This is a genomic window from Arcobacter caeni (assembly GCF_003063245.1).
Classification (GTDB): Bacteria; Campylobacterota; Campylobacteria; order Campylobacterales; family Arcobacteraceae; genus Aliarcobacter; species Aliarcobacter caeni.
Map to the genome: position 1 here is coordinate 1 of NZ_MUXE01000008.1, position 57,671 is coordinate 57,671.

Annotated in this window: 52 protein-coding genes (1 of these 52 running past the window's edge); 35 read left to right on the forward strand and 17 right to left on the reverse strand. The window is 26.7% G+C overall.

Annotation, left to right across the window (positions count from 1 at the left end; translation table 11 throughout):
* Window positions 1–61: 61 nt before the first annotated feature.
* Window positions 62–304, reverse strand: coding sequence for an OadG family protein (locus B0174_RS06580; RefSeq protein WP_108558887.1), 243 nt, complete (start codon window positions 302–304; stop codon window positions 62–64).
* Between the two features lie 127 nt (window positions 305–431).
* On the opposite strand from B0174_RS06580, the gene B0174_RS06585 reads away from it, so the two are divergent.
* Entirely contained in the window at window positions 432–1,307 is an 876-nt protein-coding gene (locus B0174_RS06585) for an AraC family transcriptional regulator (protein ID WP_108558889.1), read from the forward strand.
* A gap of 7 nt (window positions 1,308–1,314) precedes the next feature.
* Here the strand turns inward: B0174_RS06585 and B0174_RS06590 are convergent, their stop codons facing one another.
* Window positions 1,315–2,031 (reverse strand): GNAT family protein, encoded by a 717-nt coding sequence (locus B0174_RS06590; protein ID WP_108558891.1) that lies wholly within the window; start codon window positions 2,029–2,031, stop codon window positions 1,315–1,317.
* Between the two features lie 8 nt (window positions 2,032–2,039).
* Window positions 2,040–2,528 (reverse strand): hypothetical protein, encoded by a 489-nt coding sequence (locus tag B0174_RS06595; RefSeq protein ID WP_108558893.1) that lies wholly within the window; start codon window positions 2,526–2,528, stop codon window positions 2,040–2,042.
* 116 nt (window positions 2,529–2,644) lie between these two features.
* On the opposite strand from B0174_RS06595, the gene B0174_RS06600 reads away from it, so the two are divergent.
* Together B0174_RS06600 and B0174_RS06605 are read left to right on the forward strand one after the other, a co-directional pair.
* Entirely contained in the window at window positions 2,645–5,437 is a 2,793-nt protein-coding gene (locus tag B0174_RS06600) for a DUF3427 domain-containing protein (protein WP_108558895.1), read from the forward strand.
* 74 nt (window positions 5,438–5,511) lie between these two features.
* On the forward strand, window positions 5,512–6,027 hold the full coding sequence (locus B0174_RS06605) for a hypothetical protein (RefSeq protein WP_228156428.1): 516 nt from the start codon (window positions 5,512–5,514) through the stop codon (window positions 6,025–6,027).
* Here B0174_RS06605 and B0174_RS06610 read toward each other — a convergent pair.
* Window positions 6,020–8,404 (reverse strand): transporter substrate-binding domain-containing protein, encoded by a 2,385-nt coding sequence (locus B0174_RS06610; RefSeq protein WP_108558897.1) that lies wholly within the window; start codon window positions 8,402–8,404, stop codon window positions 6,020–6,022. The genes B0174_RS06605 and B0174_RS06610 overlap by 8 nt on opposite strands.
* Before the next feature lie 33 nt (window positions 8,405–8,437).
* Window positions 8,438–9,142: a response regulator transcription factor gene (locus tag B0174_RS06615; protein ID WP_108558899.1), complete on the reverse strand. Its 705-nt coding sequence runs from the start codon at window positions 9,140–9,142 to the stop codon at window positions 8,438–8,440.
* A 145-nt stretch (window positions 9,143–9,287) separates the two neighbouring features.
* Between B0174_RS06615 and B0174_RS06620 the strand changes: the two genes are divergently transcribed.
* The 17 genes from B0174_RS06620 to B0174_RS06700 all read left to right on the forward strand — a co-directional run bounded on the left by B0174_RS06620 (window position 9,288) and on the right by B0174_RS06700 (window position 29,323).
* Complete coding sequence (locus tag B0174_RS06620) at window positions 9,288–10,754, forward strand: TolC family protein (protein ID WP_165790399.1); 1,467 nt, start codon at window positions 9,288–9,290, stop codon at window positions 10,752–10,754.
* A gap of 177 nt (window positions 10,755–10,931) precedes the next feature.
* The gene (locus B0174_RS06625; protein ID WP_108558903.1) at window positions 10,932–13,091 is read left to right on the forward strand and encodes a type I secretion system permease/ATPase; all 2,160 of its coding nucleotides are present in this window, start codon (window positions 10,932–10,934) and stop codon (window positions 13,089–13,091) included.
* A gap of 3 nt (window positions 13,092–13,094) precedes the next feature.
* Window positions 13,095–14,510, forward strand: a complete 1,416-nt coding sequence (locus B0174_RS06630; RefSeq protein WP_108558905.1) for an HlyD family type I secretion periplasmic adaptor subunit — start codon at window positions 13,095–13,097, stop codon at window positions 14,508–14,510.
* Window positions 14,511–14,633: 123 nt separating this feature from the next.
* A complete protein-coding gene (locus tag B0174_RS06635; protein WP_108558907.1) occupies window positions 14,634–19,679 on the forward strand; it encodes a vWA domain-containing protein in 5,046 nt (1,681 codons plus the stop codon).
* A gap of 69 nt (window positions 19,680–19,748) precedes the next feature.
* A complete protein-coding gene (locus tag B0174_RS06640) occupies window positions 19,749–20,549 on the forward strand; it encodes a sensor histidine kinase (protein WP_108558908.1) in 801 nt (266 codons plus the stop codon).
* An 84-nt stretch (window positions 20,550–20,633) separates the two neighbouring features.
* On the forward strand, window positions 20,634–22,550 hold the full coding sequence (tkt, locus tag B0174_RS06645; RefSeq protein WP_108558910.1) for a transketolase: 1,917 nt from the start codon (window positions 20,634–20,636) through the stop codon (window positions 22,548–22,550).
* A gap of 143 nt (window positions 22,551–22,693) precedes the next feature.
* Complete coding sequence (locus B0174_RS06650; protein WP_108558912.1) at window positions 22,694–23,545, forward strand: NAD(P)-dependent oxidoreductase; 852 nt, start codon at window positions 22,694–22,696, stop codon at window positions 23,543–23,545.
* Window positions 23,546–23,557: 12 nt separating this feature from the next.
* A complete protein-coding gene (locus tag B0174_RS06655) occupies window positions 23,558–23,950 on the forward strand; it encodes a tautomerase family protein (protein WP_108558914.1) in 393 nt (130 codons plus the stop codon).
* 30 nt (window positions 23,951–23,980) lie between these two features.
* Entirely contained in the window at window positions 23,981–24,328 is a 348-nt protein-coding gene (locus B0174_RS06660) for a CidA/LrgA family protein (protein ID WP_108558916.1), read from the forward strand.
* Window positions 24,325–25,038 (forward strand): LrgB family protein, encoded by a 714-nt coding sequence (locus B0174_RS06665; RefSeq protein WP_108558918.1) that lies wholly within the window; start codon window positions 24,325–24,327, stop codon window positions 25,036–25,038. Before B0174_RS06660 ends, B0174_RS06665 begins: the two co-directional genes overlap by 4 nt.
* A 94-nt stretch (window positions 25,039–25,132) precedes the next feature.
* On the forward strand, window positions 25,133–25,453 hold the full coding sequence (locus tag B0174_RS06670) for an ArsR/SmtB family transcription factor (protein ID WP_108558920.1): 321 nt from the start codon (window positions 25,133–25,135) through the stop codon (window positions 25,451–25,453).
* Window positions 25,450–25,809: a gamma-glutamylcyclotransferase family protein gene (locus B0174_RS06675; RefSeq protein WP_108558922.1), complete on the forward strand. Its 360-nt coding sequence runs from the start codon at window positions 25,450–25,452 to the stop codon at window positions 25,807–25,809. Before B0174_RS06670 ends, B0174_RS06675 begins: the two co-directional genes overlap by 4 nt.
* A complete protein-coding gene (locus tag B0174_RS06680; RefSeq protein WP_108558924.1) occupies window positions 25,806–27,056 on the forward strand; it encodes an arsenic transporter in 1,251 nt (416 codons plus the stop codon). The genes B0174_RS06675 and B0174_RS06680 overlap by 4 nt, the downstream gene beginning before the upstream one ends.
* A gap of 21 nt (window positions 27,057–27,077) precedes the next feature.
* Entirely contained in the window at window positions 27,078–27,488 is a 411-nt protein-coding gene (locus B0174_RS06685) for an arsenate reductase ArsC (protein ID WP_108558926.1), read from the forward strand.
* Window positions 27,489–28,451, forward strand: coding sequence for a permease (locus tag B0174_RS06690; RefSeq protein ID WP_108558928.1), 963 nt, complete (start codon window positions 27,489–27,491; stop codon window positions 28,449–28,451). It abuts the gene before it with no gap.
* 9 nt (window positions 28,452–28,460) lie between these two features.
* Window positions 28,461–28,691, forward strand: a complete 231-nt coding sequence (locus B0174_RS06695) for a thioredoxin family protein (RefSeq protein WP_108558930.1) — start codon at window positions 28,461–28,463, stop codon at window positions 28,689–28,691.
* A gap of 14 nt (window positions 28,692–28,705) precedes the next feature.
* Window positions 28,706–29,323: a class I SAM-dependent methyltransferase gene (locus B0174_RS06700; protein WP_108558932.1), complete on the forward strand. Its 618-nt coding sequence runs from the start codon at window positions 28,706–28,708 to the stop codon at window positions 29,321–29,323.
* A 38-nt stretch (window positions 29,324–29,361) separates the two neighbouring features.
* Here the strand turns inward: B0174_RS06700 and B0174_RS06705 are convergent, their stop codons facing one another.
* The 7 genes from B0174_RS06705 to B0174_RS06735 form a co-directional block, all read right to left on the reverse strand.
* Window positions 29,362–30,684 (reverse strand): cation:dicarboxylate symporter family transporter, encoded by a 1,323-nt coding sequence (locus tag B0174_RS06705; RefSeq protein WP_108558934.1) that lies wholly within the window; start codon window positions 30,682–30,684, stop codon window positions 29,362–29,364.
* A gap of 134 nt (window positions 30,685–30,818) precedes the next feature.
* Complete coding sequence (locus B0174_RS06710; RefSeq protein ID WP_108558936.1) at window positions 30,819–33,008, reverse strand: PAS domain S-box protein; 2,190 nt, start codon at window positions 33,006–33,008, stop codon at window positions 30,819–30,821.
* A 14-nt stretch (window positions 33,009–33,022) separates the two neighbouring features.
* A complete protein-coding gene (locus B0174_RS06715; RefSeq protein WP_108558939.1) occupies window positions 33,023–34,006 on the reverse strand; it encodes a substrate-binding domain-containing protein in 984 nt (327 codons plus the stop codon).
* 37 nt (window positions 34,007–34,043) lie between these two features.
* Window positions 34,044–36,584, reverse strand: coding sequence for a [protein-PII] uridylyltransferase family protein (locus B0174_RS06720; RefSeq protein ID WP_108558941.1), 2,541 nt, complete (start codon window positions 36,582–36,584; stop codon window positions 34,044–34,046).
* On the reverse strand, window positions 36,581–37,333 hold the full coding sequence (locus B0174_RS06725; RefSeq protein ID WP_108558950.1) for a sigma 54-interacting transcriptional regulator: 753 nt from the start codon (window positions 37,331–37,333) through the stop codon (window positions 36,581–36,583). Before B0174_RS06725 ends, B0174_RS06720 begins: the two co-directional genes overlap by 4 nt.
* Before the next feature lie 115 nt (window positions 37,334–37,448).
* Window positions 37,449–38,306 (reverse strand): hypothetical protein, encoded by an 858-nt coding sequence (locus tag B0174_RS06730; protein ID WP_108558953.1) that lies wholly within the window; start codon window positions 38,304–38,306, stop codon window positions 37,449–37,451.
* A gap of 98 nt (window positions 38,307–38,404) precedes the next feature.
* Window positions 38,405–40,330: an ankyrin repeat domain-containing protein gene (locus B0174_RS06735; protein WP_108558955.1), complete on the reverse strand. Its 1,926-nt coding sequence runs from the start codon at window positions 40,328–40,330 to the stop codon at window positions 38,405–38,407.
* Window positions 40,331–40,513: 183 nt separating this feature from the next.
* Here B0174_RS06735 and amt point away from each other — a divergent pair, with 183 nt between their 5' ends.
* From amt to pyrC, 4 genes are all read left to right on the forward strand, one after another.
* Entirely contained in the window at window positions 40,514–41,728 is a 1,215-nt protein-coding gene (gene amt, locus B0174_RS06740; protein ID WP_108558958.1) for an ammonium transporter, read from the forward strand.
* Between the two features lie 123 nt (window positions 41,729–41,851).
* On the forward strand, window positions 41,852–43,036 hold the full coding sequence (locus B0174_RS06745; protein ID WP_407641248.1) for an ammonium transporter: 1,185 nt from the start codon (window positions 41,852–41,854) through the stop codon (window positions 43,034–43,036).
* 53 nt (window positions 43,037–43,089) lie between these two features.
* A complete protein-coding gene (locus tag B0174_RS06750; RefSeq protein ID WP_108558961.1) occupies window positions 43,090–43,428 on the forward strand; it encodes a P-II family nitrogen regulator in 339 nt (112 codons plus the stop codon).
* A complete protein-coding gene (gene pyrC / locus B0174_RS06755) occupies window positions 43,428–44,459 on the forward strand; it encodes a dihydroorotase (protein WP_108558963.1) in 1,032 nt (343 codons plus the stop codon). Before B0174_RS06750 ends, pyrC begins: the two co-directional genes overlap by 1 nt.
* Before the next feature lie 11 nt (window positions 44,460–44,470).
* Here the strand turns inward: pyrC and fliM are convergent, their stop codons facing one another.
* Together fliM and B0174_RS06765 are read right to left on the reverse strand one after the other, a co-directional pair.
* Window positions 44,471–45,562 carry a flagellar motor switch protein FliM gene (gene fliM, locus B0174_RS06760; protein ID WP_108558965.1) on the reverse strand — a complete coding sequence of 364 codons (1,092 nt, stop codon included), beginning with the start codon at window positions 45,560–45,562 and terminating at the stop codon, window positions 44,471–44,473.
* Between the two features lies 1 nt (window position 45,563).
* The gene (locus B0174_RS06765; RefSeq protein WP_228156429.1) at window positions 45,564–46,622 is read right to left on the reverse strand and encodes a flagellar basal body P-ring protein FlgI; all 1,059 of its coding nucleotides are present in this window, start codon (window positions 46,620–46,622) and stop codon (window positions 45,564–45,566) included.
* A gap of 89 nt (window positions 46,623–46,711) precedes the next feature.
* Between B0174_RS06765 and B0174_RS06770 the strand changes: the two genes are divergently transcribed.
* The 11 genes from B0174_RS06770 (at window position 46,712) to B0174_RS06820 (ending at window position 54,724) form a co-directional block, all read left to right on the forward strand.
* On the forward strand, window positions 46,712–47,917 hold the full coding sequence (locus B0174_RS06770; protein WP_108558970.1) for a hypothetical protein: 1,206 nt from the start codon (window positions 46,712–46,714) through the stop codon (window positions 47,915–47,917).
* Between the two features lie 2 nt (window positions 47,918–47,919).
* Window positions 47,920–48,186: a flagellar biosynthetic protein FliQ gene (locus B0174_RS06775; protein WP_108558973.1), complete on the forward strand. Its 267-nt coding sequence runs from the start codon at window positions 47,920–47,922 to the stop codon at window positions 48,184–48,186.
* Window positions 48,183–48,602 carry a hypothetical protein gene (locus B0174_RS06780; RefSeq protein ID WP_108558975.1) on the forward strand — a complete coding sequence of 140 codons (420 nt, stop codon included), beginning with the start codon at window positions 48,183–48,185 and terminating at the stop codon, window positions 48,600–48,602. Before B0174_RS06775 ends, B0174_RS06780 begins: the two co-directional genes overlap by 4 nt.
* Window positions 48,599–49,090 (forward strand): MotE family protein, encoded by a 492-nt coding sequence (locus B0174_RS06785; RefSeq protein ID WP_165790400.1) that lies wholly within the window; start codon window positions 48,599–48,601, stop codon window positions 49,088–49,090. Before B0174_RS06780 ends, B0174_RS06785 begins: the two co-directional genes overlap by 4 nt.
* A gap of 2 nt (window positions 49,091–49,092) precedes the next feature.
* Window positions 49,093–49,611, forward strand: coding sequence for a flagellar basal body-associated FliL family protein (locus B0174_RS06790; protein ID WP_108558977.1), 519 nt, complete (start codon window positions 49,093–49,095; stop codon window positions 49,609–49,611).
* Between the two features lie 2 nt (window positions 49,612–49,613).
* Complete coding sequence (locus B0174_RS06795) at window positions 49,614–50,042, forward strand: hypothetical protein (protein WP_108558979.1); 429 nt, start codon at window positions 49,614–49,616, stop codon at window positions 50,040–50,042.
* Window positions 50,032–50,736 carry a flagellar basal body L-ring protein FlgH gene (locus B0174_RS06800; protein WP_108558981.1) on the forward strand — a complete coding sequence of 235 codons (705 nt, stop codon included), beginning with the start codon at window positions 50,032–50,034 and terminating at the stop codon, window positions 50,734–50,736. Before B0174_RS06795 ends, B0174_RS06800 begins: the two co-directional genes overlap by 11 nt.
* A gap of 56 nt (window positions 50,737–50,792) precedes the next feature.
* A complete protein-coding gene (locus B0174_RS06805; protein ID WP_108558983.1) occupies window positions 50,793–52,676 on the forward strand; it encodes a flagellar hook-associated protein FlgK in 1,884 nt (627 codons plus the stop codon).
* Window positions 52,677–52,687: 11 nt separating this feature from the next.
* On the forward strand, window positions 52,688–54,040 hold the full coding sequence (gene fliD, locus B0174_RS06810; protein ID WP_108558985.1) for a flagellar filament capping protein FliD: 1,353 nt from the start codon (window positions 52,688–52,690) through the stop codon (window positions 54,038–54,040).
* Between the two features lie 82 nt (window positions 54,041–54,122).
* Complete coding sequence (gene fliS, locus B0174_RS06815; RefSeq protein ID WP_108558987.1) at window positions 54,123–54,479, forward strand: flagellar export chaperone FliS; 357 nt, start codon at window positions 54,123–54,125, stop codon at window positions 54,477–54,479.
* Window positions 54,455–54,724, forward strand: coding sequence for a hypothetical protein (locus B0174_RS06820; protein WP_108558989.1), 270 nt, complete (start codon window positions 54,455–54,457; stop codon window positions 54,722–54,724). Before fliS ends, B0174_RS06820 begins: the two co-directional genes overlap by 25 nt.
* Here B0174_RS06820 and tilS read toward each other — a convergent pair.
* The 3 genes from tilS to panC all read right to left on the reverse strand — a co-directional run.
* Complete coding sequence (gene tilS, locus B0174_RS06825; protein WP_108558991.1) at window positions 54,713–55,693, reverse strand: tRNA lysidine(34) synthetase TilS; 981 nt, start codon at window positions 55,691–55,693, stop codon at window positions 54,713–54,715. The genes B0174_RS06820 and tilS overlap by 12 nt on opposite strands.
* A gap of 2 nt (window positions 55,694–55,695) precedes the next feature.
* On the reverse strand, window positions 55,696–57,036 hold the full coding sequence (gene rimO, locus B0174_RS06830) for a 30S ribosomal protein S12 methylthiotransferase RimO (protein WP_108558993.1): 1,341 nt from the start codon (window positions 57,034–57,036) through the stop codon (window positions 55,696–55,698).
* A gap of 63 nt (window positions 57,037–57,099) precedes the next feature.
* Window positions 57,100–57,671 carry the 3' portion of a pantoate--beta-alanine ligase gene (panC, locus tag B0174_RS06835; RefSeq protein ID WP_108558995.1) on the reverse strand. The gene runs 247 nt beyond the window's last position, so only the last 572 of its 819 coding nucleotides appear in the window; the start codon falls outside the window, past its right edge — the gene reads right to left on this strand; its stop codon occupies window positions 57,100–57,102.

A 57,671-nucleotide genomic window follows, 5' to 3' on the forward strand; every position in this document is an offset into this window, starting at 1 on the left:
GATTGAAATCCATCTCTAAAAGTTGTATCCATAATATCTATATATTTTTTAGACATATATTTTAACCCTTTAGATTTTTATGATGTTGTACGGCTGCTATTACTGCAGCTATTTTTGCAGCGTCTGTATTAGTTGCATTTGCTTCTAATACTACATTAATAGTTTGAGATAGTTCCTCTTGTGGAAAGAATTTTCTTAATATTTTTCCTTGAGTCATAAATACTGCAATTATCAAGAATGTAAAGACTATACCCATTCCCACTAATAGCAATTCTATTACTTCTACTACTAAGTTTATTTCCATAACTAAACCTTTTTGTTTATTTAACGGTGCAATTTTAGGGAAATTAAGTAAATACTTCTTCTTTTTAAGTGCTTTAAAAATTGTTTATAAGTGCTTATTTTATGGTTTAGAAATGCTATAATAAAGTATGAAAAAAGAAACCTTACAAAAACGAACAAAAATAGCAAATGATATTATGTATTATATTTATACTCACATAGAAACGAATATTGATATTGAAGAAATTAGTATTGATTTAGGAGTTAGTAAGTTCCATATGCATAGAATTTTTAAAGAGGCTTTTGGAAAAAATATTTATGAAAGCATTAAATCAATAAGACTTCAAAAAGCATCAAATTTACTTTTAACAAATAAATATTCAACTATATCAAATATAGTAAATTTATGTGGATATTCTTCACAATCTTCATTTATCAAAACATTTAAAGAAAGATTTGAAATGACCCCAAAAGATTGGAGGAACGGTGGATATAAAGAGTATTCAAATAAAATTTTACAACAATCGCAAAGAGCAAAACAATCAAAAGCAGATTTTAGTGATATAACACCAACTATCGTAAAAATGCCATCGTTTGAGAGTTTTTATATTAGAAACAAAGGTTATAATATAAATATTAGAGAAACATGGCAAAAACTTCAAACTTGGATTTTAACAAATAATATTCATTCTTATAAACAAATTGCACTTTTTCATGATAATCCAACAATTACACCTTTAAATGATTGTCAATATATTGGCTGTATAGTTGTTGATGATTTAGAAAAAGTAAAAAGTGATAGATTGCCAAACTTTAAAATTGCAGATGGTGTTTATGCAAAGTTTGATTTAAAAGGTAAAACAGGAGATGTTTTACCTTTTATTCATTGGGTTTATCACGAATGGCTTCCTCAAAGTGAATATGAAACAACAACTAAACCATCTTATGCTATTTATAAAAAATTAGATTTTTTAGATGATAGCGATGAATTTGATTTGAGTTTTTATGTCTCTATTAATTTTTAGAAAAGAATTAAAGTAAAGCTTTTTCTAGCCATCGTTTTAAAAAATCTTTTCTTGAATATGTGATTGCGCCTAAGTCAAATTTATATTGCATATAAGGATGACCTAAATTCCAAAAAGAGAAGTTTTCTTTTTCTAAATAAAAAGAAAGAAGCACTAACTGAAGTTTCCCCCAGTTATTATAGTTTTTATTATTTGAGCTAAAACCAGTAAGTGAAGTGTAGGTTGAATTGATTTTATATCCAATTTCACCTGCAATTAATTCTTTTGTATTTTTATCATAAAGTTCAACACTAAAAATTTTAAAATCAATATTTGGATGAGTATAATCTTTTAAAGATAAGATTAATTCTTTGTATTGAGGTTCTAACCAATTTGTTTTATGAAACTTTGAGATATTATCCAAAACTAAACTGAGGTTTGTATTTATACGAAATTCAAACTCATTTTTATCTAGAAGTTTTTTTACTTTTTTACTGATATGTAAATTTTCAAAATCTAAAATTGCATATTCAAACTGTATTTCAGGAACTAAATAAAACTCATCTTCAATTGTTGCTGAAGTTGAAATAAAACCATATAATGCTTGATGTATATAAAAATCTTTTGATAAATCATTACTTACATAAAAATTAGATTTTTCATTTGCATAGATTTGATTATATAGAATATTTTCATCTTTTATATCATCTAAAGTTAAAAAATAAACTACATTCTTTTTTTCCATTTCACACCTTATCTATTATGACGATTATCTCTTTGGTGTGAATCTCTATTATTTTGTTTATAATTTTGATTTTCGTTTCTTTCATAATATCTACCATAAACAGGTTCTCTATCATTTCTATAGTTTCTTGATCTATTCCAATCGTTATTTTTATGGTATCTATATTCTCTATAATGTGGATGATTTGGTTTAAAATACCCTCTTAAATGCAGTCTATCATTATAACTATATCGACCATCATATAAAAAGAAAATATTATTATAAAAATATCCCGTTCGGTCAAAATATCCAAAATAATATCCGTAATTATCATAATAACCACGATGATTGTAATCAAAGTTTCTATATCTATCATCATATCTATGATCATCAGATCTAAAATTTAAATCAAGTGTAGAATTATTTCCAATAGGTGTTCTAATACTAACTCCCAAATCAGAATTTGCAAATAAAGTTGAACCAAGAGATATAAGTGAAATTAAAAGTAGTTTTTTCATATAAAGAATCCTTTAACAAATTTGCAGAATCATATATCTGCAGTGTGAATAAATTGTGATTTAGTATAAATTTCGTTTGATTTAATTATAATGTAGTTTTCATTTTAAGGCATTTTTTGAATACTCTACTAACCAATAATCAAATAACTAACTTTTACAATCATATCACAAAGTTACTGCAAGAGTGTGAATCCTTTACTTTTAATGTGGCATTTATTAATTTTTCTGGAATACAGCTTTTACTTGATTGTTTTGAAATTCTAGAGAAAAAAAATATAAAAGGCAAAATCTTAACATCAACATATCTCAATTTTACCCAAATAAAAGCTCTTGAAAAAATAAGAGAATTTAAAAATATAGAACTAAAAATTTATGATTCAAATGAGTCAAATATAGGATTTCATAGTAAATCTTATATTTTTAAATTTAAAGATAAGTATAAAATAATAATTGGTTCTTCAAATATAACTGCAAGTGCTTTTAAATCAAACATTGAATGGAATGTAAAAACTATTGCAAAAAAAGATGATTGTTTTTTACAAAATGTATTAATTGAGTTTGAAAAACTTTGGTTAAATTCTTATGATGTAAATGATGAATTTTTGAAAGAATATGCAGATTTTTTAGATAAACAAAAAAAAGAGTTTCTTCCTAGTTTTACTTATAAAAAAAGTATAAAAATAAATTTCATGCAAGAAAAAGCCTTACAAAAGCTGGAAGAATTAAGAGAAAAAAAAGAAAAAAAAGCTTTAGTAATTGCAGCAACAGGAAGTGGAAAAACTTATCTTAGTGCTTTTGATGTGAAAAAATTTCGGCCAAAAACACTTCTTTTTTTAGTTCATAGGGAAAATATACTTTTAAGTGCAAAAAAGAGTTTTGAAGATATTTTAGAAGATAGTTTTACTTATGGACTTTTTACTGGAAATAAAAAAGAAAAGAACAAAAACTATATTTTTTCAACTATTCAAACAATGAATAATACTTTTCTTGATTTCTCACCAAATCATTTTGATTATATAATTGTAGATGAAGCCCATCATATAACAAGTCCTAGCTATAAAAAAGTAATAGAGTATTTTGAACCAAAGTTTTTATTAGGACTAACAGCTACATCAAATAGAATGGATGGAAATAGTATTTACGAAGTTTTTGATGAAAATATAGCTTGTGATATAAGATTAAATGATGCTTTAGAACATAATCTTGTGGTTCCTTTTCACTATTTTGGAATAAGTGATATACAAAGTGTAGATTATGAAAATATTGATTTATCAAAAATAGATGAAGTTGCAAAACTTTTAAGTGTAAATAAAAGAGCAGATTTTATTATAGAAAAAATGAATTTTTACTCTTTTGCAGGAGTAAAAAGAAAAGTAATTAGTTTTTGCGTTTCAAAAGAACATGCTTTTTTTATGAGTGAAAAGTTTAATGAAAAAGGAATAAATTCAATTTCTCTTACAAATGAAGATTCTATACAAAAAAGAGAAGAAGCAATAAAAAAACTTGAAGATGAAAATGAAACTTTAGAAGTGATTTTCACAGTTGATATTTTTAATGAAGGAATTGATATTCCCTCAATTAATACAGTTTTATTTTTACGCCCAACAAATTCGCCAATAGTATTTGTACAACAACTTGGACGCGGTTTACGAAAACATAAAAATAAAGAGTTTTTAACCATTCTTGATTTTATAGGAAACCATAAAAAAGCCTATTTAATTGCTTTGAGTTTGGTTGGAAATAAAGCTATTGATAAAGATAGTATTAAAATTTCACTACAAAATAATTTTGCAGATTTTAAAAATGCATTTATTTCTATGGATAAGATTTCAAAAGATAGAATTTTAAAACAAATAGAAAATGAAAACTTTAATCATTTAAAATATTTAAAAGAACAATATTTTGAGTTTAAAACTATTTTAGAAAATAAAGTCCCAAAACTGGTAGATTTCTTACAATTTAATGAAGTAATAAATCCTATGAATTTTATATATGAAAGTAAATCTTATGTTGAATTTATAGCAAAAGTTGAAGATGTAAAAATAAAAAATGAGTATAAAATTTTATGTGAAAATGAGCAGTTTTTAAAAACTATTAGATTTATAGAAAATCAACTTCCAATAAAAAGGATTTATGAATTTGTAATATTAAAATATCTTTTAAATAATGATTTTTGTGATGAGAAAATAGCTTTTAAAATATTGAATAAATATTTAGATAAAGTTTGCAAAAAGAGTATAAATCATAGTTTTTTTTATTTAAATCAAGATTTTTTAGATAAAGCACAAATAAGTAGATATTTGAAACTTATAAATTTTGATGGACAAAAAGCGGTAAAAACAAAAGAGTTTGAAGAGCTTATAAGAATTTCTAAATATAAAGAGATTATTGAAGATAGTTTAAATTATGGAATTTATGTTTATGAAGAAGAATTTGAAACCATTGACTTTGGAATGCCATTTTTAAAATTATATGGAAAATATAATATGTTAAATATTGCACAACTTTGTAATTTTCCAAAAATTCATAGTTCATTTCGAGGAAGTGGATTTTTAAAATACAAAGATGATTTCTTTTTATTTATAAATATTGAAAAAGATAAGTTTTCAAAATCAGCAAATTATACTAATACTTTTTTATCAAAAGATAGATTTACTTATCAAAGTAAACCAAGTATGTCACAAGATAAAGGTGATGGAGAAAGATTAATCGAAAATCAAGAACATGGTGTAAAACTACATATTTTTATAAGAAAATTTGTACAAGTGGATAAAAAAACTCAAGATTTTATTTATCTAGGAATTGCAAATAGTGTCAAATATAGTGGAAATAAACCAATAAGTTTAGAATTAAAATTAGAAATTCCTCTTGAAGATAAATTATTTGAAGAATTTACAAAAATAGTGTAAATAAATGATTATTTCTATCTTTATTTTAGGTTTATCTGTGATACCATTCGCAAAAATTAACTAGGGTATTTTGAATGCAAAAAATGGAAAAAGTTGAGAATAAAAAAGGTTTAGTAGAAAAAGTCTTTTTAAAAGTAAATAGTATAGACAAGGTTTTAGAAAGTAAAGTTGATACAATTTTACTAAGAATTATAAATATGCTAAAATATTTTTTTATTCTAATAATGATAGTTTATTTAGCAATTTGTCTTCTAAGTTTAGGACATAAAATTATCTCTTTTACTCTTGCACAAGGTGCTTTAGATTTTACCTCAATTAAAACTATTTTAACAGATGGCTTATTTACATTGATTGTGATTGCTATTGTAAAAACACTTTTTATAAAAAGTGGTTTTGATTATGCTTTAACATTTTTAGAAATTGCTTTTGTAGTAATCATTAGAAAACTTATATTACTTGAAAGTATTCCTAGTGAAACAGATTTATTAATGGCATTAGGAATTACTTCATCTATATTTTTTGTATTAATTATTTATATTCATAATATGAGAAGAAAATGGCAAAAAGAAGATAATACTAAATTTATTTAATAATTTGTGAACTCAATGGAAGCTCAATTTTGAATTCAGCTCCATTGTAGTTTGTATTTTGATATAAATATTCTTTATTTGAGACACTTATATCTCCATTCATGTGTTTTTTTATGATTTCATTTGACATATAAAGACCTATTCCTGTTCCTTGGTTTTTATGTTTTGTTGTAAAGTAAGGCTCAAAAACTCTATTAATAACTTCTTCTTTTATTCCACCTGCATTATCTTTTATTTTTAGGATTAATTTATTTTGCTCTTTATAAATATCAATAAATATAAATTTATTTTTGCAATCGCTATCTTCTAATGCATCAACTGAATTATTGATAATATTTAGAAGAACTTGAATAAATTCATTAACAAGTCCTAATATAATTATTTCTTGGGTATTTTTTACAATTTCAATATTTCTATTTTTTAATTTTGAGCTAACTAAATACAATACTTTTTCTATTGGAATATTAATATCAAAAAAAGAAGCTTCTTTTTCATTACTAAAAAAATTCCTAAAATCATCAATTGTATTAGATAAATGTTGAGCTGAATTATTTATAATATCCATAGCTTCATAAAAATCAACATCACTTAAATTCTCAAAATCTTTTCTTAATTTAGCTCCCGTTGCTGCTGTAGAAATCAAAGATAGAGGTTGTCTCCATTGGTGGGCAATATTTTCTATCATTTCTCCCATTGCTGCCATCTTTGATTGTTGGTTTAAGATATTTTCTTTTTGTATTAATTCTTTTGTCTTTTTTTCTACTAAATTTTCTAAATTTTTATTCATTTCATTTAGTGTTTTTGTTTTTTCTTCTACTTTATTACTTAAAGATTTGTTAAGATTTTTGAGTGTTATAGTTCTATGTATAAATGCTAATATGATTATAAAAATAACAGCAAATATTTGTATAAATAATTCATAATTAAAGCTAGTTTGAAATTGTACATTATTCCATTTTGTAATTATTTCATTTAATTCATTTATAGAAATTGAAGAGATAGCTTTATTTAATATTGATTCCAATATTGCATAATCATCTCTTATCATAAATTTCATACTAAAGTTTAAACCTGTATTTCCAGATACTTTTAAATCATCAAAACCATATTTAGCAATATTATAAAAAAGTACAGGTTGAATATCAACAAAAGCATAAACTTCATTTTTTGATACTAATTCTAATCCTTCTTTTATGCTATTAACTAAAGTAAGTTGAATATCTGGGTAGTTGTTTTTTATAATATTATGAGCTGTGAAATTATCTCCAACAGCTATTTTTTTATTTTTTAACATAGAAATATTTTCTATAAAGTTTTCATCTTTTTTTGTAACAATAGAAATTGGAAATTTCGCATATTCTTTTGTAAATATAGAATAATCTTTTCTATTTGAAGTTTCACCAATACTATAAATCAAATCATTTTCTTTAGTTTTAATGCTATTTATTTGTTCTTTAAATGTTTCAGAAAATACATTTTTATATTGTAAACCTAGTTTTTTAGTTATTAATTCCCAATATTCAGCAGAAATACCAATAGCTTTGTTATTTTTTGATTTAAAAGTAAAAGGTTCCCATGAATTAGAAACTGATACTTTTATTAGATTTTTTAACAAAAAATCTTTCTCTTCTTGTGTTAAATTTAGCTGTTGTTTAAAACTAGAATAATATCTCTCTTTTTCATTTATAATCCATTTTTCTTCAAGTTCTAAAAGTTCATTTGTAGGGATTTTTGAAAATCCAATATCAAATAAATCAGCTTTTTCTTGATTATAAGTTATTGCTTGAACACTATTTTTTAGAGTTAAATCATCTAATGGTTTTATTAAATGAAATAAATTATTTCTTAGAGTATAAAATTCAACTGCCAATTTATCTTCATAAATCAAATCAAGCTCTTGATTTTCTAGCCCTTCAATTAATTTATCATAATCTTTATAGACTTTTATTATTGCATTTGGATAATTTTGTGAAATTAAATCTTGGTAATTTCCTCCAATAAGTCCAATTGTAAGCAGAGGTTTTGTAATTATGTTAGAGTCATTTTTTGATAAAGTAAAAAATGTACTTTTTAGTTCATAAAAAGTATTTGAAGTAAACATCCAATCAGAATATTTTTTAGTACCTAAAAAATAATCAACTTCTTTGTTTTTAACAAGATTAATAGCATCATCCCAAAGAACACCATCTACAAATTCAATTATATAGTTATTGTATTTTGCCCATAATTTCCAAATATCAATAAGTAATCCAGCTGCTTTATCATCTTGTTTATAAGAAAATGGAGCATAATTTGAGTCATAAGAGATTTTAAAAGAAGTTTCTTTTGCGAATAAAAATGTAGAAAATAAAATAATAATAAAAAATAAGTTTTTCATATTATATTATAACTTAGATTATAACAAAAAGTATTAAAAGTTAAGTCTATATCCAACGCCTGAAATATTAGTAATAGATTCTTTCCCTATTTTCTTTCGTACTTTGTTTAATAAATTTTTTAATGCAGAATCTGTAGCTTCAAAACAATCTTCCCACATATTAGATTTTAATTCGTCTGATGAAACAATTCTATTATTATTTTTGATTAAAAAACTTAGTAAATCTAACTCTTTTGATGTAAGCATAATCTCATTTTTTGTATTTAAATCAATCATTTTTTTATGAAGAACATTGTATTGAATATTATTTTGGAAATTAATCAAATATCTTGAATTATCCAAAATCTCTTCTACGCACGATTGTAAAGAACTATTTAAGGTTTTGAAATCCACAGGTTTAGTAAGATAATCCACGAGTTTTAATTTTGTGGCTTCCAATAAATATTTTGTGTCAGTAAAAGCACTTAATAAAATTACAGGAATAGTTTTATCAGTTTTTCTTAACTCTTTTATAAAATCTATTCCATCTGTATCAGGAAGATTTATATCTGAAATTATTATGTCAACTCTTTGTTTATCAAAAATAAGGTTTGCATCGGTTATATTTGAAACATCAAATACATTTTCACATAATAAAAGTAAAGTTTTTTTGATATTTGCTCTAATATTTTCTTCATCTTCAATATATAAGATATTAAGGTTTTTTAATATGTGATTAAAATTAAGATTTCTTTGCATATTTACCCTTTGAAAAATAATAATTTTGTATATTATGATAAGAAAGCTTAATCAAAAATTGTTTTAATAGGTACTTAAGTGAAAAGCCTGTAAAGTAACACAAAAAATTATTTAGAGTCTTTGAATTATTTTAATGGGAGTTAAAATGTATATAAAAAAATTATTTAAATTTGCTTGTATTTCTATATTAGCAAGTGGTTCTTTACAAGCCGTTAGCTTAAAAGAAAGTGTGAATAAAGTATTAGCTAGTAATCCAGAAATTATAGCTGAGAAAAATAATCAAGAAGCTTTTAAAAAGTATATTGATGAAAGAAAAGCTAATTATTATCCAAGAATTGATGTGGATGGAAGATTAGAAAAAAGTAACTCTGATAAGAAATATGATCATCCAAATTCTGGTAATGACTTTCCAGATGGTTCAGATCAAGAAGATGGATATAATGTAGGAATAGCATTAAATCAAATGTTATATGATGGTAATTTAACTCCAAGCCAAGTGCAAGAAGCAAAACATAACGATTTAGCTAATAAATATAGAACAGAAAAAAATATTGATAATGTTGTTTATGAAACAATTATTGCGTATAAAGATTTAGTTCAATACAATGAAATGTTAGATTTAACAAAAAATATGATTACAACAAATGAAGAAAATCTTCAAACAGCAAAAGAAAAAGAATCAATTAGTGGGGAAGTGTTAGAAACTTACGAAGTTGATTCAAAATTGAGTTTTGTTAAAGAAAAATATTTAGAAGAAGAAGATTTAAAAAGCTCAAAAATTAGCACTTTTAAAAGATATGTAGGAATTGAACCATCTGGAAATGAGTGTAGACCTAAAATTGATTTATCTAAAATACCAGATAATTTACAACAAACAGTAGAAGCTGCTGTTTTAAAAAATTATGAAATTCAAAGACAAATAGAAGTAATTAAAGCTCAAAGAGAAAAAATCGCACAAGCTGATTCAAAATTTTTACCAAAATTAAGTCTAGAATTAAAAGCTCTAACTGATAATGATTTAGCATTAAATGAAGAAGGTAAAGAAAATCAAGCTTATGGAAGAATCAATCTTGCTTGGAATTTATATAATGGTGGTGGAGATTATGCTGTATCACAACAAGAAGCATTATTTTTAGCAGAAGAAAAAGAAAGATTAGATGCAATTACTAATAAAATTGTTGAATCAATCAAAGTAAATCATAAAAGATTTTTAAAAAATAAAGAAAGAATAGCAATTTTAAAAGATTATGTTATTGCAAATGAAAATATTGTTGAAGTTTATAAAAGTGAATTTGAATCAGGAACAAGAACCTTTGTTGATATTTTAGATGCACAAACAGTTTTATATGAAGCTAAAAAAAGTTTAGTTGCAAGAGAATATGATTTATATACAAATTATTTTGATATTTTAAATACATTATCAATGTTAACAACTACTATTTTAGAATCAGAAGATGGTTGTTCAAATGATAAAGCTTTAAGCTCTTTGGTTTCTGAACAACAAAAAGCTTCAAAAGAAGCAGAAGCAGAAGAATTAGGTGCATTATTTGGAGATGAAAAAACAACTCCTAAAAACACAAAAAATAAAACTCCACAATTACCTAAAAAATAATATTTTATTTAAAGCCTTACTTATACTATAAGTGAGGCTTTAAAATCTGCTAAGGTTATTTATGGTACATTAAACTTCGTAAAAATGGCAAAATCACTTAAAAAATTAATTATCTTTTGTCTCTTACAAATAAGCCATAATTTTAATATTTATGAGTTTTTATAAAAAAGGTTAATATTGGAAAATACTTCTGATAATATAATAGAAAATGAAACATTAACAGACCTTAAAGATAGAAGAAAAGTAGATGACCTTTTGGGTTGTTTACTTTTCTTATCTAAGTATCACAACAGAGAAGCATCAGCAGAATCTCTGACTTTTGGACTACCAATTCATAAAACTTCAATGAATATATCAATGTTTCATCAAGCTTCTTCTCGTATTGGATTAGTTACTAAAACAGTAAATAGAGAAAAATTAAAAGATATAACAAAACTGGCTCTTCCCTCTGTTTTACTTTTAGATAAAAATAGAGCTTGTGTTTTATTAACATATAATTTAAAAGAAGGAACTGCAAATGTGATTATTCCTGGATTAATTTCAGGTGAAACACAAATGAGTATAGAAAAACTTCAAAGTGAATACACAGGTGAAGTAATAATAATAAAACCAGAATATAATTTTAATAATAGAATAGAAAAAGAAGTAGTCGTTGATAATCCAAAAGAGTGGTTTTGGGGAACATTATTACGAAATAAAGGGATTTATCAACAAGTAATAGTTGTTTCTTTATTTATTAATTTATTTATTTTATCAACACCACTTTTTACAATGAATGTTTATGATAGGGTTTTGCCAAATAATGCGATTGAAACATTATGGGCTTTATTTATTGGAATTTCAATAGTAATGGTTTTTGATTTATTCTTAAAAATTCTAAGATCTCATTTTTTGGGGACAGCTAGTAAAAGAGCAGATACGATTATGTCTAATAAAATATTTAATCATTTATTAAATATTAAACTAGATGCAAAACCAGCCTCAACAGGACAATTTGTAAGTAGATTACAATCTTTTGAAAGTGTAAGAGAGTTTTTTACAGGTGCAACAATGGCTGCTATTGTTGATTTGCCTTTTGCTCTTATTTTTATTATAGTAATATTTTTTATTGCAGGTCCTTTGGCATATATAACAATTTTAACTGTTATTATTTCACTACTAATTTCATGGTATATGCAAAGACCACTAAAAGAAATCATTTCAAAATCAGTAAAAGAAGAGCAGATTAAACAAACTACACTTATTGAAACTGTTTCAGGTTTAGAAATAATAAAAAGTGTAAAAGCTCAAAATAGAATGAAAACACACTGGGATAATTCTATTAATAAAACTGTATATTATGCTGATAAAGGACATTTTTTATCTCAAACAATTACATATTTAACAGCATTTATTTCACAATTTTCTAATATAGCAATTGTTGCAGCTGGAGTTTATCTGGCACAAGATGGAAAGATTACTATGGGGGCTATTATTGCAGCTATGATTTTAAATGGAAGAGTAATAGCTCCAATTTCTCAATTAGTAGGAATGATTATTAAATTTGATAGAACAATGTTATCTTTAAATAATCTTGATGAGGTTATGAGAATGCCAGTTGAAAAAGAAAACAAATCATATATCAGCAGACCAAATTTAAAAGGTGATATTGAATTAAAAGATGTTCAATTTGCATATAAAGACCAAAATCATCAAACGCTAAAAGATATAAATTTGGTAATTAAAAAAGGTGAGAAAGTTGCAATTCTTGGAAAAATTGGTTCTGGAAAATCAACTTTGTTAAAACTTATAATGAATTTATATGAACCAACTAAAGGTTCAGTTTTAATTGATGGTTTAGATACTAGACAAATTGATCCCACCGATTTAAGACATGCAATTGGAAGTGTTCCACAAGAACCATTTTTATTTATGGGAACAATAAAAGATAACCTTACAATTGGTGAACAATATGTTTCAGATGAAGAGTTATTAAGAGTTTCAAAAATAGCAGGACTTGATGACTTTTTAGGAAAACACGAAGCTGGATATGATTTATTAGTTGGTGAGCGAGGTGAGGGATTATCAGGTGGAGAAAGACAATCAGTAACTCTAGCTCGTGCGTTAATCTCTGACCCAAATATAATAATGTTGGACGAACCAACAAACTCTATGGATAGACAAACTGAAAAATTATTTATAAATAGACTTCAAAATATTGTTAGTGAAAAAACTTTAATTATCGTAACACATAAAACTTCTTTATTACAATTGGTTGATAGAATCATAATTGTTGAAAATGGTCAAATAATTGTTGATGGACCTAAAGATGAAGTTTTTACAACAAAGTTAGGTTAGGTTATGCAAAAAAATAAAAAAATTGAAGAAAATAAAGGTCTTTTTCATTGGATTAAAAGACTTTATGGTTTAGATGATGAGAAAGAAGAAGATTTAGAGTTTATGTATAACTCTTATGCAAATTCAAATGAAAAGCCAAGTAGAGTTTCTAATATAATATTTTTATTAATTACGGGAATATTCTCAATACTTCTACTTTGGGCAGCACTTGCTGAAATAGATGAATTAGCTAGGGGAAATGGAAAAGTAATCCCAACAGATAAAATCCAAACGGTGCAATCTTTGGATGGTGGAATTATTTCAGAAATCTTTATAAAAGAAGGAGATATTGTAAAATTTGATACACCTTTGATGAAAATTGATACTACTAGATTTCAAGCAACGCTAGAAGAGAGTAAACAAGAATATTTATCTTTATTAGCATTAAAAACAAGATTAGAAGTAGAATCAATGATTGATATTAATAGTGAATTACCTGTTTTAAAATTTGATGAAAAAATTATAAAAGATATGTCGAGATATGATATAAATGAGAAATTATTACTAGAAAATAGATTTAGAGAAATAAAATCTTCTATAAAAGTTCTTGAAAACCAAGAAAGTCAGAAATTTCAAGAGTTAAAAGAGATTGAAAGTACAATTAAAAAATTAACAGATACTTTGGGTTTTATTGAAGAACAAAGAGTTACTATTAAAAAACTTGTTGAACGAGGGATTAAATCTAAGTATGATTTATTGGCTATTGAAAAAGAATATAATATTACAAAAGGTGATTTACAAACAGCAAGATTGTCTATTTCAAGATCAAATTTTGCAATTTCTGAAGCACAAAATAGAATTAAAGAAAAGATAGATACATTTAAAGCAGAAGCTTCAAGAGATTTACAAAAAACAGTAAGTCAAATAAATAAATTTGAAGCAAAGTTAGTAGGAGATAGAGATAAAGTTGCAAAAACAACTATTACTTCACCTGTTGATGGAATCATTAAACAACTTAATTTTAATACTATTGGTGGAGTTGTTCAATCTGGTATGGATTTAATAGAAATTGTACCATTAAGTGATGCTTTAGTTGTAGAAGCAAAAATTGACCCAAAAGATATAGCATTTATAAATCCAAGTCAAAAAGCAATTATAAAAATAACAGCGTATGATTTTGGAATTTATGGTGGATTAGAAGGTAAAATTGTAGAAATTTCAGCTGATACAATAGTTGATAAAGAGTCAAAAGATGGGAAAAGTTATTATAGAGTTTTAGTAAAAACTGATAAAAATTATTTAGAAAGAAGAGGTAAAAAACTACCTATTATTCCTGGAATGATAGCAACAGTTGATATTGTAACTGGTAAAAAAACAATTCTTGATTTCTTATTAAAACCAATACTAAAAGTAAAACAAGACTCTCTTCATGAAAGATAACCTACAACAGGTTGTCTTTTTTCAAATTTAATAATAAAAAAACTTTTTAGAGACTTTATTTATATAATATTTAACTATAAAATTATACTTTTGTATATCTAAGATAAATATTGGAGAAATAAGATGAAAATTACTATAAAAAGCGAAAATGGTCAAAAAGTTGTAGATTTAAAAAACGATTTACAGTTTAATGCTGCAAAAGGTGAACAATATGTGTTCTCAAATGGTTTTTCAAATTATGTTCTCAATTTCAAAGATAATCAAGAATCTGTAATATTAACTTTTAATGTTGATGGCAAAAGTATAAAAGTAGAGTTAAATGGTATCGTTCCACTTCTTCAAGCAAATACAGAAAATATGCCTAATCCAACTGCAATTATTATAAATAAAGATGCAAATGAAAAAGATGTAGATAATATCGTTGATAACAATTCTTTTGATGGTGGAGAGATAATTGATAAATTAGAAGCTCTAATCTCAAAACCAGTTGAATTAGGAAACAATGCAAACTCAAATCTAACAATGATAACAGACTATCAAACACTATTAGAATCTTTAGGAGCAGCAGCAGCTGGACCTGATGCAGGAGGAAATGGAAGTAATGGTTCAACCTTTAACTCAATATTTTCTTTAACTGATGGCGGATTAAATGGTATTGCAGATACTGCAAGATGGGAAAATCTGAGTGAATCTATTTCTACTATTCCTGTGGAGACAGCAAGTACTCCTAATATACAAAATGCAGTAACTAGACCAACTGCAACATTAACATTAAATGATGTAAGTGTAAATGAGGGAACAGGAACAGCAACAGTAGGTGGAAGCTTAGATTATGCACCACAAACAGCATTAATAGTAACACTTTCAAATGGAGCAACAATCACATTTGGAACAGATTATGTAGCAGGAACAATAGTTCAATCAACACCGTTTATTGTACAGGGTGAAGATGTATATGTAGATGGTGAAACTTATACAATATCGGTAATAGGAACAACAGGTGGGAATTTTGAGAATATAATTGTAACAGATACAGCAACAGTAACAGTAAATGATACAACTACAACTGGAACAGCAATTACTTTAAGTGATACAACAGTAGATGAAGGTGGAACAGCAACAATTGGAGTATCAGTAAACGCAGATACAAAAGTTGATTTAGTAGTAACACTTGATGTAAAAGATGTAAATGGAAATAATATCCAAGTTACAATTCCAGCAGGAACAATAGCAAATACAGTAATCACATCACCAGCATTCGTAATTAATAATGGTGAAGATGTATATGTTGATGGTTCAAGCTTTATAGTAAGTGTTATAGGAACAAATAATGATGTAACTAAAGCTAATAACTTCGAAGCATTAACTACAACAGATACAGCAACAGTAACAGTAAATGATACAACTACAACTGGAACAGCAATTACTTTAAGTGATACAACAGTAGATGAAGGTGGAACAGCAACAATTGGAGTATCAGTAAACGCAGATACAAAAGTTGATTTAGTAGTAACACTTGATGTAAAAGATGTAAATGGAAATAATATCCAAGTTACAATTCCAGCAGGAACAATAGCAAATACAGTAATCACATCACCAGCATTCGTAATTAATAATGGTGAAGATGTATATGTTGATGGTTCAAGCTTTATAGTAAGTGTTATAGGAACAAATAATGATGTAACTAAAGCTAATAACTTCGAAGCATTAACTACAACAGATACAGCAACAGTAACAGTAAATGATACAGAAACTCCAGTAGATATAACAATTACTGCAACAGTAACAACACCAAAAATTATTGATGTAAATACTGAATTTGGAACAACAACAGGTGTTAAAATATATGCTACAGATACTTTTGGAAATCCTAAAACGATTTCGATAGTTAAGCGTACAGATCATGATGGATTTGGAGTTGAAGGTTCAACTACAGGAGGAGGAGCTTCCTCTGAATTGGGTAACTTAGATGCAAATGGGAATAGTGAGAAAATTGTTGTTGAATTTGATAAAGATGTAAATTCTCTTGATATTGCATTTGCATGGCGAAATAATGGAGAAACAGCAAGAGTTACCTTTATGAATGATGGCAAAATAGTAGGATATGCTGAAGTTACAGGAGGAGGAGATAATACAAAAGCTAAAGTAAATTATTATACTCCAGATGGTAATTTGATCAAAACTGTTGAAGCACAAGGGGGGACTGATAGAGTTGATTTATCATATACTTTTGAATTACCAGATAGTAATGGAAATTTAGTAGCATTCGATAAAATTGAATTTACAGCACCAAAAATTGATGATGACTATTTAATAAATAAAATTACATATAAAGAAGTAGTTAATCCTTATGTAACAGATATAGTAACAAAAAGTGGTAATGTAACATTTGATATTCAAATAGATGAAAAATATCCACCACAAGGAAAAGCAACAGCTACTGTTGAAGTAAATGGTAAAACATATTATGTTGAATTAAATGCAACAGGTAGAGGAACATTAACTATTGATTCTAAGAATTTAGGTGATTTATCAAAAGTTACAGTAATTGTTACAGAAGTTATTGGTGGAAATTATGAAAAAGTAAATTCAAAATCAGAAAGTTTTGACTTTTCAATTGCTGCACCAACTTCTTCAGATGATATTATAAGTACAGATGAAGATAAACCTTATACTTTAAAGATAACTGATTTTGGTGATGTTTCAACAAATACAACAGAGTTCAAAATTACTCATTTACCAGATAATGGAATACTTTATCTGATAGTTAAAGCAGGCGAAACTATTATAGATAAAGATGGAAATAAAACAGTGGCTACAGAAGATACAAAAATTGAAATTTTTGAAAATCAAGTTGTTTCTTTGGCTAATATTGGCGCAGGACAAGTTGTATTTGAACCAACTAAAAATTCAGATTTAGATGGAAGTTTTAAATTTGCTGTAGGTTATGGAAATGGTAATTTTAGTGCAGAATACACAACAACGATAGAAGTAAAAGCGATTGCAGATGTACCAACTGCAAGTATTAATGTTACAAAAATAACATCAAGTGATGATGGAAGCTTAATTAATTCTTCTATAAAAATAGAAACTACTGATTCTATAAACAATATAGGAACTTCTGGTGATGATATTATTAAAGTTAATAAAGAATTAGTAATGAATGATAAAATAGATTTAAAAGATGGTAATGATACTTTAATTTTAAATAAAAATATCAATCAGGTTACTCTAGATTTAGGTAATGGAAATGATAAAGTAATTATTAATGGACAAGTCAATGGTACTAATAATATAAATCTAGGAAGTGGAGATGATGTAATTATAATAAATAATATAGTTTCAGGTAATACACATATTAATGGTGGTGATGGAAAAGACACTCTTTATTTAAGTGGCAATAAATCAGATTATACATTTAATTGGCAGACAAATAATAATGGGATGATTGAAGGTTCTATAACTGATAAAAAAGGTGGAGGAACTATTCAATATAATCAAATGGAAACAATAGTATTTGGTGATGGAAATTATATAGGAAAAGAACCAGTACCTGTAGAAACTATTTATAAAGTTGATATAAGTGCAGCTTTAACAGATACCGATGGAAGTGAAACTTTAACTGTTAAAATAGAAAAGGTACCAACAGGTGCAACTTTTGATTTAGCAAATATGAAAGATTTAGGAAATGGAGTTTGGGAAGTACCTGTCCATACAAAATCTACATCTATAGATTATAGTAATATTAAAATGACTATTCCTTCTGGAGTTGAATATGTTGATTTGAAAATTACAGCAACAGCAACAGAAGGAAGTAATAGTTCTTCTGCTCAAGCAACTGCTTCTGATGCAACAGTGTATGCTGTTAATGAAACTAATACTTTAATTATTGATAATAAAAGTACAACAACAAATGTTGTAATTACTCTTGATATTTCAAAAAGTATGGATGATAAAGTTGATGGTACTAAAACTAGGCTAGATATTGCAAAAGCTGCTATAAAAAATATGCTTGATTCATATTCAGAACAAGGTACTGTAAATATTAAATTAATCACATTTGATACAGAAGGCAAAGCGTATGCAAATTGGATGACATTATCTGAAGCAAAAACTACTATTGATAGTTTAAAAGTGGGTACATATACAAATTATGAAGATGCAGTTTATGAAACATATAATAAATATACTGAACCAGTTTCAGATAGAACAGTTGCTTATTTTATTTCAGATGGAGTGCCAACTGCAGAAAATAAAGGAATGACACAAACTGTATATACAAATCAAAATTCAAGTAGTGGATATAATAGTGATGAATCTGGATGGTTAGATAGTAGCTATAAAACAGGATGGAATAATTTTGTAAAAAATTATGTTCATGAACTTTATGTTGTAGGTGTGGGAAAAGGAATAAGTGATTATAAATATTTAGATACATTAGCAAGTGCAGGAGATAATGCAGTAATTAAAGTTACTAATGATACACAATTAACTACAGTTTTATCAAATACATTAAATGTAACTATTTCAGGAGATGTAACAGATAATCTTTTTGGAGGGGATGGTTCAAGAACAATAGCTGAAATCATAGTTGATGGAGTTAAATATACAAAAACTACTTTCCCAACAGATGGTATTGCCCTAGATACTGATGGTAAATTAGTGTTTGATTTTGATACAGGTAAATATACTTATAATGCAAAATCTTCTGAATTCATAACAGATACAATGAAAACATTTGAAGTACATGCTTCTGATACAAATGGAGATACAGCATCTTTTCATGTTAATTTGAAAATTGATATTACTCCAAATGAAACAGTAACAACACTTCATACTCCAGATAATGATAGTATTGATTTAACAACTTTAATAAACAATAATACAACTTACAAAGGTGTAACAGATGTTGTGGATATGACTAATAATAAAGTTAATACACTACATGTAGATATGAAAGATGTTGTAGATTTAGTTGATGATGATAAACATTTGGTTATAAAAGGTGATTTAGGAGATAAAGTTGATTTAGATACTCCAAGTGACTGGGCAAATAGTGGGAAAGAACAACTAGATGGTGTAAATTATAAAGTATTTACAGGAACAGGAGTTAACTCAACTATTAAATTATTAATTGAAGATGAAATAATTATTCATCATGATATATAAAATACTGATAGGATTTTATCCTATCGGCATTTTTCTTTAATTTTACAAACAATTGGATATATTTTTAACATGAGACAAACAAGAATAGAAGAGTTCCTAGAACTAGAACACCACAACAAAGAACTTGAAGAAAAAATTAAAGAAGAAGTTGCAAAAAATAGGGAAAAAGATAAGTTAATGTTTCAACAAGCTAAGTTAGCATCTTTGGGTGAAATGTTAGGAAATATATCTCATCAATGGAGGCAACCACTTATGGAAATTAACTCTTTATTTTTACCAATCGAGGCTAAACTTACTCTTGATATGCCTTTGGATAATCAAGAAATTCTTGAAACTATAGATAAATTAAATCATATAACAAAATATATGTCAAATACTATTGATGACTTCAAAAACTTTTTTGCTACGGATAAAGAAAAAATAAAATTTCAATTATTAGAACAAATAAATTCAACAATAAATATTATTAGTGGTGGATTAAAAACTCATAATATAAAACTGGATATTATAATTCAGAAAAATCCTGAAATGGTTGGATTTAAGAATGATTATTCACAAGTTTTAATCAACATAATAAACAATGCAAAAGATATTTTAGTTCAAAGAAAGATTATTAATCCATATATAAAAATCTCAATATTTGAAGAAAAAGAAAATATTATCACAACAGTTGAAGATAATGCAGGTGGAATAAAAGTAGAGCCAATAGATAAAATATTTGACCCATTTTTTACTTATGAAAAACTTGGTGGTTCAGGAATTGGACTTTTTATGTCAAAACTCATAATTGAAAAGAATATGAGTGGAAAATTATCAGTAAAAAATTCTTCTGATGGTGCTTTTTTTAAAATTATTATTCCAAAAATTTAAGCTTTTTTACTTCATATTGTATTTAATTTTATTTAGATATAATCCCCACAAATTACAAAACTTCACTTAATAAATAGGATTATCATGTCAAAACAATTATTACAAAAACAAGCAGATACTATTCGATTTTTAGCAGCTGATATGGTGCAACAAGCAAATTCAGGACATCCAGGTGCTCCAATGGGATTAGCTGATATAGCAACAGTTTTAAGTAAACATTTAAATGTTAATCCAGCTGATGAAAAATGGTTAAATAGAGATAGATTAGTTTTTAGTGGTGGTCATGCAACTGGGTTAGTTTACTCGTTACTTCACCTTTGGGGATTTGATGTATCTGTAAATGATATGAAAAACTTTAGACAAACTCACTCAAAAACTCCAGGTCATCCAGAATACGGACATACTCATGGAATTGAAATTACAACTGGACCTTTAGGGCAAGGTATTGCAAATGCTGTTGGTTTTGCATCGGCTGCAAAATATGCACAAAATCTTTTAGGAAAAGATGTTATTAATCATAAAGTTTATTGTTTATGTGGAGATGGAGATTTACAAGAGGGAATTTCTTACGAAGCAACTGCAAGTGCTGGACATTTAAAACTTGATAATCTTGTAATTATTTATGATTCAAATTCTATTACAATTGAGGGTGACACATCTCTTGCATGGAGTGAAAATGTTAAAAAAAGGTTCCAAGCTATTGATTTTGAAGTTATTGAAATAGATGGACATAATTTTGAGCAAATTGATAAAGCCTTAGTAAGTGCAAAAACTTCAACTATGCCTGTTTTAATTATTGCAAAAACAGCAATTGCAAAAGGTGCTGTTACAATGGAGGGAAGTCATCATGCTCATGGTGCGCCATTAGGTGATGTTGAAATTGCAGCTTCAAAAGTAAAAGCTGGATTTAATCCTGAAGAAAAATTCTTTGTTCCTGCTGATGTAAAAGGTGCTTTTGATAAATTAATCGTGGGTTCAATTGCTCAAAATAATTGGAATGATTCTTTAAGTAATGAAACAAAAACAAAAATTGCTGAACTACAAAACCCAAATTTTGATTCAGTTGTTTATCCTACTTTTGAAGCAGATTCAAGTGTTGCAACAAGAGATTCAAATCATAAAATTTTAAATGCAATTGCAAAAGCAATTCCAGGATTTTTAGGTGGAAGTGCTGACTTAGCTCCATCAAATAAAACAGAATTAATGGGAATGGGTGATTTCCCAAATGGAAGAAATATCCACTTTGGAATCAAAGAACACGCAATGGCAGCTATGACAAACGCTATGAATCTTTATGGATTATTTAGAGTTTATTCGGCAACATTTTTTGTATTTTCTGATTATTTAAAACCAAGTGCTAGAATTGCAGCACTTGCTTCTATTCCTCAACATTTTATTTGGACACATGATTCAATTGGAGTTGGAGAAGATGGACCAACTCACCAACCAATTGAGCATTTATCTCAATTTAGAGCATTACCAAATTTTTATACATTCAGACCAGCAGATGCTAGTGAAAATATAGATTCTTGGAAAGTTGCTTTAAAAATGAAAGCACCAACTGCATTTGTGTGTTCAAGACAAGGTTTAAAAGTATTAAAAGATGAAAAAGCATTTGGAACTGTTGCAAATGGTGGATATTTACTTAAAAAAAGAGAAAATGCAAATATTACGATTATGGCTTCTGGTTCTGAATTAATGCTTGCACTTCAAACAGCTTGTGCTTTAGAAGATGAAGGAATTATTGCAAATATTGTTTCTGTTCCTTGTTTTGATTTATTATTAGAGCAAAATGAATCTTATATTGCTCAAATTATTGATAAAAATACAAGAGTTTACGCTGTTGAAGCTGCTCGAGGTTTAGAGTATTATAGATTTGCGCACAAAGTATTTGGAATGGATACTTTTGGAGCATCAGGACCTGCAAATGATTTATTTGACGAATTTGGATTTACAATTCCAAAATTAAAAGCTAATATCATAGCTGACTTCAAAAAATAGTTTTTGCAAAATAGATGAGTTTTCTCATCTATTTTTCTTTACCTCTTTATCTTTTTCAGAACTTTCTTTCAAACTAATCAAAATATCATCTTTTTTTAATATTAAGCCTTTATAATACTTAGATAAAAAATCTAGGAGAGATTATGAAAATAGGATTTATAGGACTTGGAAATCTGGGTCGTGCAATATGCACAAGATTAGCATCTCTTGGGGATGAATTAATAGTTTATAATAGAAATAAAGAAAAAATAAAAGATTTACCATACAAAAAAACAAATACTCCAAAAGATATTTTAAAAGAGTGTGAAGTTATATTTTTATGTTTGTTTGATTCAGCTGCTGTTGAAAATATTTTAACACAAGAAAATGGGCTTTTATGTGAAGAATTAAAAGGTAAAACAATTATTGATTTAACTACAAATCATTATGAAGAGGTTTTGAAATTTCACAAACTTGTAAATGATATTGGTGGAAATTATCTTGAAAATCCAGTTTTTGGTTCAGTAGCTCCTGCACTTAATGGAGCATTAACAGTTGTTAATTCAGGAAAAATTGAAGTATTTGAGAGAGTAAAACCGATTTTAGAAAAAATTGCTATTGAAATTTTCCATCTTGAAGTTCCATCAAGTGCCACAAAAATGAAACTTATCAACAACCTTTGTTTAGGTTCATTTATGGCAACACTTGCAGAGTGTACAGCATTAGCAGAAAATTGTGAGATTCCTAAGGCAAAAGCTTTGGAAATTTTGGGAGTTGGTGGAGGTCAATCACTTGTATTAAAAGCAAAAACTCAAAAGTTAATTAGTGAAGATTTTTCTGCACATTTTTCAAATAATGCAATAAATAAAGATTTGCATTTAGTTCAAGATTTAGCATATAATTTGAAACAACCACTTTATAGTGCGTGCGTCCCAAAAGAGCTGTTCTCTAAAATGAAAATGATGGGAAAAGGTGAAGAGGATTTCTCTTCGATTTATCAACTATTTAAAAAATAAAAAGGATAAAAAATGCCACATTTACAATTTGAAATAAATAAAAAAGTATCAAATGAAACAAAAGAAAATTTTGTAAATGAAATGCGAGATACTTTTAGCCAAATTATGGACACGGGAACTGACCATATTGCTATTACTTTAAGAGAATATGATAAATACTCTTTAACAATTGGGCGAGCAGATATAAATGATGATATTTGTTTAATGAACCTAGATATTAGGGAAGGTCGAACAATTGAAAAAAGAAGAGAGTTGGCTTTGAAATATATGGAGATTGTAAAACAAAATTTTGGAATTAATACAAAAAATCAATATATCACTTTTACAGAACATAAAGGTGAAGATTTTCATTTGGTTGAAAAGTATTTGGCAACTTGGACAAGTGGTGAAGATCCACTTGCTTGATTTATTTGTTGATTTTATTAAAGGAAAAGAATGTTAAAAGGGATTATTGTTTTGTTGTTTTGTCAATTTTTAGGGGAGTGTATAACTAAATATTTTGAGTTATTAGTTCCAGGGCCTGTGATTGGAATGATTTTATTATTGATATTTTTATTAATTAGAAAAAGTAGTTTTCATAGCCTTGATAACGCAGTTGCTTTACATTTAAGATATTTACCACTTTTATTTATTCCAGCAGCAATGGGAATAATTACTCAAATTGATATTATTACAAGAGAGTTTTGGGCAATAGCAATTGCTTTATTTGTGGGAACTTTGGTGGCTTTAGTATTTGCAGCAAAATTTATGGATTATCTTACAATTAAAGCAGAAAAAAAATGAATCAAGAAGCTTTAATATTTTATATCCATTCAACTCCGCTTACTTGGTTGATTGCCACATTAGCAGCTTTTAAATTAGGAATAATTATCTATGAAAGATTTAATAAACACACTTTATTGCAACCAATAATCATAGCTTATGTGATTCTTTTAAGTTTGATAATTTACACAAATACATCTTTTGAAGAGTATTTTAAAAGTGTTGAAATTATTCATTTCTTTTTAGGACCTGCAACTGTAGCTTTAGCTTTGCCTTTGTATAAAAACCTGAAATATATAAAATCACTTTTTATGCCAATAGTTCTTACTTTATTTATTGCAGGTGTTTTTTCAATAGCGATTGCAGTTAGTTTATTGTGGATTTTTGGAGCAGATTTACCAACAATGTTATCAATGACAACAAAATCAATAACTGCACCAATTGCAATTATAACTTCGCAACAAATCGGTGGAATTCCATCTTTAGCCGTGGGATTTGTACTTATTACTGGAATAATCGGAGCTTTATTTGGAACAATAGTTTTTAAACTCGTAAATATAAAACACGATACATCAAAAGGTTTCGCCCTCGGATTGGTTTCTCATGGAATTGGAACAGCAAGAGCAATTGAAATAAGTGAAAAAGCAGCTGCTTTTTCAGCACTTGCAATGGGACTTAGTGGAATATTTACAGCAATCTTTCTTCCTATGATAATCACTTTTTTTAAGTGATTATCATAAATTAATATTTTTTATTTTAATATATCAATATATCTTGATATATTAAATTTATTTTGTTATACTTCAAAAAAACAAAAGGAATTTTATGGATATTTTTCTAAAAACAGCCAGTGCTTTAAATGATGAAACAAGAATAAAAATTCTCAAATTTATAAATACCTATGGAAAATGTTGTGTTTGTGATTTGGAAAACTCTTTTGAAATGATTCAATCAAGACTTTCACGGCATCTTAAAATTCTAAAAGAAGCTGGATTTTTAAAACTCGAAAGAGAGGGAAGATGGGCTTATTACAGTATTCGATTTCCACTTGATGAGTTTAGAATAGCTTGTATAAAAGAGATAGGGACTCTTCAAATAGATTTACCAGTTCTAAAAAAAGCTTGTGAAACAAAGGAAAATAATTGAAAGAAACACTTTTTGTATATGGAACTTTGATGCCAAACTGTCCAAATGGATATGTTTTGGAAAATATTGTAGGAAAATTTGTCCCAGCAACCGTAAGAGGTTATTTAAAAGATGCAGGATGGAGTGCAAGTATGGGTTATCCTGGAATCAAACTTGACCCAGATGGTGATACGGTTCATGGGTTTTTATTTTATTCAAATAATCTTATTAATCATTGGGAAAATTTAGATGAGTTTGAGGGAGCTGAATTTCAAAGGGAAGAAGTAACCGTTGAAAGGTTTGATGAATTTGAAGTTGATACTTTTATTTATGTTTTAAAAGCTGGAGTTGAAGAGTTTAAAGAAGATATTTTATGATATTAGCAAGTTCAATTTTTATAATCACATTAATTTTTGTAATTTGGCAACCTAAAAATCTTCAAATAGGAACAACTGCTGTTATTGGCTCAATCGTTGCTTTGGTTTTTGGAGTTGTTAGTTTTGATGATGTAAAAAGTGTGACAAATATAGTTTGGGATGCAACATTGGCATTTATTGGAATTATCATTTTATCGATGGTTTTAGATGAAATTGGATTTTTTGAATGGGCGGCACTTAAAATGGCGAAATTTTCAAATGGAAATGGAATAAAGATGTTTATTTATTCTATTTTACTTGGAGCTTTTGTATCTGCACTTTTTGCAAATGATGGAGCAGCTTTGATTTTAACTCCAATTTTACTTGCGAAAATGAGAATTTTAAAACTGAATACAAAAACAATAGTTGCTTTTTTACTTGCAGGTGGATTTATAAGTGATAGTGCATCGCTTCCTTTTGTATTTTCAAATCTTACAAATATCGTAACGGCTAACTATTTTAGTATTGGCTTTGTGGAATATTTTTTAAATATGATTATTCCCTTTATTGTAAGTGTGATAACTTCAATTATTTTTTTATGGTTATTTTTACGAAAAGATATTCCAAAAATAGTTGATATAACTCTTTTAAAAGAGCCAAAAAGTGTTATTAAAAATATGAAACTCTTTTACTTTTCTTGGGTTTTTTTAGGCTTTTTATTGTGTGCGTATTTTATTGGTGATGCTTATGATTTACCTATTTCTATTTTCGCTTTAGGTGGAGCAATTATTTTTCTAATAATTGCCACATTATCAAAAGCAGTAAAAGCAAAACAGATAATAAAAGAAGCACCATGGCAAGTTGTTTGGTTTAGTATTGGGCTTTATATCGTTGTTTATGGTTTGAAAAATGCTGGATTAACAGATTATTTAACAATTGTTTTAAAAGATTTAGCTTTAAGAGGAGATACGGTTGCCATAATTGGAACAGGATTTATAGCTGCATTTTTAAGTGCAATTATGAATAATATGCCAACAGTTATGATTATGGATATTGCACTTCAAGATATACCAAATCAAACTTTTGCATATGCCAATATTATTGGATGTAATTTAGGACCAAAAATGACACCATTTGGAAGTTTAGCAACACTTTTATGGCTTCATGTTTTAGCAAAAAAAGGTGTAAAAATATCATTTTGGCAATATAGTAAATTTGGTTTATTAATCACACCACCTGTGTTATTAATAGTTTTATTAGCCTTATAAATTTAATTAAAGGAGTAAAAAATGAGTAATTTAAATAAAAAAGTTTTGATTTTATGTACAGGAAATTCTTGCAGAAGTATTATCGCAGAAGCTTTAATAAATGCAAAATTAGATGGAATTAGTGCAGATTCAAGTGGCGTAAAAGCCAGTGGAAAAGTAAATCCAAATGCTAAAAAATTACTAGAAGAAAAAGGAATTTGGAAAAGTGAGTATCACTCAAAAACACTTGAGACAGTAATAGAAAATGATTATGATTTGATAGTAACTGTTTGTGATCATGCAAATGAAACTTGTCCAATGTTCCCAAAACCAATAAAAAAAATTCATGTAGGATTTGAAGATCCAGATGGAAAAGGTTTTGAAGCTTTTGAAAATACTTATAAAGAAATAGAAGAAATTTTACTTCCAAAAATAATTGAGGTATTGAAATAGATGTTTGATTGGCTTTTAAACTTAAGTTCTTTATTTGTTTTTAATATATTAAAAATAGAAAAAGGTGCTCATTTAGGTGATGCTTTAGAGTTTTTTATTTATGATACGATAAAAATATTTATTCTTTTAGTTACGATTATTTATTTAGTTACGCTTTTTAGAAGTTATTTTCCAATTGAAAAAGTACGAGATTATTTAAGCGGGAAAAACAAAATAGTTGGACATATAATGGCGGCTGTTTTTGGTGTATTAACTCCTTTTTGTTCTTGTAGTGCAATTCCACTTTTTTTAGGATTTTTACAAGCTAGAATTCCTTTGGGAGTAACTTTTTCTTATTTGATTTCAGCACCACTTAGTGATGCTGTTGTTATTGCTATGTTGTTTTCGATGTTTGGTTGGAAAATAGCTTTGCTTTATGTTGGAGTTGGATTAATCGTTGCTATTGTTGCAGGATTAATAATTGGCTCACTTAATCTTGAAAAAGAGGTTTTGATTGAGATAAAACCCATAAGTAATTGTTGTAATAATTCAAGTAGTAATCAAACAAAATTTATGCAAAATGCAAAAGAATCTTGGGATAATACAAAAGATATTTTCCTGAAAATATATATGTATGTGATTTTAGGAGTTGGAATTGGAGCTTTTATTCATGGATATATCCCCGCTGATTTTATAAGCGAATATGCAGGTGGAGATGTTTGGTATGCACCAATTATTGGAGTTCTTATGGGAATTCCAATGTATTCAAACGCAGCTGGAGTTTTACCATTAATTGAAGTTTTAACACAAAAAGGAATGTTATTAGGAACTGCCTTATCATTTATGATGGCAGTTGTGGCTCTTAGTTTGCCTGAGGCTATGATTTTAAAAAGAGTATTAAGCATAAAACTTATCTCAATATTTTTTGCAATAGTAGGCTTTTCGATACTGATGGTTGGGTATTTATTTAACATGATTTTATAAGGAGAAAAAATGAAAATAGAGATTTTAGGAACAGGTTGTACAAAATGCAAAACCCTTGAAGAAAATACAAAATTAGCGTTAGCAAAAATTGGTGGATTTCATGATTTACAAAAAGTCGAAGATATTGTTGAAATTATGAACTATGGAGTTATGAGTACACCTGCATTGGTTGTTGATGGAGTTGTAAAAAGTAGTGGGAAAGTTTTGAATATTGATGAAATCGTAAAAATAATTCAATAAAGGAGAATGATTTTATGCCAACTTGCCCACTTTGCCAAAATAATTCAACGCCATTTTATAAAGATGAATTTTATTTATGTTCTTGTTGTGGTGGAATATTTAGACCTTCTGAAAAACTTCTTGATAATGAAAAAGAGAAAGAAAGATATGAAAGTCATACAAATGATTCAAATGATTTAGGTTATCAAAACTTTGTATCTCCAATTACAAATTGTGTTTTAAAAGAGTTTAAAAAAGAAGATATTGGTTTAGATTTTGGTTGTGGGAAAGATTCTCCAATAGTAAAAGTATTAAGACAAAATGAATATGAGATATTAGAATATGATCCATTTTTCTTTGATGATAAAAAGCTTTTAGAAAAAAAGTATGAGTATATAACTTGTTGTGAAGTGATTGAGCATTTTTATAATCCAAAAAAAGAGTTTGAATTACTAAAGAAACTTCTAAAAGAAAATGGAGTTTTATACCTAATGACGGGAATTTATAACAAAAATATAGATTTTCCAAAATGGTGGTATAAAAATGATTTGACTCATGTTTTTATTTTTCAAGAAAAAACTTTTGAGTGGATAAAAAAAGAGTTTGAGTTTAAATATATGAAGATAGAAAAGAATTTTGTAAAGTTTTTTTAGAAAAAAAAGAGAGAAAAGAATTCTCTCTTTTTGGGTAATTATCCAGGAATTACATCTTTAACGCTCTCTGGATAATCAAGTGAATATTTGAATTTTTCCATATCAATTTGTTTATCCCAAGCACCAACAACAACAGCTGCAACTGCATTTCCACACAGATTTCCAACGGCTCTCATTTCACTCATAAATTTATCAACACCTAATAAAACAGCAACTGTAACAACTGGAATTACACCACCAAGTGCTGAAAGAGTTCCCGCTAAAACGATAAATCCAGAACCTGTAACTCCCACAGCACCTTTTGATGTAACCATTAAAATAATAATGATACTAAGTTGTTGACCTATAGTTAATGGAATATTAAAGGCTTGTGATAAAAATATAACTGAAAGTGATAAATAAATATTTGTACAGTCAAGATTAAATGAATATCCAGTTGGAATAACTAAACCAGTTGTTCCTCTACTAACTCCCGCAGCTTCTAGTCTTCTCATAAGTGGAGCCAAAGCTGATTCACTTGAAGATGTTGCAAATACGATTAATACTTCTTTATAAATGAATCTCATAAATTTGAAAACATTGATTTTGAAAATAGATAAGATGATTCCTAAAACAACAAAAATAAAAGCAGAAACAGAAATAAACATAACTCCTAATAAACTAGCCATATTAACTAAAGAAGCAATACCAAATTTACCAATTAAAAATGCCATAGCACTAAAACTTGCGATTGGACTTAACCACATTAAAACTGTTAAAATTTTGAAAAAAAAGTTTTGAGCAGTTTCAAGGGGCGCTAAAATTTTTTCTTTATAAACTCCACCAAATGCAGAGATTAAAATAGCCAATGTTAAAGCCATCACTAACACTTGAAGTGTTTGCCCATTTAAAAATGGAGTAATTGGATCAGTTGGAATTGCTCCTTTTAAAATAGACCAAACAGAACCTAAATGTGGATCACCATGTGTGAATTTTTCAACACTTGCAGGATCTAGTGAATCAACAGAAAGATTCATTCCACTTCCTGGTGCAAACCAATTACCAAATAAAACACCAATTGCTAAAGCAAATGTACTTACGATTTCAAAGTAAACAAATGCTTTAAATCCAATAGTTCCTACTTCTTTTAGACTTTTTAGACCAACAATACCTGAAATTATTGTTAAAAATATGATAGGTCCAACAAGCCATTTAAGTATTTGAATAAACCAATCAATCCCTGGTTTTGCTTCAACTGCTAGTTTTGGATTAATAACACCAAAAACAATACCTGAAATAATGGCAACAATAACCCAGAAAGCTAAGCTTTTGATTGTGTAGTTTGTCCAATCTTTTTTCTTTTCATCTAATATTTCTTCCAAGAAACAACCTTAAGTTTTTTTATTGATGGACTATATCTGTAAATTATGTCTATCTTGTGTAAGTTTATTCTTGAATAATAGTTTTAAAATATTTTTTTTGGAAATGAGGTCAAAAGAAACATAGTTAAATAAAATTAACTTAATTTTGATTCTATATTCTTGAAAGTAATTGAGAAACAAGCACCTGTATACATTTTATGTGCATATTCAAAGGTATCATTAGAAACAAAAATATGTGCGTTATGGTGTTTTGTAATGATTTGATAAGCCATAGATAATCCAATTCCTGTACCAATACTTTTATGTTTAGTAGTAAAATAGGGCTCAAATATTTTATTAATTACACCCTCAGGAATTCCTTTTGCATTATCTCTGATTCTTAAGATTAAACCATCATTTATAGTTTTTGTTTCAATAAAAATAAATCTATCTTCACTTTCTTTAATATTTTCTTTTAAAGCATCTTTTGAATTATTAAGTATATTTATTAAAGCTTGAATAAGTTGATTTTCATAACCATCAATTTTAATATCATCCTGTGTATCTAAAATCATCGTAATATTGTGGCTAACAATTGATGGATTCAAAATAGATAATGTTTTTTTGATAATATTTGAAACTAGAACCTCTCCTTTATCATTTGAATTTTGAATAAAATTCCTAAAATCATCAATAGTATTTGATAGATAATTTGTTTGTTTTATAATATTTTCCATATTAGAAATAAGTTCTTTTTCATCAAATTGGTTAAATTCCATTTTTACTTTTATTCCACTTGCAATAGTTGAAATAAGACTTAAAGGTTGTCTCCATTGATGCGCAATATTTCCAATCATTTCACCCATTGAAGCCAATTTTGATTGTGATTCCATAAGTTTATGTTGAGTTATATCTTTTACACTTAATAGAATTCTTTTTTTATCAGGTAGTAAAACCATAGATACATTTACTGTAACACTTCTATTATCTTTTACTATACAAGTTTTTTCAAAATCAGTAACAAAACCTTTTTCCGTAATTGTTTCAAAGGCAATCTCAACTCTTTCTAAATCCTCAGGAGCAGTGAGTTTAATACAAGAAGTTTTTAGTAACTCTTCTCTTGAAAAACCAGTCAAGTTTATATATGCACCATTAAATTCTAAAAAATTACTATTTAAATCAATTATTGCTAAGCCATCAATAGAATAATTAAAGATTGTTTCAAACTCATTTTTTTGTTCTTCTATTTGTTTTTGAATTTTTATTTTATCAGTAACATCATAGAACCACCCAATAACTCCTTCTTCTTCATCATAAATTATATTCATGTAAGATGCAATTACCCAAACTTCATTGCCACTTACATTTAAAGAAATTAGTTTATTTTCAATTCTTTCATTTCTTTCTAAAGAGTCTAAAATGTCTTTATATATTGATTCATGAATATAGTAAACTTTTGGATTTTTATTTATTAATTCTCTTTCTTGAATATCAATTAATTTTAAATATGAATTATTGGCAAAAACTATATTTTCACCATTATTTGTGGCAATCCTAACAGCAATTGGACTCATTTGTAAAAGAGATTTTAGTCTGTTTTCATTGTCTTTTAAAGTTTTTCTTGAACTTTTTATAGTTTCAATCATATTATTCATAGTATTTGAAAGTAAAAATATCTCTTTTGAACCTCTCAAAGAGAACTTTTCATTAGGTATCCCATCTTTATCTGTATCATTTATGATTTTAATCATATTTGAAATAGGTTTTAATATAAAATGACGGATAGTTAAAAACAAAGATAATATAAGTACTAATGCTATGATTATAGCTTCTACTATATTATTGAAAATAACTTTATCAAGTTCATTATCTAGTGATTTATTAGAAATATATATGTGAATTGTTGCAATTTTATTTGATTCTTGATTTGTTATATCAAAAACTTTTTCATAATATGCTTGAGTTAAAAGGTTTTGATGAATGTCATTGTTGAAATCAATAATATTTGAGTTTTCATCTCTAATTTTTCCACTAATTTCATACTCTTTACCTAAAAGTTTTCCCATATTATAATCTTTAAGAACAATTGCAAGTAATATATCATTAGATTCTATTTCATTGAATAAAACTTTTTCATATTCATTTATTGAGTATGAAGCAACTAGGTTTTTAATATTATTTTTTAGTTCTAAAATTATATTATTTGAGTTGTTTTTTATATCCTTAATAAGATGATTTCTGATATTTATATAATTATATGTAGAATTTATAGAAATTATTATAGTAACAGACAAAATAATAATTGTAAAAAGAATTAGATATAAGGATTTTTTAGGATTATACATTTTTAATATCCATGCTATTGAATTTTTTTATTAGTTTCAGAATCTATTCCAAATACATTTCTTTTTATAAGTGCTAAATTATCTTTTATATTTTCTTTAGAAATGGCAAGAACTGGAAGTTTATAATTTTTTTCAATCTTTTCATTTTTAAAATATTTGTCAAATAAAACAACTGCTTTTTCTCCCATTAAAAAAGGCTGTTGCATTGCAGATGCAAGTAAAGTGTCATTTTCAATAAGTTCAACAAACTCAGGTTCTGCATCAAAAGTAAGAAGTAAAACTTTATCTTTTTTACCACTTTCATAAATAGCATCTAAAGCACCTTGATATTTATCCGAACCTTGAAGCCAAATTGCGTTTAAATCAGGAGTTTCCTTTAATAATTCTTTTGTAAAATTATATGTTTCTTCTTTTGAAAATGTTATTTGTTGTTTTAAATTTGTATTTTTTATTGTTGATTCTTCCATGGCTTTTACAAAACCAGCTGTTCTTTCTTGTCCATTTAATCTTTTTTGAGGAATAGAAATAATTGCAACTTTTGGATTAGGGATTTTTAAAATAGATATTTTTTCAGCTAAAGTTATTCCAATATCATAAGCACCTTTTTTATTATCAGAAGAAATATATGAAATATACTCACCTGAATCTGCTCCAATATCTGAGATTATTACAGGAATATTTGCTTTTTTTGCTAGTTTTAAAATAGTTGAGCAAGAAGATGAATTGTTTGGTGAAACAATAATTCCTGAAACATTTTCATTTATTGCTTTTATTGTATTTTCTAATTCAGTTTTTGAATCATTTAAAGAGTTGTAAACTTCAACTTCATAACCTAAAGTTTCTGCACTATTTTTTATTCCATGAGACATAATATTCCAATATGGAATAGTTGTATCTGAAACAATATACGCAATTTTTTTATTAGAATTTGCATTTAAAATAGAAAAACTAAGTAGTAAAAATAGTAGAGTTAAAATATAATGCTTAAGAATTCTCATTTATCCCTCTTAAAAAAATATTAAGTTATTTATTCTATCATATTTCCTTGTCATTAATGCAAATAAGGTTTATAATCTCTTCTTGTTTCGAACAAAAATTCCCATTTTTCTCTATTAGTATCAAATCTCTTGCATAACCATTTAAAGTATGAAGTTTAGCACTTTCAATTTCTATTTTAAAATCATCAAATATTTTTGCAATATAGGCAAAAAGACCTTTTTGATCTTTCGCAATAATATGCATAGATGCTAAATAAGCTGTGTGATTACAATCAATTCTAATGTCATCTTTTTTTATTATAGGTGTTTTTGTAATAACTGTTTTGCTCATATCAAAAGAGTCTTTTATGATTTCTTCTATAAAAAAGAGGTCTTCATTGTTAACTTTTTCTGAAAATGAAATATCAAAGGCTTTTTTATTGTCATAAAGTTTAAAAATATTCATAGCTGCAATATTTAGAAATTCTAGTTTTCCTAGTAAATATCCCAGATTTAAAGGGGATTTTCTAATGATTCTAATTGTAAGTTGAGAATCATTAATTATTTTATAAATATATGTTTCTACATCTTTTGCTTTAATTGCAATATCCAAAATATCTTCAGCTTTTAGTCTTAAGAAGATTTGATTTGAAGAAATATACATAATCTTTTTTTGTAAAATTACAGGTAATTCTTTATATTTATCAAGATTCTTGATTGTATTTTGTTTTGCAATTCTTCTTTTACTTTCATTTAAAAATCCTTCATTTTCAAAAGCAGGAAGAGATTGTAAATAAAGTTGTTTTAAAAGTGAAGCGGTTGAACTACTAAAAATATTTTTCCCAACGGCAGAAATATCGCAATATGTAACGGCATATAATAGTTTTAGAGCCTCTTTTGTTTTTACTAAACCAGTAAAATTTAGAATTGTTTTTTCAGAATATATATCTTCATGGGTTGCCATATAGGACATCATATTATGGTATCTTACAAGTCTTGCACCTAGTTTTATAAACTCTTCACTAAAATCAAAAGATTTCATCATACTTTTAAATAGTTTTTCTCCAACAATATGATGATCTTCGGTTCTTCCTTTTCCAATATCATGAAAAAAAGCAACTAATCTAACTAATATTTTTTGTTCATTGCTTAAGTCATTAAATATTGATTTTATATATTCATCTTCAATATTTTGAGAAAATTTTAGAGTTTTTAAAGAGTGAATATCAACAGGATGTGTATGATAACCATCAAATTGTGGTTGATCCATCATTTTTTTTGTACTTGGAAGTACAGCTTGAAATAAACCTGCATTATAAATTAATTTCATTAAAGGATATAAATTTGGTTTAGACAAAATTGTTTTTATATTTTTCTTTAATTCTTTGGTTTGAACTTTTGGTAATTTTGCTCGACTTGCATAATAAATATATGATCTATCAAATCTTTCAATATTTAAAGGAAGTTCAATTAACTCTTTTAAAAGAGAATTTAGCGTTTGTTCTTTTCTATGAAAAGAAGAATATAAAGTATTATTTATAATATAAAGATTTTTTTTGAATCTCAATTTTCTCAATTTTGGTATATTTTGGGCTTCAAATAAAATCTGTCTTGTGAATTTTTTCACCATAGTTGCTGTAAAACTGTGAATAATATGTAAACAAGATAAAATCTTTGACATACATTGTCTGTCTTTTGTATATCTTGATTTATTTTTAAAGCCCAGTTTAGAACTTAAATCTGGCAAAATATCAAAAGTAACTTGATCAAGTTTTTTTCTTGCAATATTGTGTAAAGCATTTCTAACTTGAAATATAAACTCTAAAGCTTGTCTATATTTTTTGTATTCATCTTCTGTAAATTGTGTTCCAATTAAATCTTTTGTATTTGTTACCCCATATAAAATATTTGCCATCCAATACATCATATTTGATTCTCGAATTCCACCATAACCATCTTTTATATTTGGTTCCATTTTTAGTGGATATTTTAAAAGTCTTTGTTTATGTTCTTCTAATTTATCTAAAACAAACTCTTTTTGATTTGTTTTTCTGATTTTGCTTAAAACATTTTGATAACCAAACCAAAGATTTTTTGAACCATAAATTAATCTTGATTCTAAAATAGAACTTTTAATTGTTATATCTTCTTTTACAGCTTCACCTATTTCTTTTAATTCATGAACTCTTGAGCCTAATTTTAAACCACAATCCCAAGCCAAAGTTATAAATTCTTCCATAATATTTTTTAAGTTATAACCTTTTACATTTTCGTATAAAAGCATAATATCAATATCAGAATAAATACAAAGTTGTTCTCTTCCATAGGAACCTAAGGCAACTAAACTAATAGGGATTGAAGAACTCATAGGTTGATGTGAAGCAAAATTTTTTCGTAAAATATACTTATAAAGTAAAATCAAAAATTTATCAGTATGTTTTGTATGTTTTATAAAAAAATCTTTTCCACCTGTTGTTTCAACTGTTGTATCAATTGAATCTAGATAGTTTTTGTAGTATGTCTTGAAAACTTTAGAGATTTCAAAATCAGAAGCGTTGTTTGATATAAGTTCTTCTATTTGTATACTTATTTCAATCATAATAAATCTTTATAGATTTCTAGTTTCTTTCTTAATGTGATTCGATTTAATCCTAAATGTTTTGCAACTTGAACTTGAGATTTATATTTTGCAGTTGAGGCTTTTAGTAAAGGAACTTCAAAAATATATGATAACTCTTTATATGAATTTTCTCCATGTAAATTTTCACTAATATATTTTTCTAAAAACATTAAAATTTCGTGTTCGCCAATAGTTTCAAAAAGGTATGAGAAATAGATAGATTTTCTTAAACTATGAGCATTATTTGTTATATTTATAATTAATTTTGAAGGGGAAACTTTTTGTAAATCTAAGATTGAACTGGCTTCTGTGGAAAATTTATTTACCAAAGCTTTTGTATCTTCTTCTCTTTTAGCTAAGCTAGGAATTTCAAGATTAATTGAAAAAATATCTTTTATTTTCTGATTTAAATTTTCAGTATTTGAAATAGCAATTAGTCTAATATTATTATCTTCTACCCATTTTAAGAATAGGTCAATATTTGTTATTTCATTAATTTTATCTATTATAATAGCTTCGTTTTGTAAAAAGATTACATCATCAGCTATATCTTTTTGTAAGTTTTTAGCTTCATAAATATCTGAATTTGGTAGTATATATTTAGCAAGTGATTTTTTTCCTGTCCCTGCTTTTCCTAAAATAAGTGCATTTACTTGAACTGCTTGTAAAAGTTTTGCTGAATTTAATATTTCCTTTGAAATTTCATCTTCTGCAATAAAATTTTGCATAATTACCACCTCTTTTTAATCTTTATTTTATGAGATTAAAAAATATTATACTGTATAAAAATAAAAATCTTTTATTCTTTTGTATATTTAATATACATTAGTAAATCTTTTTATATTAATCTTTATTTGAATAGTGAATAAAGATTGTTAAAGAAATTAATATTAATGCAATTCCTGCTATTAAATAAAAAGCATTTATCATTTGAACATAGTCATTTATAGCAATTTTAAATACAACAATTAAAGCTTCAATTGAAAGTGCAATAATAATTGTTGTTAAAAACTTTGTTAAAATTTTTGTTTCAACTTTTGAATTTTTTGAATAGGATTTAAAAAATACTTCTTGTTCTAAAATAGTTTTTGCTAAATCAAATATTGCAATACTTAAAGTAAGGGCAATTATTGGTTTAAAAATCATTTCAAGAGATAAGGCATGATTTGAAAATAAGTAAGTAATAAAGTCATAAATAGAAAATAAAATAGTAAATACAGATAAAACTATCATTGAAATCCCAGCTAATATATAAAAGCTTTTAGTAATACTATGAAAAGGTTTATTTAATTCAATTAGATTTAATTTTTGTAATAAAATATCTACTTGAAAATCTAGAAAAAATATATCTTCACCTTCTTTTATGGTAACTGTTACACAATTACTTCTTGTTGCGCTACTAATATAAGGTTTAGAAAAGGCGATATTAGATTCTTTAAAATGAAGTTTTAAAATTAAGTGTGAACGATCTTTATTTCTTGCATTTTCATCTGTTTTGTATCTATAGAAATTTTCCGAAATTTGAGTTTTTGTATCTTTATTTACAATATAAACAAGTTCTAATGAAGGAAATATTGTATAGAGTTGTTTAAAATTATTTTTTTTGTGATTTGATAAGTTTCCTGAATTTTTTAGACTTTCTTGTAAAAAATATTCTATATCTTCTTGATGTTGTATATATGTTTCAAAAAATTCTTTCATATAAATTCCTCTGTATCTTTATCATAAGTATATGAAAATAAAAGGGGATAATATAAAATCATCTGTTTATTAATCATACAAATATAATATTAAGTGAGTTATTCTATATTAAATTCTTTGATCATATTTTCTGCAAGTACTTCTAGTTTTTTCACATTATTAGAGTCTTCAATCCCTTTTGTAAGTGTTTTAATATTTACATGAAATTTTTGAAGAAATTGCAAAATTTTAGGATCTTTTTTTTCTAAATTATTTACTAATGCTCCAACATCTAACATCTCTATTACTAAATCTTTTTTCCCCATAAATGCTGCATAATTTATTGGTCTTATTCCATAATTATCTGGTAAATTCATTACTTCTTTGTTATAGTGATAAAGTAGTCTAAAATATTTGGTCGTATTTTTCCAAATACAAATATGAATAATACTTCTTCCTTGTTTATCAGTAACAAAACAATCAGCACGCATTTCTAAAAGAAGTCTTATTGTATGTTCACACTTTTCACCAACTGCAATATGAAGAGCAGTTAATCCTTCATTATTTTTTGCATTAATATCAACACCTGCATTTATCAGACTTTTTATAGTATTTAAATATAGTTTTTTATCTTTTATTAGATTTTTATCATTGTAATTCATCAGTTTAAAGATAATATTATTTCCATCTTTGTCTCTTTGATTTAGATTAATATCTTTAACTCTTAATAATTTAAATAGTTTAAAATTAAAATAGACAATAGAATCAAAAAATAAAGGTTCATGTTTAGAATTTAATTTATTTATATCAACATTATGACTTTTTAAAATAATCTCTAATACATTCGCATATTCAGCATCTTCGTTTAATAATATTTCATATTCAAACTCTAAAGGTTTTCTATTTTCTGAATATAAAACTATATCAATAAGTATTTCAATAAGAGACTTTCCATGTTTATTCTCTAAATCAGGAGTTGCACCTTTTTTTAAATATAGTTTCATTAGTTCAATGTTTCTAATACCATTTAATGCCAAAATTGATAAAACAGTCTCACCTTGATTATTTTGATGATTTAAATCTATTTTATGATCATCTTCAAAAAGAGTATCAATTAACTCTTTATTTTCACTTCTTGTAACTAAAAAAAGTGCATTTTCATTATTATCATCCGTTGCATCAACACTTATACCTAAACGAATTAATTCTCTAATCATTTCTAAATGATCATTTCTTATTTCTGTATTTTCTTTTGGTGTTTCTAAAAAATATGCTATTGATTCCATTAGCAGAGTCTTGTTTTTACTACTTCTACTATTTATATTACAGCCCAATGAAAGAGCTTTTTCTATAATGTCAATATTTTTGATACCTTTTGATATTGCATAAAAAATAAAATTTCTGCCATTTCTATCCATAATAGTTGGATTTGCACCTAATTCCATAAGTAATAAAGCCAACTCATTATTTCTGATAACAATTTCTTTATGTAAAATAGTATTTCCATCTTTATTAACTTGGTTTATATTTAGCTCTTCTAATGCACCAACTTTTCTGATAATTTCCATATTACCATTTGCAACCGCGTCAAAAATTAAATTATTTCCATGAATATCACTATTGTCTAAAGCTTGAGTAACTTGAATTAAGTAATTTACAATTCTATTATTTGCACTAATAACAGCATCTTGTAAAGCTGTTCTTTTATAAATATTTAAATGGTTTATGTTGATTTTATTTTCAATTAAGATTTGTAGGATTGCACTATTTTTAGCGTGTATTGCATAAAAAATTGCAGTTTCTTCTTGAGAATTTTGAATTTCTAGATTAATGTTGTTTGCAATAAGCCAAACAACTGATTGATATAAGTCTTTTTTACAGCAGTAATGCAAAATAAGTTCGTTATGAACACTTAAGGTATTTAAATCTAAACCAAGTTCACTATGCATTTTATCTAGTTTTTCATTACTAGCATTTTGATTTAATAATTCTTTTAAAAATTCTTCTTCAGTAGTTTTAGTCTTGTTTATGAGCTTTTTGAACATTTCACCAACCAATATTTTTATAATATAATTTATTCGCGATTATATAATAAAAAAGCAAGTTCTCAGCTTTAAACGATAAAAATATACTAGGAATAATATTGTGCATATTTAATATACAACAAAATGTTTACAATAATGTATAAAGTTTCTATAATCTAAATAAAATATACACAAAGGAATTTTATGGAAAATTTTGCTGATGTAAAATATATTTTAGATGGTTTTTTATTTATATTTGCAGGAATTCTTGTAATGTGGATGGCAGCTGGTTTTGCTATGCTTGAATCTGGTTTAACAAGAAGTAAAAATACTGCAACAGTTTTGACAAAAAATATTTTATTATTTGCAATATCTTGTATTATGTTTTATTTCGTTGGATACAACTTTATGTATGGTGATGGAAATATTTTTATTGGAAGTGGAGTAATGTTGTCTGGAAAAACAAGCGAAGGAATGGGTTATCCTGTAATGGCAGACTTTTTCTTTCAAGTTGTTTTTGTAGCAACTGCGGCTTCTGTTATTTCAGGAGTTATTGCAGAAAGAATGAAAATATGGCCATTTTTAATATTTACAATAATTTTAACAAGTATTATTTATCCAATCCAAGGACATTGGTCATGGGGAAAATCTGAACTTGGCGGTTTTATGACAGGATTTTCTGATTTTGCAGGTTCAACCGTTGTTCACTCTGTTGGTGGATGGGCGGCTCTTGCTGGAGTATTGATTTTAGGAGCTAGAAAAGGTAAATACGCAAAAGATGGTCAAGTAAGACCAATTCCTGGTTCAAATCTTCCTATGGCAACGCTTGGAACATTTATTTTATGGATGGGATGGTTTGGATTTAATGGTGGTTCTCAATTAGCTCTTGGTTCAAAAGAAGATATTGATGCAATTGCTTCTGTAATTGCAAGTACTAATATGGCTGCATGTGCTGGTGGATTAATGGCTGCTATTTTAACACAACTTATTTATAAAAAAATCGATTTAACAATGGTTTTAAATGGTACTTTAGCAGGACTTGTTTCTTGTACAGCAGGACCCAATTTGGGAATTGATGTAGCTTTAATTGAGGGATTAATTGGTGGTGCATTAATAATATTTGCTGTTCCATTTTTTGATAAATTAAAAATTGATGATCCCGTTGGCGCTTTATCTGTTCACTTAGTTTCAGGTATTTGGGGAACATTAGCTGTTGGTATTTTTAGTCCTACTGTTACTTTTTTAGCTCAGATAAAAGGGGTGGTTGTAGTTGGTTCATTTGTTTTTATTTCATCATTTATTATTTGGAAAATAATAGATTTATTAATTGGATTAAGAGTTGATGATGAGACAGAGGTTAATGGTCTTGATATTAATGAAACAGGATTAGAAGCCTATCCAGAATTTAAAAGGGCATAATTAAAAAAATAAAACAAAAAGATAGAAGGAGTATTTTCCTATTGATTGTATATAAATTATACAATCAATAATTTATATTATATTTTTTATACTGTTATAATAGTAAAAAAATTAAGGAATATTATGAGTATGGAATCTATCTCTTATATCATCAACACTTTATACGCAATTTTTGCGATGACATTGATTATTTTTATGGTTCCCGGTTTTGCAATGCTGGAAGCTGGAATTGTAAGAACTAAAAATGTTACAACAGTGTTAACAATAAATACACTTATTTATTCAATCGCTTCACTAACTTTTTTATTGTTTGGTTACTCATTAGCTTTTGGAGACTTTGGAAGTGAAATTATGAGTAAATGGGCTGTATTTTTATTTCAAATGGCATTTGTTGGTAAAGTTGTAAATATTATGAGTGGTGGAGTTAGTGAAAGAGCTAAAATTATTCCATTAGGATTATTTACAGTTATTATGGCATCAGTTCTTTATCCTTTGGTTGTAAATATTACATGGGGAGCAAATTTTCTAAAAAATACAATTTTAGAATTATCTATGTATGATTTAGCAGGTTCAACTATAATTCATAGTACAGGTGGTTGGGCTTTATTAGCTGCAATTTTAATAATTGGTGCGAGAAAAGGAAGATATACAAAAGAGGGTGCAATAAGAGTAATTCCAGCATCCAATATTCCATTAGTTACTTTAGGTGCATTTTTATTATGGATTGGTTGGTTTGGATTTAATGGTGGAAGTGTGGGTTCAATTACAAGTAAAGAAAATGCAGATTTAGTTGCACTTACGATTTTGAATACAAATACGGCTGGATTAAGTGGCGCAATAATGGTGGCAATAATTATGCACCTTGTTTATAAAAAACTTGATTTAACAATGATTTTAAATGGTGCATTAGGTGGTTTAGTATCAATTACAGCTGGAGCTGATTTATATAATATTTATACACCAATATTAATAGGTGCATTAGGTGGATGTTTGGTTGTTATTGGAGTTTCTTTTTTTGATAAAATGAAAATTGATGATCCTGTTGGTGCTTTATCGGTTCACCTTTTAAATGGAATTTGGGGAACAATAGCTGTTGGTATTTTTGCATCAAATGATAAAATTACATTATTAGGACAATTAAAAGGAATTTTAGTTATTGGAGTATTTGCTTTTGTAAGTTCTTTTGTAACATTATATTTAATTAATAAAATAATGCCATTACGAGCTGGAAATGATGAAGAAATGCAAGGATTAGATGTAGAAGAGTGTGGTATTGAAGCTTATCCTGAATTTAAACGAGCATTCTAATATTAATTTAAAAAAATTTTGTTAAAATATAAGAACTAAAAAAAGGATTCATAGTGAAAAAGATTGAAGCTGTAATTAAACCATTTAAACTTGAAGATGTAAAAGATGCATTATCACAAGCAGGAGTTACTGGTATGACAGTATCTGATGTGAAAGGTTATGGAAGACAACAAGGACATAGTGAGCTTTATAGAGGAGCTGAGTATGTAGTTGATTTCCTACCAAAGATAAAATTAGAGTTAATTGTTGCTGATGAAAATGTAGATTCAATAATTGCAGTAATTATTGAAGCTGCAAAAACTGGTAAAATCGGAGATGGTAAAATATTTGTTTCACCTGTTGAAAAAATTATTAGAATTAGAACAGGTGAACAAGATGAGGAAGCTATTTAATGAGCAATATTTCTACTTTTGAGCTAAATGAACCTTTAGATATGCATTTGCATTTAAGGGATGGTGAAATGTTAGGTTTAGTTGGACCATTAACTTCTGAAACTTTTAGTGGTGCTTTAGTTATGCCAAATTTAGTACCACCAATTACAACAAAAGAAGAATTATTATCTTATAAACAACGAATAAATGCTATTTGTGAAGAAGATAACTTTGAACCTTACTTAACACTATTTTTTAAAAATGATTATTCTTATGAATTTTTAGAAGATATAAAAAATGATATTATTGCTATTAAACTTTATCCAGCAGGAATCACAACAAATTCTGAAACAGGTGTTTCTTCTATGGATGTTGAGGTTTTGAGACCTACTTTAGAATCAATGAGTAAATTAGGTATCCCTTTATGTATTCATGGTGAAACTAATGGTTTTGTAATGGATAGAGAAAAAGAGTTTATTCCAATTTATGAAGCACTAGCAATTGCTTTTCCAAATCTTAAAATTATTATGGAACACATCACAACAAAAGATGCTATTGAATTACTTGATAAATATGAAAATTTATATGCGACAGTTACTCTACATCATTTAATAATTACACTTGATGATGTAGCTGGTGGAATGTTAAATCCCCATTTATTTTGTAAACCAATAGCAAAAAGACCAGAAGATAGAGCAGCTTTATTAGATACAGCTTTAAAAGCTCATCCAAAATTAATGTTTGGAAGTGATTCAGCACCACATCCTAAACATAGAAAAGAATCTTGTGGTTGTGCAGCTGGTGTATTTACTTCACCAATAGCTTTACAAGTATTAACACAGATTTTTGAAGAGCATGGATGTTTAGATAATTTAAATAAATTTGTATCTTTAAATGCACAAAAAATTTATAATCTAACACCATTAACGAAAAAAATTACATTAGTAAAAAAAGATTTTATTGTTCCCTCTGCTTATGAATACAATTATGAAAGTGTTGTTCCTATGTATTCAGGAGAAAGAATTTCTTGGAGCATAAAAAGTATTGATTAAAAAGATAGTTTTTAACTATCTTTTTGATCTAATAATTTTTTGATATTTTCAGACATTTCTTTGGCTTTTACTTCTCTTTCTTCTCTCATCGCTCTTAAGTTATCTAAAGTTTCTTGTTTTTCTCTATCTAGATTTGCTTTTATCTGAATAGCTTTTCTATTATTTGAAATACCAGATATTGATGAGAATTTTTCTTTTTTATTTATATAAATCGTTCCAGATGAAGAAGTTGCATTTTTATTAAATACAATTATATCGTCAACTTTTAAATTTATTATTTCATAAGCTGTTAATTCAGTTTCAGCCATAATTGATTCGATTTTCATTCTAGCACCTGAAATAAGTGTTTTAATATCTCTTTTTCTACTAGATTTTCTATTTTTACCTTCACTAAATACTTTTTCAACAACTTTATTTAACAAAGGTTCATAATAAGAAATAGGATAACAAATAGATAAAAACCCAGATTCCTCATCAATAGTAATCTCTAAAACAACAAGTAAAACTATTTCATGATCAGATACTATTTGAATAGCATTTGCATTTGTATCTCTTGATTCGATTTTATAATTTAATTTTGAAATATCACTCCAAGCTTTATAAAGATTTTTTATAAACATTTTATAAAAGTGCTCAAGGATTTCAATTTCGATTTCAGTTAATTCTCTGTCAATATTATCACTTGTATTAACAGCCCCTGAACCTAATAATTCAGCAATAATTTTATGTGAAATAGCTGGATTACACTCAATTACTATTCTTCCATCAAGTGGTTTAATAGATAAAGTATTTAGTGAAGTAATCTGCGGAATTGATAAAATAAACTCCCCATAAGTCATTTGTTCAATAGAATATAACTTAACATCAACAATTTTTCTAAGCATAGAAGATAAATCATTTATAAAATCTCTTAGCATTTTGTCATGCATTGCAGAAAATGCTTTTAACTGTTCAGGCGATATTCTATTTGGTTTTTTAAAATCATAAATAGCATAGTTCTTTTCCTTTGAAACAATCCTTTCAATAGGTGTTTCAATATCCTCACCTTGTTCTGCAATATCTAAAAGAGCATCAATTTCATCTTGACTTAAAAATTCAGCCATCCTATCCTCTTACTTCGATGTCAACATCAATTGCACCCATTTCTTTAATCATTTTTAAAGTATCAATAATTTCAGTCATAGGTAATTTCATAACTTTCATTGCTCTTACTAAATCAGAAATTGTTGGTGTCCCTTTTGTATTAATCATTGCATTATCAATATTTATAACAGGTTTATCTGCAATTTTTACATTATCACCAATATCAACACCAGGATTTTGAGAAGGGTCTTTCCATCCAGCATCACTTAATCCAGATTTTGTAATTCTAATAGAAAATGAATCTCTTGCAATTGTTACAGGAGAAATTGGAATATCACCACCTGTTATAACAGATTCTCTTCCCATATCAACAATAACTTTTTTCCTAAATATTTCAGCATCTAGTTCTATATTTTCAATTATAGAAATAAATTTTACGATAGAAATATCATTTGGTTTAGCAATTTCTACTGTCCTTGTATCAACAGCACTTGCAAGTTTTTTCCCAAATTTGTCATTTATTTTGGTTTCAATTAAATCTGCATTTCTAGCTGAGCTTTTATAAAGGCTTAACTGAATAGATTTTTCATCTTTTAAATTATAATCAATTTCATTTTCAACAGTTGCACCTTCATAAATAAATCCAGTAGTTTTATTGTTTTCATTTGCTACAATTGTTCCTTGAGCTAATGCGTAAACATTTCCATCAACACCTTTTAATTGAGTAATTAAAAGCTCCCCGTGATCAACAGATTTTGCATCACCAATTGTTGAAACTTTTACTTTTATTTTATCACCTTGTCGTGAAAATGCTGGTAATTCAGCCGTTACCATTACAGCTGCAATATTTTTAGAGTTAATAGAACCAGCAGGAATTTTTATATAAGAATTTCTTAAAAGATTTTGTAAAGATTGCATTGTAAATTTAGATTTATCTCCCGTTCCCGCAAGTCCAACTATTAATCCATAACCAATTAGTTGATTTTCTCTTATTCCTATTACATTAGAAATATCTTTGATAGTTTGCGAATACAAAGAAGACAACAAAATTGTTACTATTAAAAAATATCTCAATATCATCCTTCATTATTAATTGTTTTTATTTTATCGAAAATTTAATAAAAAAAGGTATAATCGAAGATACTAAAATTATTTTACAGGGTTATAGATTGAAGATTTACATTTATGGTAATCAAAGTTTCAAAAAAGAAATTCACGAAACATTAGAGCATTCAAATATAAAATTTAAACTTGACAATAATACTGTAATTGAAGAAATTTCTACCCTTGAAAAATTAAAACGAACAATAGAAAATAATCCAAATGATATTTATCTTATTGATGATGAAAAAATTATTAAAAAAAATTCATTAAACAAAAAGATTAAATTTTTAACTCCAAAAGATGGAATTGAAGAAGAATATTTGCTTGATAGTGGCATAGCTGATTTAACAATTGATTCTTTAAAAGAGTTGCCAAAATATATAATAAGAAAGTATGAAGAGCTAAAACTACTTGAACCTAAAATTGAGGTTGAAGAAGAAAAAGTTGAAGAAACTAAAAGTAGTATCGAATTAGATGAAGAATTATCAATGTTACTGTCAAAAGGAAATATAGATAATTTAAATGAAGGTATTGATGAAATATTTGATTTAGACAATGATTTTGATAATCTTGATGGTTTAATTGGTAGCATTGATAGTAATGAAGAGATAAAAGACAATGATAACTTTGCACAAATAACAAGTTTTAATGATGATTTTGGACTAAATAATATATCATTTGATTATGATGATAACGATGTTTTATCAAAAGATACAACTGAAAATAAAAATTCAAAATTAATTGAAGAATTGGATTTTTTAGGTGAAGAAGTAGTTGGTGAAGAAGAGGATTATTCAGATTTAGAAAAAGTTAATAATGACTTATTTGGTGGCTTTGATTTTTTAAATGAAGAAATTCAAGAAGGTAAGAAAAAAGTCGAAATAGAAGAAAAAGAAGAAATTTTTTCAGATTCAGATAAAATAGAAGAAGATTTATTGGAAGAAGAAGTCATTGAAGAGTATGATTTTATGAATGAATATATGAAAAATGAAGACATAGAAGAAACAAAAGAAATAGACCAAGCTTTACAAGGAGATAAAATGAATGATGAGTTTTTTGAATTAGATTCTTTAACTGAAAATGATTTGATAGAAGCATTAAATTATAAAGTTGAAGATAATAGTTCTAAAAGTGAATATAAACCACAAGTTTCACCAACAAAAAATGAAACATTAAGTATTGATAGCTCAAATACAAATGACTTATCTGTATTAATTTCTAAATTATTAAATAATAAAACTTTAGAGATAACAATAAAAATAAAAGATTAAATATGGATTTAATAGCTATTTCTGAAAATACTGTAAAAATTATATTAATACTTGGATTGCCTTCTTTGATTGTAAGTATGATTATAGGTCTTATAATCTCTATTTTTCAAGCAGTAACTCAAATTAGTGATGCATCTTTATCTTTTGTTCCTAAAATGATATTTGTTTCAGCTTTTATATTGATTTCACTTCCTTGGATTGGTGATCATATAGAAACTTATACAAAAGATTTATGGAATTTAATACTTATTTTTGGTAATAACAATTGATTGAAAAATTATATAAATTAAAAAAGAATCAAACAGATCAAAAATTAATGCAAAAAGCTCAATTAATGTCAAAAATTGAGCAAATTGATATTGAAATAGTGCTAACACAAAATAGAATAGATACAGCAAGCGTTGAAAAACATGGAGCAATCTCTGATTTTATGATTTTAACTATTCATAAAAATACAATGAAAATGCACATTCAAAAGTTAAAAAATGAGAAAAATACATTATATATGCAAGCAGAAAATTTAACTAAAGACATAATAGAACTTCAAAAAGAAGCAGAGCAATTTTCTTATATTTTGGAAGAAGAAAAAAAAGAGCTAATAAAAAGAATTTTAGCAGCAGAAGAAGAAGCTTCAACAGAATATATTCAAAGTAAATATATTAGTAAAAGTAAGGGTTTAAATTGATTAGAATTTTTTTATTTTTTATTTTATTTGGAACTTTAGTATTTGCAGTGGAAGAAACAAGTAGTTCTTTAACAAAGCAAAGAATTGAAGTTATGGATTTGAAAAAAGAGTTAAATAATTTTTATAAAGAAAAAGAAACAGAGTATCAGCAAAGAAAAAAAGAGCTTGAAGGAATACTTGCTCAAATAGAAAAAGAAAGAAATACAATTCAGAAATTACATGATAAAGATTTAGAAATTTTACAAGATATAAAGCTTGAAGTTGAAAATAAAACATCCAAAATTTATAATGCAATGAAACCCAAAAATGCTGCTGATATTTTCAACCAAATGATAGGCGAAGGTAAAATTGAAGATGTTTTTGATATAATGATAAGATTAAAAGAAAATAATGTAACTCAAATTATGAAGTTTTTAACTATAGAAAACGCATCTATGATAACGCAAAAGATTGAAAATTTTAGTACAGAAAAACAGAAGAAGGAATAAGTATGGCAGATGATCAAGAGTCAAAAGGTTCAAGCGGCAAGGGCTTAATGATTGTATTAATAGCTTTAGTAGTAATTTTAATTTTTGCTGTTATTGGGGGTGGCTATTTTGTTTATTCTCATTTAGGAAATAATAATGCTCCTTCTTCAAGCGAAGTAAAAAAAGAAGAGTCTTCTGATAAACCTGATACATTTAAAGCAGATATTACTGATTTAGTATTGAATTTAACTGATTCAAGAGGAAAAGAAAAATTAATGAAATTATCTTTTTCAATTAAAAGTAATGAACCAACAATTGCAGCTCTCGTAACAGAGTTTAAAGCTGAAATTGTTGATGTTGTTATTTCTCAAATTAGTTCAAGAAGTTCTGAAGAGTTATTAACTGTTGGTGGTAAAAATTTATTAAAAGATGAATTAGTACAAGATATAAATAATGTGATAAATGAAGTTACCAAAACAAAACCAGAAATAACAAAAAATAGTGTAAAACAAATATTGTTTACAACTTTTGTAATTAAATAATAATGATAGTTGCAGTTAAAAGAAATAAAAAAAGAAATCTTTTAAAGATTTTAGCATTAATAGCTTTGGTTGTAATGTTTGGAGCTTATTATTATCATATGAATAAAAGCTTTGAAGAACAACAACTACGAGAGTTAGAGTCTAAAAAAGCTTTAAAACTGCAAGAAGATAAAAAAGAAAAAGAAAAAAAAGATATAGAAAAAGCAATTTTAAGTGAAATTGAAAAAGCAATAGATTTAGTCGGACAAGAAAATATTAGACATGTTAAAATTATAGAAGATAAAGTTATAATTATTTGTGAACCAGCAACAAATCTAGATGCACTAATGGTTAGATATGGGGCTATGGCATTTATTAAAAAAACTTTAAATGAAATAATTATAGCTGTTGATATAAATTTTATAGTAAAAAGTAGATTAAATGCGAAATAGTTTTATGTTTATATTTATTTTAGTAGTTTTTAGTGCTTGTACTTCTTCAAAAGAAGAGCTGGCTTTTGAAAAACCAGAAATTCAAATACCTAGGAAAAGTCCTGAACCATTAAAAAATAAAGGCTCTTTATATTCTATGCAAGGAGCCTCATTATTTGCTGATAAAAAAGATTTACAAGTTGGAGATATTATACAAATAGTTATATCTGAAAACACTAAACAAGCAGCTAATAATAAAAGAGAATTAACAAGTACAAGAGCTAATAAGTTAGGTGGTGGATTATTAGCAGCAACCGGAACAAATAGTTTAGGTGGTGCAGTTGGTAGTGCAGCAAATGATTTTAATTCAAATCTTGGTGTAGGTTTTTCAACAGACGCTTCCTCTTCTGATAAGGGAAGTGTAAAAACACAAGTAGCTGAAACTTTTTCTAGTACGGTTTCTGCAATTATTGAAGAAACTTATCAAAATGGGAATTATTATATTAAAGGTAAAAAAGAGATGTTAATTGAAGGTCAAAAACAAGAAGTTATTATAAGTGGAGTTATTAGACCTTATGATATAACTTCGGATAATTCAATAAACTCTTCACAAATAGCGAATTTAAAACTTCTATACGATAAAAATGGTACTGAATCTGATATTTTAGAAACACCATGGGGATTAAAAGTTATAAGAGCAATTTGGCCATTTTAATCTAATCTTAAGAAATGTAATGTAATAATTTGTTAAATTATACCTAAGGAGGTTCTATGCTAAGTACATTGAGTGTTTCACAATCAGGACTAAATGCTGCTAAAACTGCAGTTGAAAATATTTCTAATAACATAGCTAATGAGAATACTCCTGGGTACAAAAAGAGAGTTGTTCAAGTTAGTGAATTAGCTCAAATGGATTCTCAGTTTGCAGGTAGAGGAGTAGGCGTAGATGGTGTATACAGAATTACTTCTCAATATATGTATGACAAACTTATTTCAGAAAATAGTAAAGTAAGTTATTATGATAAGTTATCTAGTATGCTTGGAAGTGTTGAATCAATTTTTAAAGAAACAATTGATAGTGGTTTTACAGCAGATTTAAATAGATATTATCAATCTGTTGAAAATTTAAGAGCAAATCCAAGTTCTCAAGTATATAAAACAGCTTTACAAAATCAAGGAAAGATTTTAGTTGAATCTTTGCAGAATCTTTATTCAGGTGTTGAAAAACAACAGGCAAATGAAAAAAAAGAATTATATGCTAATGTTGATGGTGTAAATAGTATTTTAAAAGAGATAGGTTCTATTAATGAAAAAATAGAAAAATATGGAGAAAATAATGATCTCCTTGATAAAAGAGATCAACTTGAATTAGAATTATCAAGTTATGTTGATGTAAGTGTAAGTAGAGATTCTGGTTATTATGAACTAAAAATTGGCGGTCAAACAGCTATTAGTAGTAATACAAATGTAAGAACAATCGATGTAAAAGAAGAAGAAACTTTACAAAAAGACAAATATACTTTAGTAGATAACAGTACCGTTCCTATACCCACAGTATATGATGCATTAAAATATAATAAAGACTTTACACCAAAAATAATAGATGCAAATGATATAGTTACTTATAAGTTGAACAACGAGTTTGAAGTATCAGTTACTATGGGTGAATTAATAACAATGGATTGGGATGGAGATGGTACGGCTACAACAGAGCCTGTAACAAATTCTAATTTGACTAGAGCTTTAGTTTATAAGATAAACTCTAATCCAGATATGAAAGGTTCAATTACAGCATATAATGGAGATTATTCAATAGATGCTAGTGGGAATAAAGTTACTAAAGATACTCAAGATAACTATTTAAGAATTGAATCAAATGCTGGTGGAATTGCAAATGAATTTGATGGGAGGATTAGTATTGAAAAAAGAGATAATACTACTTCTTCAATAGTAGATAGTAGAGAATCTATTTATAGAAATGAGTCACAAAGTACGGATCCTAAATCAAAAGTTTATCTTTCAATTTATGATAATGAAGTTACAGCAAAAAGCGGTATTGTAAAAGCACAAGTAGAAAATTTATCATCAGATTCACCTAATAATAAATTTCAAGTTTATTTTGATAAATTAGATGCTTTTGCTCAAACTTTGGGAGATATAACTGATAAATATATCAAAACAGGAACAAATACTTATGTTTATGGAGAAGCAGCTAGTGATGAGTCTTTAGGAGTAATAAATTCTGTAGGGTTATTTAGTGGTTCAAGTATTAAAACTTTAAAGTTTAATGATAGTATGGTTAATGAATTAACTCAAGAGAAGTTAGATTATTTAGCAACTATGCAATGGAATAATAATTTGTCTTATGATGGAAAAGCTCAAACAGGGACATCAACATCAAAAGCATCATTATCTGAATTTTTTAGAGATTTAAGAGTTACTGTTTCAGCAGATAAAGAGAGTGTGAATTTTTTAAAGGATACTCAAGCTGGTGTTAAAATGTCAATTCAATCATCATATGATCAATTAACTAAAGTTGATAAAGATAATGAAATGTTAGATTTGATGAAATTTCAAGCAGCTTATACTGCAAATGCTAAGATAATTACAGCAATAGATGAAATGTTGCAAACATTACTTGGATTAAAAAGATAAAAGGATAAATCATGGCTGATGGAATATTAGGATTAGGATCTGGTCAAGCGGCATCTTTAAATAGTGAATTAATAGAAAAACTAAAAACTGCAGAAAGAAAATCAGCAGTAGCACCAATTGAAACAAAAATTGAAAAAATGACAAAAGAGAAAGTGATTTTTGCTAGTATTCAAACAAAAGTAGCAGAGTTATTAGATACAATTAAACCTTTTGATTTATTTGTTTCAGGAGGAGTTACTGCTTTTGAACAAAAATCAGCAACAACTTCTGGAGATTCAGTAACATTTGATGCAGCTGATATTAAAACATTAAAAAAGGGTACAACAACAGTAAATGTAGGACAGCTTGCACAAAAAGATGTATATGAATCTCTTAGTGTAAATGGATCAAATAAAGATGCTATAATCAATCAAGGTACATTAACAATTAATGGGAAAGATTTTGTTACTACAAATATGACTTATCAACAATTAGCAACAGCTATTACAGCAGAATCGGGAATGAATGCAAATTTTGAACAAGTAGGATCAAATGAATATAAATTAATTATTAAAAGTGAAGAATCAGGGACTGCTAATAAATTAGAAATAACTGGAGATGCGAGTGTTAACTTAGGTTTTAATCATGTACTAACTGCTCAAGATATGAAAGCAACAGTTGATGGTGTTAAATATAGTGTATCATCAAATACTTTAATAGTAGATGGATTAAAGATAACTGCAAATAAAGTAGATAGTAAAGTTATTGATAATGGTAACGAAGTCTACACTAGTGGTAGTAGCATAAATGTTGTTGAAGATAATACTCAAATTGAAACATTAATGAAAAACTTTGTAACTAAATATAATGAAGTTATATCATTAATTGATACCGAAGTTTTAAGTGCTGATTCAGCTCTTGGCGATAAATCATCTATTAGAGGTATAGTAAGTGAGATAAAAGATAAATTATTTGGTTCTTATGGTACATCAGGAAATAAATCAGTATTTAATTTTGGAATAGAACTTGATAAATATGGTGGATTAACACTTGATAGTACAAAATTTAATAAAGTTGTACAAGAAGATATGTCAAGTTTAAAAGATTTGTTCCTTGGAACGGCTGAAAAAAAAGGTTTAGGAACTACATTAAAAGAGACTCTCGATAATATGAAGTTCTCAGGTGGTGTGTTAAACTCTTATGAATCTTCAATGACAACAAGAGAAATAATATTGAATGAAAGTAAAGAAAAAGCTGAAAAATTATTGGATGCAAAATATCAACAATTGGCATTACAGTTTAGTGCATATGGAAGTTTGATTAATCAAATGGAATCATCATTTTCAGGATTGAAACTTATGATTCAACAATCAGTTGCAGGTTAAGAAAATAGTTATAGATATTTAATAATTAAGCAAATGTATAATATACTAGGGTAACAAAATAATTATCAGGGAGTTTTGAAGTATGGGAATAGAAGTATATAATCAACAAAATGCAGTATCAGATGATCCTTATGTTTTAGTACTAAAACTTTATGAGGGTGTTATAAAATATTTGTCATTTGTAAAAAATGCAATGGAAGAAAATAATATTGAAACAAAGTTCACTTATATCAATAAATCAATAGCAATTTTTGATGAATTAAGAAATGTTTTGGATTTTGATGGTGGAGAAGTTGCTTATTATTTAGATGGTTTATACTTATACCAAATTGAAACTCTATTTAGTGCTGGAATTGATGATAATATCAATGCAGTTAATCAAGTTATGAAAGTTACTCAAGGATTAATTGACGCATGGAAAGAAGAAACTGGTCTTTAAAAGCACTTAATGAATTAGTTTATATTGATTCATTAGATTCGTTTACTAAGGCTGATGCTTTAGTAAAATGGCATAATGATTATTTAACAAATGCTTCTATTGCAGATTTTGATTTAGAATTAGAAGATTTAAAAAGACTTGAAGAACTTTTCTTTAAGAATATTAATTTCTTAAAAGTTCAAAAAGAAGAAACAAGACTAGAGCTTGTTAAAATGCAAAAAGTGAAGAGATTTTTAAAACACTAACTCTTGTAAATCTATCTTTTCTCTAAAAATATAAGCTCTCATATTTTTAGGGATTTTATTTATTCTATATAACTCTTTATATTTTTTATCTATAATTTCATTGCAGTTTGGTGTTATCCAAATATAATTCTCTTGAATTGAGATATTTATTTTATGTGAAATAGTAATCTCTTTTTGTTTCAGAATCTCATTTCTTTGGGCATTTGAGAGTAAAATTCCTCTTTTTTTTAGATTTAAATCAATAGTTCTAATATTTAAATTATCATCATTTTGATTTAAAAAAATCTCCAACTCTTTTATTTTTTTAATTGGATTATTTTGAATATTCAAAGAATTTAAATCATTTTGTAAATACTCAAAAGACTTTTTAACTCCATCACTAAAATTTTCTAAAAATTTATTAGAAAAATTATGTCTAAAAAAGTTTCTTTTGTATTTCTCATCAAAATTTGACTTATCAATAAAGTATTTATGATTATTTTTTATTAAATAGTTTTCAAGTTCATCTTTTGTGATATTTAAAAGTGGTTTATAGATTTTATAGTTTTCTTTTTGTTCAAATTCATTAAAGCCAATAAGTTCAACTAAACCAGCACCTTTTGATAGCTGCATCATAAACCATTCGAGTTTGTCATTTAATTGATGGGCTGTGATTAAATTTTCATAAGAATTTTCTAAAATTATCTCTTCAAAAAACTTATATCTTATATCTCTTGCATTTTTTTCAAAGTTTGAAATATTTTCAAGTTTTGTTTCTTTTAAAAAGATATTCTTTTTGTATTTTGAAGCTAAAGTTTTTGCATAAAAAACTTCATCTTTGCTTTGAACTCTCTGATTATAATTAACAATGGCAATATCAAAAGGAATATTTTGTTTTAGAAGTAAAAAGAATAGTGCAGTTGAATCAACTCCTGCTGAAAAAGCTAGGAGGTTCTTTTGATTCTTAATAACACTAAAATCTAAGTTCATATTTATCTAATTACAGTTGCTAGTAATTTATCTCCCGCAAGTTCTGTAACTTTTACTGTGTAAATTTGTCCAAATTTAATTTGTTCATTTTCACCTAGTTCATTGTCATTTATATAAATTTCACCATCAATATCAGGCGCCCAAAGAGTTTTTCTAGCACTTAATAAATACTCATGCTCTTCACTTTCTCCATCAACATAAACTTCAAAAGTTTTTCCAACTTCATTTTCTAAAGACTCTTGAGTAGTTAAAGCAATTATTTCACCAATAATTTCAGCTCTTTCATCAATTATTTCTTGTTCAATCAAATCTTTAGATTCTGCTGCTGCTGTTCCCTCTTCAGTTGAATATGAAAACACATTTGCTCTGTCAAATTTGAACTCTTCAATATATTTACAAAGTGTTTCATGGTCTTCAACCGTTTCCCCTGGATGTCCTGCTATAAATGTAGTTCTTACAAATGAGTTTGGTTTACTTCTCATGTGATTCATAAGTTCATTTAATTTTTCAACACCTTTTCCTCTTTTCATGATTTTAAGCATTGAAGCAGTTATATGTTGTAATGGCATATCAAAATAGTTTACAAAAGTTTTAGAATCTGCAATTTTATCAATCAAAGATAAAGTTGTAGTTGATGGATAAAGATATAAAATTCTAGCTGTTTTAATTCCATCAATTTTTTCAACTTCTTCAATTAAAAGTTCAAGACCATTTTTTATATCAAAATCTCTTAAAAATGAAGATGAATCCTGAGATACAAAAGAGAAATCAATATAACCTTTTGATACCAAAGATTTAACCTCTTTTACAAGTGATTCCAAAGTTCTTGAGTGAAGTTTTCCTTTAAATGACGGAATTGCACAAAAAGAACAAGTTTGATTACAGCCCTCACTTAATTTCACATAAGCATGATATGATGAACCTGTGATTACTCTTTCATTTTCATCAGAAGCTAAAAATACCTCATTTGAAAAGGCACTTCTTTTTTGATGTACAAGTAAATCAATTTTGTCATAATCTCCAACGCCTGTAAAAACATCGATTTCAGGCAACTCTTTTTGAAGTTCACCTTGGTATCTTTCGCTTAAACATCCAGCCATTACTAAAACTGACTCTTTTTTTCTTTCATCGTGAAGATTAAAAATTGTATTTAAACTCTCTTGTTTTGCACTATCTATAAATCCACATGTATTTACGATGATCACATCGGCATTTGCTGCATCATCTGTGATTGTATAATCTTTTAATTTACCTAACATTACTTCTGAATCTACAAGATTTTTAGTACAACCAAGGCTTACTAAATGTAAAGTTTTTTTAGGATTTTTTACTGAAAATTTCATATATGTATTCTTTTTATTTTATTTTTTTGCAATTTTATCATAAACTAAGATTAAAGCAAAATATTAAAGCCAAATATTATCAAGAAGTCTAGTATTTCCAAATCTTGCAACCACAAGAATTATTGTATTTTTTGGCTCTATAATTTTTAGTTCATTAAACTCTCTATCAACAATTGCCACATATTCAACATCCAAAGTTTGCATGATTGAATAAAGTTTATTCTCCACAGCTTTTATATTTCTTTCTCCGCTTGCTATTAATGAACCTGCCATATATAAAGATTTTGAGATTAACAAAGCATCTTTTCTTTGAGTTGCATCTAAGTAAATATTTCTTGAGCTCAAAGCTAATCCATCATCTTCTCTTATAATTTCACAAGGAATAATATTTATAGGTAAAAACAAATCTTTTACCATTTGCATAATAAGTGAAAGTTGTTGAGCATCTTTTTTTCCAAAATAAGCATTTGTTGCTTGAGTTAAATTAAATAATTTTAATACAACTCTTAAAACTCCATCAAAATGTCCAGGTCTTGTTTTCCCCTCTAAAATATAACTTTTATTTGGAGCTTTTATTAAAATCTCTTCATTACCATACATAGTTGAAATTTCAGGCATAAAAACATAATCAACTT

Coding starts and splice junctions, on each gene's coding strand:
- fliM (WP_108558965.1), bottom strand. CDS start 45,562: ATGGCTGAATTTTTAAGTCAAGATGAAATTGATGCTCTTTTAGATATT.
- B0174_RS06745 (WP_407641248.1), top strand. CDS start 41,852: ATGAGTATGGAATCTATCTCTTATATCATCAACACTTTATACGCAATT.
- B0174_RS06710 (WP_108558936.1), bottom strand. CDS start 33,008: ATGTATAATCCTAAAAAATCCTTATATCTAATTCTTTTTACAATTATT.
- B0174_RS06775 (WP_108558973.1), top strand. CDS start 47,920: ATGGATTTAATAGCTATTTCTGAAAATACTGTAAAAATTATATTAATA.
- B0174_RS06765 (WP_228156429.1), bottom strand. CDS start 46,622: ATGATATTGAGATATTTTTTAATAGTAACAATTTTGTTGTCTTCTTTG.
- rimO (WP_108558993.1), bottom strand. CDS start 57,036: ATGAAATTTTCAGTAAAAAATCCTAAAAAAACTTTACATTTAGTAAGC.
- B0174_RS06585 (WP_108558889.1), top strand. CDS start 432: ATGAAAAAAGAAACCTTACAAAAACGAACAAAAATAGCAAATGATATT.
- tilS (WP_108558991.1), bottom strand. CDS start 55,693: ATGAACTTAGATTTTAGTGTTATTAAGAATCAAAAGAACCTCCTAGCT.
- B0174_RS06695 (WP_108558930.1), top strand. CDS start 28,461: ATGAAAATAGAGATTTTAGGAACAGGTTGTACAAAATGCAAAACCCTT.
- B0174_RS06595 (WP_108558893.1), bottom strand. CDS start 2,528: ATGAAAAAACTACTTTTAATTTCACTTATATCTCTTGGTTCAACTTTA.
- B0174_RS06715 (WP_108558939.1), bottom strand. CDS start 34,006: ATGAGAATTCTTAAGCATTATATTTTAACTCTACTATTTTTACTACTT.
- amt (WP_108558958.1), top strand. CDS start 40,514: ATGGAAAATTTTGCTGATGTAAAATATATTTTAGATGGTTTTTTATTT.
- B0174_RS06820 (WP_108558989.1), top strand. CDS start 54,455: ATGGAAAGAAGAAACTGGTCTTTAAAAGCACTTAATGAATTAGTTTAT.
- tkt (WP_108558910.1), top strand. CDS start 20,634: ATGTCAAAACAATTATTACAAAAACAAGCAGATACTATTCGATTTTTA.
- fliD (WP_108558985.1), top strand. CDS start 52,688: ATGGCTGATGGAATATTAGGATTAGGATCTGGTCAAGCGGCATCTTTA.
- B0174_RS06700 (WP_108558932.1), top strand. CDS start 28,706: ATGCCAACTTGCCCACTTTGCCAAAATAATTCAACGCCATTTTATAAA.
- B0174_RS06665 (WP_108558918.1), top strand. CDS start 24,325: ATGAATCAAGAAGCTTTAATATTTTATATCCATTCAACTCCGCTTACT.
- B0174_RS06630 (WP_108558905.1), top strand. CDS start 13,095: ATGCAAAAAAATAAAAAAATTGAAGAAAATAAAGGTCTTTTTCATTGG.
- B0174_RS06680 (WP_108558924.1), top strand. CDS start 25,806: ATGATATTAGCAAGTTCAATTTTTATAATCACATTAATTTTTGTAATT.
- B0174_RS06650 (WP_108558912.1), top strand. CDS start 22,694: ATGAAAATAGGATTTATAGGACTTGGAAATCTGGGTCGTGCAATATGC.
- pyrC (WP_108558963.1), top strand. CDS start 43,428: ATGAGCAATATTTCTACTTTTGAGCTAAATGAACCTTTAGATATGCAT.
- B0174_RS06635 (WP_108558907.1), top strand. CDS start 14,634: ATGAAAATTACTATAAAAAGCGAAAATGGTCAAAAAGTTGTAGATTTA.
- B0174_RS06800 (WP_108558981.1), top strand. CDS start 50,032: ATGCGAAATAGTTTTATGTTTATATTTATTTTAGTAGTTTTTAGTGCT.
- B0174_RS06720 (WP_108558941.1), bottom strand. CDS start 36,584: ATGATTGAAATAAGTATACAAATAGAAGAACTTATATCAAACAACGCT.
- B0174_RS06670 (WP_108558920.1), top strand. CDS start 25,133: ATGGATATTTTTCTAAAAACAGCCAGTGCTTTAAATGATGAAACAAGA.
- B0174_RS06660 (WP_108558916.1), top strand. CDS start 23,981: ATGTTAAAAGGGATTATTGTTTTGTTGTTTTGTCAATTTTTAGGGGAG.
- B0174_RS06610 (WP_108558897.1), bottom strand. CDS start 8,404: ATGAAAAACTTATTTTTTATTATTATTTTATTTTCTACATTTTTATTC.
- B0174_RS06730 (WP_108558953.1), bottom strand. CDS start 38,306: ATGAAAGAATTTTTTGAAACATATATACAACATCAAGAAGATATAGAA.
- B0174_RS06605 (WP_228156428.1), top strand. CDS start 5,512: ATGCAAAAAATGGAAAAAGTTGAGAATAAAAAAGGTTTAGTAGAAAAA.
- B0174_RS06620 (WP_165790399.1), top strand. CDS start 9,288: ATGTATATAAAAAAATTATTTAAATTTGCTTGTATTTCTATATTAGCA.
- B0174_RS06685 (WP_108558926.1), top strand. CDS start 27,078: ATGAGTAATTTAAATAAAAAAGTTTTGATTTTATGTACAGGAAATTCT.
- B0174_RS06725 (WP_108558950.1), bottom strand. CDS start 37,333: ATGCAAAATTTTATTGCAGAAGATGAAATTTCAAAGGAAATATTAAAT.
- B0174_RS06795 (WP_108558979.1), top strand. CDS start 49,614: ATGATAGTTGCAGTTAAAAGAAATAAAAAAAGAAATCTTTTAAAGATT.
- B0174_RS06590 (WP_108558891.1), bottom strand. CDS start 2,031: ATGGAAAAAAAGAATGTAGTTTATTTTTTAACTTTAGATGATATAAAA.
- B0174_RS06580 (WP_108558887.1), bottom strand. CDS start 304: ATGGAAATAAACTTAGTAGTAGAAGTAATAGAATTGCTATTAGTGGGA.
- B0174_RS06735 (WP_108558955.1), bottom strand. CDS start 40,330: ATGTTCAAAAAGCTCATAAACAAGACTAAAACTACTGAAGAAGAATTT.
- B0174_RS06655 (WP_108558914.1), top strand. CDS start 23,558: ATGCCACATTTACAATTTGAAATAAATAAAAAAGTATCAAATGAAACA.
- B0174_RS06640 (WP_108558908.1), top strand. CDS start 19,749: ATGAGACAAACAAGAATAGAAGAGTTCCTAGAACTAGAACACCACAAC.
- B0174_RS06790 (WP_108558977.1), top strand. CDS start 49,093: ATGGCAGATGATCAAGAGTCAAAAGGTTCAAGCGGCAAGGGCTTAATG.
- B0174_RS06805 (WP_108558983.1), top strand. CDS start 50,793: ATGCTAAGTACATTGAGTGTTTCACAATCAGGACTAAATGCTGCTAAA.
- B0174_RS06690 (WP_108558928.1), top strand. CDS start 27,489: ATGTTTGATTGGCTTTTAAACTTAAGTTCTTTATTTGTTTTTAATATA.
- B0174_RS06615 (WP_108558899.1), bottom strand. CDS start 9,142: ATGCAAAGAAATCTTAATTTTAATCACATATTAAAAAACCTTAATATC.
- fliS (WP_108558987.1), top strand. CDS start 54,123: ATGGGAATAGAAGTATATAATCAACAAAATGCAGTATCAGATGATCCT.